This is a genomic window from Bacillus sp. EKM420B (genome assembly GCF_011065565.1).
Classification (GTDB): domain Bacteria; phylum Bacillota; class Bacilli; order Bacillales; family Bacillaceae; genus Bacillus; species Bacillus velezensis.
In genome coordinates, this window is record NZ_JAAMNX010000007.1 from 57672 (window position 1) to 115342 (window position 57671).

Consider the following 57671-nt stretch of genomic DNA (forward strand, 5'->3'; position numbering starts at 1 on the left):
TGCCATGGCATTTTGGGAAAAGAGACTTGAAAAGTTCAACGTGCCATACACAAAAATCGAGCGTTTTGGAGAACAATATATAGAATTTGATGATCCGCATGGCCTGCATTTAGAAATCGTTGAAAGAGAAGCAGGGGAGGCCAATACGTGGACTTTCGGAGATGTAACCCCGGATGTTGCCATTAAAGGTTTTGGCGGTGCAACCCTGTTATCAGCACAGCCTGAAAAAACAGGTGAACTGCTGGAAAACATCATGGGGCTTGAGCGAGTCGGCAAGGAAGGAGACTTCGTTCGTTATCGTTCTGCCGGTGATATCGGGAATGTGATTGATCTTAAATTAACGCCGATCGGCCGCGGACAAATGGGTGTCGGCACAGTGCATCACATCGCTTGGCGGGCTAAGGATGACGAAGATCAATTAGATTGGCAAAGATTCATTGCTGCGCACGGATATGGTGTGACTCCTGTTCAGGATAGAAACTATTTTAATGCGGTTTACTTCAGAGAACATGGGGAAATCTTATTTGAGATCGCAACTGATCCGCCGGGCTTTGCCCATGATGAGTCACAAGAAACAATGGGCGGAAAATTGATGCTCCCTGAGCAGTATGAACCGCACCGGGCACAAATTGAACAAGGGCTGCTGCCGTTTGAAGTGAGAGAATTAGATTGATTTATAGATGAACGTGAAGCATGAAGAAAAATAATAAGACATACATTTAACAGATGTTTGCTGGAAGCGACTGTTGGTAAACAAGCTGCCTTGCAGCACATCATATAATATGAAAAATAAGGAGAGATAAAAATGGAAGATGCAGGACTATTACTTATTCGAATCATGATTGGTGTGGTGTTTCTGTTTTATGGATCACAAAAATTATTCGGCTGGTTTGGCGGATACGGGATTAAAGGAACCGGACAATGGTTCGAGTCAATTGGAGTTAAACCAGGCAATGCCGCGGCCGCTTTATCAGGTCTCGGGGAACTCGCAAGCGGAATTTTATTTATTTTAGGTGTATTCCTCCCGCTTGGAGCTGCTATCATAACGATCATTATGTTAGGTGCCATTGTAAAAGTTCATGGAGCGAAAGGGTTTGCGAACGGTGCCGGCGGTTTTGAATATAACTTGGTGCTCATTGCAGTCTCCATCGGAGTTGCACTCATCGGTTCAGGAGCTTACGCTTTGCATTTTTAATATAAGTATCTAAGAACAGTTACTGAAAAGCGGTAACTGTTCTTTTATTTTTCAAGCACGACGTTAAGGTGCTCTGAATCGCAAAAAAGAGGATATGATCAATATAAATGTGTATAGTGAATGTACGAGTATTGATGAGCTTGGTCATGAAAGACGAGCCGATTTGAAGGAGGGTTTTGATGAAAGAGCTGACAGACTTACATTCATTAGATTCTATCGAGAATTTTATTAAGCAGCATCAATTCAGTTTTATCTACATTTCAAGACCTGCCTGTACAGTATGTCACGCTGTTCTGCCGCAGCTCAGAAACGTATTGGATCAGTTTCCGAATATCAAATTGGGGCATACCAACGCTGACGAGGTAGAAGAGGTTGCCGGCAGATTTTCAGTCTTCACTGTCCCCGTGCTTCTTTTGTTCATTGATGGGGCTGAGTTTCTGAGAGAAGCCCGCTTTGTTCATTTTGAACAGCTCGAAGAAAGGCTGAAAAGGGTTTATCAGTTATATCAAGATGTATAAAGTGTTACTTTACAAATAAAAAGCCCCCTTTAAGGGGCTCAGGCTGTCGAGAAAATCTCGACAGCCTTTATTTTTCCCTTAAAATATCCATTCTCCTGTCATAAAATAAAAGACCCGCACAAGAGACGCTTCTCAAAACACAGCCGAATTCGTTCTGTTTGACCAACTCGTCGAAGAGGATCACCTGCTTCGAAAAATTGATAAATACATAGATGTCCTTTTTCTGCACCTGAAATCAAATGAATATGTAAAGAAACAGCACAAAACAAAAAAGCTTGCAGAAAAAACATCATTTTCTCTACAAGCTGAAGGCCGTTATCCGGCCTTTTTTACATTATTCGGACCGGGGTTCTAAAAAACGGGACCCGCCCAAGTCTTTTCTCATCAGATAGATATGGAAAAAATATTCTCCGACGGCGATGATCACGGCGGAAATAAGAGCGGCAAACGCCAGTCTTCCTCCGGAAATGCCCATGGACAGCGGCATTCCCATCAGCCAGACAACAAGAAACGCGATTCCGAAATCAGCGGACGCCGCCGTGATATTATTCCATCTCGGAAGCACGTACAGGTCGCCCGTAAAGTAGGAAACGGCTCCCAGCACAATGGTCATCAGCAGCACGTCGCCGAATGTAAAGCGAAAACCTAAGCCGAGTATCAGATACAGAATAACGATGGTCATAATGCCTTTAATGGCAAGCGCTTTAATGTGTTCCATGCGAATTCCTCCTTATGGAAATCATGTTAGTATGTTTCCTCATAACGTGAAATATAAACCCTTTTTTCGTGAACATTTGTTTTCTGGCTTTTGGCTGTCATCACTGGGCCGCTGCTGAATATGATGAAAGGAGAAAATACGGGAGGTGTCATGATGGCAGTCGTAAAAGCGTCGAGCGCCGATGTCGATCTAATGGCAAGGCTGCTCAGGGCGGAAGCGGAAGGCGAAGGGAAGCAGGGAATGCTTTTGGTCGGCAATGTGGGAATCAATCGGGTGCGGGCGAATTGTTCTGATTTTAAAGGCCTGCGCACCATCAGGCAGATGGTGTTTCAGCCGCATGCGTTTGAAGCGGTGACTCACGGATACTTTTACCAGAGACCGCGTGAATCCGAGCGGAGGCTTGCCCGCAGGAACATTAACGGAGAACGGTTTTGGCCGGCTAAGTTCAGTCTGTGGTACTTTAAGCCGCCGGGCAACTGCCCGCAGACTTGGTATGGCCAGCCGTTTGTCGCCAGATTCAGATCCCACTGCTTCTATCAGCCGACAGGTGAGACGTGCGAAAACGTATACAATACATTTTGATCCCGGGCGCACCGTTCTTAAAATGAACGGTGTTTTTTTAATGTTTTGTGAAGAAAAATAGGAAAAAAGTGCGCTTGACGGATGACAAGCCAAAAAGAAACAGAGGGGGTTTTCTTCCGGCGGGGCAAGGTTTGTCGAAACAATGTGAAAAATGTCTCCCGCCGTCCATTTTTCAGCCTTACAAACCCTTCACACTTCTTCATAGCGGTTTAACATTTCTTTTTTATAATAAGGGCGATCAATGAGACGAAAGGGGAACTGACATGACACATGACGGCCGTTTAGATGAATGGATCAAGGAATTGGAGAACAAAAGCTTTCAGAACAATACGTTTGACCGCCGCGCATTTATACAGGGCGCCGGGAAAATCGCCGGTCTTTCCCTCGGGTTAGCGATCGGGCAATCCATCGGCGCGTTTGAAGTGAATGCCGCTCCGAAATTTTCAAACTATCCGTTCACCCTCGGCGTAGCTTCCGGCGACCCGCTGTCTGACAGCGTCATTCTCTGGACGCGTCTTGCCCCTGACCCGCTGAATGGGGGCGGCATGCCGAAGCAGGCCGTGCCGGTAAAATGGGAAATCGCCGCAGATGAACATTTCCGTCACATCGTCAAACGCGGAACGGAAATGGCCAAGCCGAATCTCGGACACTCCGTCCATGTCGAGGCGGACGGGCTCAAGCCCAATAAAGTGTACTATTACCGGTTTAAAAGCGGGCATGAGCTCAGCCCCGTCGGCCGGACGAAAACGCTGCCCGCTCCCGGCGCTGACGTATCCGCCATGACGTTTGCATTTGCCTCATGCCAGCAGTATGAACACGGCTATTATACGGCGTATAAACATATGGCGAAGGAAAAGCTTGATCTCGTATTCCATCTCGGAGATTACATTTATGAATACGGACCGAACGAATATGTGTCAAAAACGGGAAATGTCAGGACGCACAGCAGCGCCGAAGTGTACACACTGTCAGATTACCGCAACCGTCACGCCCAATACCGCTCTGATGCCAATCTGAAAGCCGCCCACGCCGCATTTCCGTGGGTCGTGACGTGGGACGATCATGAGGTGGAAAACAATTATGCCAATGTTATCCCTGAAAAAGGCCAATCCGTTGAAGCGTTTGTGCTCAGGAGGGCCGCAGCTTATCAGGCTTATTATGAACACATGCCGCTCAGGCGCATGTCATTGCCGAACGGTCCTGATATGCAACTGTACAGGCAATTTTCTTATGGCAATTTAGCATCGTTCAATGTGCTTGATACGAGACAGTACAGAGATGATCAGGCCAACGGCGACGGGAATAAGCCGCCTTCTGATGAGTGGAGAGACCCGAAGCGCACATTGATGGGGACAGAGCAGGAGCAATGGCTCTTCGAAAATTTAGCCGCCTCAAAAGCGAAGTGGAATGTGCTGGCGCAGCAAATCTTTTTTGCGCAATGGAATTTCGGAACAACCGCCAATCCGATATACAGCATGGATTCATGGGACGGCTACCCGGCTCAGCGGGAGCGGGTCATCAATTTTATAAAAAACAAAAACCTGAACAATGTCATCGTGCTGACGGGTGATGTTCATGCAAGCTGGGCGTCAAACCTGCATACCGATTTTAATCAAACGAATTCAAAAATTTTCGGAGCCGAATTCGTCGGGACTTCCATTACATCTGGAGGAAACGGGGCGGATAAACGGGCCGATACGGATCAGATCTTAAAACAAAACCCGCATATTAAGTTTTTCAACGATTACCGCGGCTATGTCCGCTGTACGGTGACGCCTGCCCAATGGAGAGCGGATTACAGAGTGGTGCCGTACGTGACGGAGCCGGGGGCTGAGGTATCCACGCGGGCTTCATTCATTTATCAAAAAGACCAGACGGGGATTCGGAAGGTCTCACAAGCGGCGGTTGCAGGCGGCTTAAAGCAGTCAAATGAGGTGGAAGAGGATCGTTTCTTCGCCCATAACAATGCGCATGAAAAGCAAATGAGAAAGAAACGGGCCAAAATCTCACAATAAGGAGGCACACTCATGTTTTCAAATATCGGCATTCCCGGGTTGATCCTGATTTTCGTCATCGCTCTCATCATTTTCGGGCCTTCAAAGCTTCCGGAAATCGGCCGTGCCGCCGGCCGCACGCTGCTTGAATTTAAAAGCGCCGCAAAAACATTGGTCTCAAATGAAGAGCCGGACAAGCAGACCGCTGAGAAAGACAAAACGGCAGGCTGAATCCTGACATGGGGGCAGACGAATCCGCTTCTGCCTCTTTCTCTATAAGGAGGATGTACGATTGGATAAAAAAGAAACCCACTTGATCGGGCATTTAGAGGAAGTCCGGCAGCGTCTCATTAAAACCGTTATCGCCTTTCTCGTGTTTTTTATCGGCGCCTGCTGGTTTGTGCAGGATATTTATGACTGGCTGATCAAGGATTTGGATGGCAGGCTGGCCGTTTTAGGGCCGAGCGAGATTTTATGGGTGTATATGATGATTGCGGGAATATGCGCCCTTACGGCAGCGATTCCGGTTGCGGCCTTTCAGCTCTGGCGTTTTACGGCGCCGGCTTTGACCCCGTTTGAACGCCGCGCCGCTTTGCTTTACATTCCGGGGCTTTCGGTTTTGTTTATTATCGGAATTTCCTTCGGGTATTTTGTGCTGTTTCCGATTGTACTCGGATTTTTAACTCAATTATCCGCCGGCCATTTTGACATGGTATTTACGGCGGACAAGTATTTTACCTTTATGCTGAATCTTACATTGCCGTTCGGATTTTTGTTTGAAATGCCTCTGGCCGTCATGTTTCTGACACGGCTCGGAATCGTGAATCCAACCCGGCTGGCAAAGGCGCGGAAGCTTTCGTATTTTTTGCTGATCGTCGTCTCGGTGCTGATTACGCCGCCGGATTTTATGTCTGACTTTCTCGTCATGATTCCGCTGCTCGTCCTCTATGAAATCAGTGTGACGCTGTCCCGCATCGTTTACCGGAAGAAATGGGCCGAGGCGCCGCCGTCTGCAGCTTAGTGAAGTTCGCCTCCGCCGGTCTCAATATCGTCCTCATGCGCCGCGGCGGTCACCGCGGCGATTTTGAGTGCTTTTGTCACGAGATCCAGGCTGAGGCTCGGCGCAGACTTCTGCAAGGTTTGCTCCGGAATGTACGGGATGTGTATAAACCCGCCGCGGATGTGCGGATGATGGCGGGCGATTTCATCCATCAGCCCGTAAAAGAGATGATTGCATACAAACGTCCCCGCCGTGTAGGATACAGCCGCGGGAATGCCTTCCTTTTTGATTTCCTCAACGATCCGTTTGATCGGAAGGCCGGTCCAATAGGCCGCGGGACCGCTTTGAGAAATGTTTTCCCCGACAGGCTGGTTTCCTTCGTTATCCGGTATGCGCGCCTCATTCAGATTGATCGCGACCCGTTCCGGCGTGATCTGCATTCTGCCGCCTGCCTGGCCGACACAGATGATAATGTCAGGCTGATGCTTTTTGACCGCTTCGCGCAGCACGGCAAGAGACTTATAAAAAACGGTCGGCACTTGTTCAGATACGATAGAGGCAGGGCCCTCAGCGGCACCGTTCAGCCGTTTGACCGCTTCCCATGAAGGATTGACCGTTTCCCCGCCGAAGGGGTCAAAGCCTGTCAGTAATACTTTTTTCTCCATATAAAACCCTCCTTTTCTTTTTACCATACTCTATAATGGACATATATTCCTGCCGAAGGGGGAAACATGTCTTGAATTCGCCTCTGGTGCAATACCGATCTTTATTTCCGGCGCTCCGCACACATACGATGCTCGCCAGCTGCTCTCAAAGCGCTCTTGCCCTGCCGGTTTCAAAAGCGGTCAATGACTATCAGGAAAGCCTGCTTCAGCATGGCGGAAACTGGGAAGAAGCCATTGGACGTACGGAGCAGGCAAGGTGTGAATTTGCGAAATTGATCGGCGCCCATCCTGAAGAAATCGCCGTTTTACCTTCAGTAACGGCTGCTGTCTCTGCCGTCGTTTCTGCTTTACCGGATTGCCGAAAGAAACAGGCGGTGTATACGGAATTGGATTTTCCGGCGATCGCCCACATTTTGAAGGCGCAGACTGAGATGGAGCTTTCAGTCGTGCCGTCTGAAGATGGAATGATCCCGCTAGAGCGGTATGAGACGTACATATCGGAGCAGACGCTTTTCACCTGTGTGCCCCATGTGTCATATACGTCGGGGTTTGTCCAGGATATGAAGCGCATTGCCGAGATATCTGCAAAGAAGGGATCGCTTCTTTTTGTCGATGCTTATCAATCGGCGGGGCACATCCCGATTGATGTAAAAGAATGGGGAGTTGATATGCTGGCCGCGGGTGCGAGAAAGTATATGCTCGGCATACCGGGAACGGCGTTTCTTTATGTCAGAAAGGAACTTGCCGAACGGCTGAAGCCGAAAGTCACCGGGTGGTTCGGGCAGCAGCGGGCGTCGATGCTGGATTTAACCCGTTTTTCTTATGCGGGCGGAGCCAAACGCTTTGAGACCGGGACCCCGGCATTTATCAGCATATATGCGGCACAGGCAGCTTTATCTCTATTAAACGATGCCGGCACAGACCGCATTCACCAAGAAGTAAAAAAACTCAGCGCATTTGCGTATGAATACGCTTCTGAAAAAGGACTGAATCTCACAGGGCCGCCGTCTGCCGATGACAGACCCGGCATGATTTCCATACGGGATGAAAAAGCGGCGGAAACGGCTGCGCTGTTGAGGCGGAAAAACATCGTATGCGCACCCAGCGGACAAATCATCCGGCTGGCGCCTCATTTCTATAACACGGCTGACGATCTGATCTATGCGATTGATGAACTGGCTGAAGCGCGAGGTATATAAAAAAACAGCAGACTCACGGGGAGCCTGCTGTTTTCTTATGAATGATTCACTTTGACCCGTTTCATAAAGAAAGCGCTGATCAAGCCGATAACGGCGACAATCATCGCGAAGATAAAGGCGTGCTGGACGCCCGCAATCAGCGCGTGAGAGTATGCGGAAGGATCATTCGGGTTTTTCGCGGTGCTCATATAATTCTTCTGGCCGGCCGCCATGATGCTGACCGCCACCGCAGTGCCGATTGCGCCGGCCATCTGCTGGAGCGTATTCATAATGGCTGTTCCGTCCGGATAAAATTCCGGCGGCAGCTGATTTAAGCCGTTCGTTTGCGCCGGCATCATGATCATGGAAATGCCGATCATCAGGCATGTATGAAGCGCGACAATCAGAAGCGCCGTAGAAGCGCCGTTAATGTTTGAGAAAAACGAAAGCACAGTTGCCGTGATGACAAACCCGGGAATGACAAGCCACTTCGGCCCGTATTTATCAAACAGACGCCCCGTCACCGGAGACATAAAGCCGTTTAAAATACCGCCCGGCAGCAGGATGAGCCCGGACGTAAACGCCGTCAGCATCAGTCCGCTTTGTAAATACATAGGCAATAGGAGCATTGTCGATAAGATAACCATCATACAGATGAACACAATCACGACACCGAGAACAAACATCGGATAGCGGAAAGCGCGCAGATTCATCATCGGCTGCTTCATTGTCAGCTGCCTGATGGAAAATAAGATGAGCGCGATCGCACCGACAGTGAGCGAACCGATAACCGTCGGGCTTGACCAGCCGTCTGATCCTTCGCCCGCATTGCTGAATCCGAATACAATGCCGCCGAACCCGATCGTAGACAGAATAATGGAAAGCACGTCAATTTTCGGTTTTGTAATGTCAGACACGTTCTGCATGTAGGCGATGCCGAATAAAAGAGCCAACACAAGAAACGGCAGGGAAATCCAGAAAATCCAATGCCAGTTCAAATGCTCTAACACAAGCCCTGAAAATGTCGGACCGATCGCAGGAGCGAACATGATGACAAGCCCGATCGTCCCCATCGCCGCTCCGCGCTTATGCGGCGGGAAGATGACGAGGATTGTATTAAACATCAGCGGCAGCAGCAGCCCGGTTCCTAAAGCCTGCACGATTCTTGCCGCCAAAAGAAACGGAAAGCTCGGCGCAAGCGCTGCAATCAGCGTGCCGATAATGGAAAAAGCAAGTGAAACGATAAACAGCTGTCTCGTCGTAAACCATTGCAAAAGCAGACCTGATACCGGCACAAGAATACCGAGAACGAGCAGATAGCCCGTCGTCAGCCACTGGACGGTCGCAGGAGTGATATGTAACTCCTTCATCAGATCAGTCAGGGCGATATTCAGCGCCGTTTCACTGAACATGCCGATAAACCCTGCCGTCAGCAAAGAAATCATGATCGGCATGACTTTATATTGTTTGGAAGGCTGAGCGTTTTCCAAAATCATTCTCCTCTCTTTCTATACGTACATGTCTCTCGTATTTTATGTCTTCAGCAGGTTGGGGATTTGTTTAGAAATATGGAGGATCGGCATTTTGTCTTTTTTGGCTAAGGACACAATGATGCCGCCTTCTATCATGGCATTTAAAACAGTGCTGATTTCCGCCGCTTTCTCATCAGAAAAACCGGCTGATCTTAATTTGCCCGCGAACAGATTCTCCCATTCCTGATAAGCGCTTTGACAGGCCTGCCGGAGCTTTTCGCTCTTTAAAGCAGTCTCGGCAGCCAGTAAACCGACAGGAAACCCTTCAAAATTCTCCGGACATGTGAATTGGCTTGATAAGTCCTGTAAAAACGCTTGAATGCTTTCCGCAGGGTCGGGATAGGCATCAAGGCTTTCTTTTATTTTCATACGGATATAATGGCTCATTTCATTGACAGCCTCAATGGCGAGCTGCTCTTTGCCGTCCGGAAAATGATAGTAAAGAGAACCTTTCGGCGCACCGCTTTCTTTAATAATCTGATTCAGTCCCGTGCCGTAATACCCCTGAAGCTGAAACAGCCTGGTTGCCGCGGCGAGGATTTTTTCACGAGAATCTCCATAGCTCATAATGTTCCCACCTTACTGATTTGTGACAAATTTAAAATATAGTGACTGGTCTATTATCTTGATTTCGCATGACGGTGTCAAGAATTTTTAACGGTTATTTTCTTCGGAAGGTTGCCTGACAAGCGCGTTGACCGGTGAGAGGAAAATCTTCATAAATAAAGAAAAGGAGAGAAAAGAATGAAAAAACAATTCATGCCCTTCATTACATTTATCACGGCTCTGCTCTTCATCGCGGCCGGCTGCTCCCAATCTCCTCAAACGAAAGAAACACCGCCCCAGATGGCAGCCGCAGCCTCTGCGAAAAAAGACGGACTTCCGAATATTAAAATTCTTGCCACCGGCGGCACAATTGCAGGCGCTGCTCCTTCAAAGACGTCCGCTACGGAGTACAGGGCGGGGGCAATCGGAGTTGATGCCCTGATTCAGGCCGTTCCGGAGATAAAAGAGGCCGCGCATGTGAGCGGAGAACAGGTTGTGAATATCGGCAGCCAGAATATGAATAACGAGACACTGCTGAAACTTGCAAAACGGGTAAACAAGCTGCTCAAGTCTGATGATACAGACGGCATTGTCATTACACATGGAACAGACACACTTGAGGAAACCGCCTACTTTCTTAATCTGACGGTCAAGAGTGACAAACCCGTTGTTGTCGCCGGGTCAATGCGGCCGTCCACAGCGATCGGAGCGGACGGGCCGTCCAACTTATATAACGCGGTAAAAACAGCGGCTGCGCCTGAGGCGAAAGGCAAGGGGACGCTTGTCGTATTAAATGACAGAATCGCTTCGGCGCGTTATGTGACAAAAACCAATACAACCGCGACCGACACTTTCAAATCGGAAGAAATGGGTTATATCGGAACAATTGCTGATGACGTCTATTTTAATAACATCATGACCCGAAAGCATACGAAGGATACAGATTTCCAGATCGATAAACTTGATAAACTGCCGCAGGTCGATATTATATACGGCTATCAAAATGACGGAAGCTATCTCTTTGAAGCCGCCGTAAAATCAGGGGCGCAAGGCATTATTTTTGCAGGCCCGGGAAACGGCTCAATGTCTGATGCGGCGCTAAAAGGCGCCGTAAAGTCGGTCAAAAGCGGGCTGGCGGTCGTCCGCTCTACAAGGACGGGGAACGGTGCGGTAACACCTAATCGAGAGTATGAAAAAGACCATTTGACAGCTTCAAACTCTCTCAACCCTCAAAAAGCGCGGATTCTTCTCATGCTCGCGCTGACAAAAACGCATGATCCTAAGCGGATTCAAACCTATTTCAATGAGTACTAGGAGAAGAGAACCGGGTGTTCTCTCCTTTTTCGGTATGACGTATTAAAGCATAGGGGTGCTTTCGGGAAAGGGGCGTCTTTCTCATTTTTTCGCCTCTTTTTCAATTGTTGAAAACAGTAAAAAATACACTATTTTTTCCTTTCCTTCTCTAATAGAATGAAAATTGCAAAAATATTACATAGCAGGAGGAAAGTTCATGAAACAAATCAAAAGCAAAATCCTAGCGATTCTTACAGTTTGCATGCTGTCCGTCATTTCCGTATTTGCCTTCCAGCCGACCGTATCGAAAGCCTCCTCAGGGCATAACCCTGTTGTCATGGTCCACGGAATCGGCGGGGCGTCCTTTAACTTCGCGGGAATCAAAACATATTTGGCATCCCAAGGCTGGTCAAGAAAAGAGATGTACGCCATTGATTTCTTAGACAAAACCGGAAACAACAGACACAATGCGCCGAGACTGTCCAATTACGTGAAAAAAGTGCTCAGCGAAACAGGTGCGAAAAAAGTCGATATCGTCGCGCACAGCATGGGCGGCGCCAACACGCTCTATTACATTAAAAATCTTGACGGCGGAGACAAAATCGCAAACGTCGTCACACTCGGCGGAGCGAACGGCCTTGTGACCAACCGGGCGCTTCCGGGGACTGATCCGAACCAAAAGATTTTATATACATCGATTTACAGCTCAGCGGACTTGATCGTTCTGAACCCGCTGTCACGACTGATCGGCGGGAAAAACGTGCAGATTCACGGTGTCGGACACATCGGACTTTTGATGAACAGCCAAGTAAACGGGCTGATTAAAGAAGGTCTGAACGGCGGCGGACAAAATACAAATTAACAGTTTCAAAGCCCCCGGAGAATGAGAATATCCCGGGGGCTTTTTTTCTTCCATATTCTTTTTTCGCCGTAAACCAAGCCCTCTGAAGTTATTTTTGTTAAAATAATAAAGTTATATCAGAATTCGGAGGGTTTATTGTGGGAAAAGTGAAAAGAAATGCCCCTTGCCCATGCGGCAGCGGGAAGAAATATAAAAAATGCTGCGGAAGCAAAGAAGCTGCCATTCCGGCAGACATCGCGGCAAAAGAAGCGAAACAGATTCAGGAAAGCTTAATGGAGTACGCCTTTACAGCACATAGAGACGGCATATCATCATTTATTAACCAGCACGCGTTCATTACGGAGCTGGACAGACAGACAAAAGACATCGGAGTCTTCAACCTCGGCATCTGGGGAATTTTCTTCCGTCCGCTGGCAGGCGGCAAGACGATTTTTGAAGAATATCTTCAGAAAAAAGCCAGCGGCATCAACCGTCCGAAAACACGGGAAATCGTTGAATCATGGAAAAGCATGACACCTGCCGTTATGGTGCTTGAAGATGTGAAAGAAGGAATGATTCACTTTGAAGATGTGATGACAAAGAAACAATTCAAAGTGGAAATGGACGTCAGCCAGCAGGATCTTCCGCCGGCGGGAAGCTTGATTCTCGGCTATCCGATCCACGAAGCTGAAAAAGCGGAGTTCTTCATGCAGTTTACGATCTTCCCTGTGAAGCGGACCGAAGCTCTAATCAGCAAAGTGAAAAAGGCGGCTGCCCCGGCCCTTGCGGAAGGAAAATCGCCTGAGCGCTTTATGCAGGAGGACTTCGACACTGTGCTGGCCGCTCTTTTAGGAACGGCGGAAGAGCCTGAGCAGGCTGCTGAAGAAAAACAGGCCGAGTGGGCGAACGACATGGAGAAGGAAACGGCAGACGCCATTGAAAAAGGCCTGAGCGGGGATGAATACCCGGCTGAGCTGGTTCCGGCCGTTATTGATCTGTGGAAAACGTTCTGTGTCAAAAAAGCACCGACGATCAGAAAGCCGGAAGCTTTCGCGGCTGCGGTCGAATATTATGTAAACAGCATTTCTCTGAACGGCGCGTCCGTTTCTCAAGCTAAGCTGGCGAAGAAGTACGGCGTCAGCGCCTCAACGATTTCCAGCCGCTATAAGGAAATTGAGGGTGCTCTCACGGATGAAGCCGAACGCTTCGCCGCAGCTCTGACATCTTAATACACAGCCAAAAAACCTTGAAGGGCACATGCTTTTCAAGGTTTTTTCTGCAGAAATGCTCTCGGGGCAGGATAATTCTTACCGGTTATCTAATACTAAACAGAGCGATAAAAGGAAGGGAGCCTGAGCCATGGATGAGACACGTACGCTGGGCAGGACGGATTTACGGGTAAAGCGTATCGGCTTTGGCGCTAATGCGGTCGGAGGACATAATCTGTTTCCGAATCTTAATGATGAAACGGGAAAAGAACTCATCCGCACAGCGTTGGACGGCGGCGTCAATTTTATTGATACGGCGTTTATATACGGTTTGGGGCGTTCCGAAGAGTTAATCGGTGAAGTTGTCGCAGAGCGCGGCGTGCGGGACAGCCTCGTGATTGCGTCAAAAGGCGCGCACAAAGAGGTCAACGGACAAATCGAGCTGGACAACAGCCGTGAATTTCTCCGGAGTGAGGCGGAAAACAGCCTGAAGCGGCTGAAAACAGACGTGATTGATTTGTATTACGTCCACTTCCCTGACGGCAAAACACCGCTCTCCGAAGTGGCGGGCACGCTAAAAGAACTGAAGGACGAAGGGAAAATCAGAGCAATCGGCGCGTCCAATCTCAGCTTCCGGCAATTGCAGGAGTTTAACGCCGACGGTTATTTAGAGGTTTTTCAATCAGAATATTCACTGATTCAGCGTGAGGCGGAGCATGATCTGCTGCCTTATTGTGAAAAGAACGGCATTTCCTTTATTCCTTATTTTCCGCTTGCTTCCGGCTTGCTGACGGGAAAGTTTACAAAAGACACAGTCTTTGAGGACAGCCGAAAAAACAGGCCGCCGTTTCAGGGAGAAGCTTTTCACCAAAACCTGGAGCGAGTGGATAAGCTTCGGGCCGTTGCGGAGGAAAAAGGGGCGCAGACAGCGCATATCGCACTCGCGTGGCTTCTGTCGCAGCCGGCGGTGGATGCGATCATTCCCGGAGCCAAACGCCCCGGCCAGCTGAAACACAATCTGGGCGCGCTTCATGTGCAGTTAACCGAGGATGAGGTTCAATATATCAGTGACATCTTCAAGTGAAAATAAAAAAGGAAATAGCCTGCGCTATTTCCTTTCTTGTTGTCAGGACGTTTTCAAAAACGCTTCTGTCAATCCTTCCAGATCCGCGTCTGTATCCAGATACCACTGGCCGCGGGCGTTTTTCTTCATCTCGATTTCTCTTGTTACGGAAGAAGAAGCCGGTTTCAGGCGCATAAACTCTTCCGGATAGACAGAAAGCAGGTGGCTGACAATTTCGTTTTCATCAGCATCGGGGTGCTTTCCGGCATAGTCTTGCACGCGGTCTTGCAGCCGGCCCGCAAGCGGAGACATATCAAGCGGCGTCACTTTTGCTTCAAGGACGGCTTTTTTGCCTGACATGGATTTGGTATGCACCTTGAGCTCTGTGTTATCCCGAAGCGCTGATGACATGGCGTCAATAATAGCGGAAATGGCTTTTGAATCCGCCTGTTCTTGTGAAATGCCTGCAGAAGCAATAAAGCTGGCTTTCGCCGATTCCTGATATGCGGCGGCCGTCATTTTTTCATTTACACCGGTCAGGCGGGTGAAATCTTTATTGTGCTTGCCGTACAGCATCACATCAATGTATGCGGATAATGCGTCCGCCGGGTCAGGTTTTGCGTTTGAGGCTGTGCCTTTGACTTTCAGTTTATAAGATAAAGGCTTCGCGTCTTTTGCCTGCGGCTGATATACCAATTCATATGATTTGCCTTCGTCAGCCGTGAAGTACAGATTGCCCGTCACTGTCTTGCCCGCATGAAGCGTGCCGCTCTGCATCTGGTCATCCTTATCGGCCGCCGCTGTTTTCGCGTCATCCTGATAAAGCGAGAAGTCGCTGCTTTTGACGGTAAGCGGGTCTTTGCCCGTATTTTTGACGGTGACCGTTACTTTCAGCGCGGCCGGATGTTCAGTATCGTCTGAAGCGGCCCATGCCGTCTCTTTTATTTTCACTTTCGCCGTGCTGCTTTCCTGGCCGCCGCTCGTTTCGCTGCTGCATGCGGCGGTAAATGCCGTGAGAAGCAGTATGAAAAACACGGCGCTCATTTTTTTGATGGACATCTGGTTTACCCCCTGTTGTTATAATGATTAATTCAATAGTCATGAAGACAGACAGGTTAATTATACTAGTTTTGTATAAAAGAGTCTTGGTAATCATCAATCTTTTTGGAAGAAAAGGAAGTGTTATGATGAAAAAAGAAGAATTGAAACAGCTGGCTCTCCGGATCGGTAACGTACCTGCCCGCTACGAGAGTAATGTGGAAGAATACCAAGAAGATGAGGTTTTGTTTTGGTGGGAAGATAAGAATGATCCGGAAGCCGGCATCATGGTCGAATTGGACCGGGACGGAAAACTGAAATTCTTATCCCGTCCGGCTTTCCGGACTGATCTGCCGGCTCTTTCGGAATCGGACATAGAAGAGCGGATGCGGGCGTTTGTAGAAACCCATCGTCCGGGGGCATTGGCTGAGTTCGAATTGGAAAACAGCGGCTCCGCCAATGATGATGATGTGAGATATTCCTATGTTCAGATGGCTGACGGTCTGCCGCTTCCGCTGACCGGGTTTTACGTCGACCTGTCTTTGACAGGGGAAGTAACCGGCTTTTCTTACCATGGGAAGGCCGATAATCTCTTAAGACCCGGAACAATTGCGGACAAGCGGGAAGCATTGGCTCACTTTGTCAAACATATTGAAGCGGAGCTGTTGTTCACCGTATTGCATCAGTCCGTCTATGTGCAGGGGGATGACAAGCCCCATCTCGTCTATGAAATCGTGTCTCCGACGCGGCCGATATCGGCTGACCTGAAGGAAGATAATGCAGAAATAGACGAATATGAAGAGCTGGAAGACGACATGCTGCCGTATGTCCCGATTTCACGCCCTGCACCTGAAGCGGAAAAGATGAGCATCAATGACATGATCGGGCTGCACGACGGTTTTTATAAAGAGAGGGAAAGCGATCTTGGAGACGGCCGCATCGGCATTGCCTGGCGTCCTGAAAAAACAAAATCCGTCCGGAAAGATAAAAGCTTAGAAAGTCTGTTTAAAGAACGGAATGAACATGTATTGAAAACAATGCATGATAAAGAATCGGGCCGGCTCGCCGGAGTGATGTCATTTATACATAGTGAAGGCGAACCGGAGTTTTCCGAGGAAGAATGCCATCACACGGCCATCCGCTTTTTGTTCGCCATGTTTCCGGAAGCGGATCAGTATTTCCGGGTTCAATATGATGAGCCGGATGATGAAGGAGAAAACGTGGGACTTACATATAAGGCTTGTTCGGGCGGCGTTGATTTGCGATTCGGAGAGGGGAGAATCTGCGTCAGCAAAAAGACGGGTCTTGTCACTGTATATATGCCGCCGGAAATTGATCCGAAAGAGCTGGAGGAAATCGATCCCGTTCCTTCATTGACAATGGAAGAGGCGAAGGACGCGATCCGCCGGGCCATCAAAGCCGAGCTCGCTTGGGATCGTTGTTACGAAGACGGCAGCTGCGGAAAAGTGTACAGGCTCGTATATAAGCCGGTTTTCCCGCGGTTTATTGAGGCTCATACGGGAGAAGTGATCACGAGTTTAATAGGCTGAAGGTCATGGGCGTTCGTCCCGGGTCTTTCATGGGAAATGTGACTTTTGTATGGGAAACAGCCGCTCTGAATACGGCTCTTTTCCCTCTTTGCTAAAAATAGACACATAAAAGGCACTTTCTTCCCTTTAAAAGGATAAGGACGTTTTTATATAATTAAAAACAGTTCTTTTTTATACACTCTTCTGAAAGGATGACCCCATTGCTGAAAGAACATCTGAGAAAAAAAGCGCTGGAGATCGGGAACATACCGCCGCACTATGAGCTTGAAATAGAAGATTATGATGAAAAACAAAAAACGAGAGCCTATTATATATGGAAAGATCGTAACCATCCGGATAAAACGGTAACGATTGAGCTGGGCGACGACGGATCTTTGCTTACCTATTCACGCAACGACTGTCCGGGTTCAGACATGCAGCTGTCAGACGCCGAATTAAAGCTGACGGCTCTTCGGTTTGCGGCGAGACACCGCCCGCTTACTTTTATGAATTTCATCTTTCAGGCGAGGGAAGAACGCAATGGGTGCATCCGATTTATCTATACAAAAAAAGTGCTCGGCCGGCCGCTTCCCGATTCAGGTTTTTTCGTTGATGTAACCAGGAGCGGCTTCGTCGTGCAGTTTATCTATTACGGGGATAAGGGTGAAGCGCCCGTCCCGGAAACATTTGTCGATCGGGAAAAAGTCGTCTCGCATTATATGAGTGTGCTGACATTCAGTCTCGTCTATGATGTGGTCAATTTTGAGAAAATACCGCGTCTCGTCTATGAACCGATTCTGCCGGCTTACAGCTATCCGGCCGGTGAAGATGATATCGTGCCGGATCAGCCGCTTTGCGAAGACAGGAATGAGCCGGCAAAACCGCTTCCCGCGTTTGAACATAAACGGGAAATCAGCCTGGATGAATTGATGGGGTTTACCTCGGATATGGTTCAGACGCGTCGGCGCGATCTCGGGGATGAGATCGGAACGACATGGCGGAAAGGGTCGGTTCCGGAACGGAAAGATTTGAGTATCGAAAGCTATTTTGAAAGCAGCAACAAAAATACAATGAAGATGAAAACGGACAAAAAGACAGGGAAAATGACAGCCTTTAAATCTTTTATTGAGCATCAGGGCCCGGCCTTTTATTCTGCGGAAGAGTGTGAGACCGTCGCGCTTCAATTTTTATACAAGCTTTATCCGAGAGCGGACGAGTTTTTTAAAATGAACCCGCTGAAAACGGACGGAAGGGGCAGGTTCCGCTTCCATTTTTCCGTATGGCATCAGGATATTCCGCTGCGGTTCGGCGCTGCGAGAATACTTGTCAGTCCCGTAACGGGGCTTGTGGAAGCTTACATGGCGCCTGACATTGACCCGGAGCAGCTGGAGAAGATCAATCCGGTGCCGGCCGTTACTCCCGAAGAAGCAAAGGCCGCTTTTTTATCCGATTTCCATTTGCGGCTGGAGTGGCAGCGCGATTTTACGCCGTCCGGCAATGAAGGATATAAGCTTGTGTACAGGCCTGTCTATCCTCCGTACATTGATGCGCAAAAGCGAAAAAAGAAAAGGTATTATTAGCCAGGGATCATTTGTAAATGAGGATAATCTTTAAAGCCTCTCCAATCGCCTCCCCAATCAAAACCGAGCGTTTTGGCAATCGATACGACCTCAAGCCAATCGGGCGTGCCGTTTCGGTTTCCGTCGTACGTCATATCCCAAATCAGGCTTCCATCCTTTTTTTGCAGGGCGAAGTCGATCGCAAGGCCGTAATTGTGGTAAGATTCCCCGCCTTTTGCGTAGGTGACGATATTTCCTTTTTTTGAACGTCCTTGACGGTACAATTCGTTTTGTTCCTCAATTGATCTGAAACCCTCTGTGATAACGACGGTGATGCCTTTTTTCAGAGCGGCCGTCCGCAATAGCTCCGCATTCTGTTTCACGAGCGGATGAAGAGCGCTTGGAATGGCTCTATCTTGTAATGCCGTCTGCGGCCTCAATTCTTTTTGCACATAGGAAAAACATAGGTCTGCAGAAAAGAAGAGGATCAGAAGCAGCGCAATTCTGACTGGTAGTTTCATGGTGAATTCTCTCTTTCTTTAATTGATTAAAATCTTTGTTTGCTCACTGCCATAAATTTGCTATGATAAAATATAACATAATTAGTAGCCGGAGGAAGGAGGCAAATCTATGAAATCCAAGATTCCATCTGAAGAAGTGGCCGTAAAGATGAATGAATGGTATAAGCTGATCCGCGCGTTTGAAGCCGATAAAGCTGAAGCGCTGAAGCGGGAGATTCAATATGAACTCGAAGATATGGAAGAAAATCAGGATTTATTGTTGTATTTTTCATTGATGGAATTTAGGCACCGCATCATGCTGGATAAATTAAAACCCATGAAAGACGGCGACTGCCAGCCTCCGTTCTCTGAAATGCTCACTGAGATTGAGATGAACCAGCAAAAGCTGACCGGCTTACTGGAATATTATTTTTACTATTTCAGAGGAATGTATGAATTTAAGCAGAAAAACTTCATCTCAGCGATTTCTCATTATAAGCGGGCTGAGGAAAAGCTTGAATATGTGGAAGATGACATAGAGAAAGCCGAGTTTCTGTATAAAATTTCTGAGGTGTACTATCATATCAAGCAGACTTTCTTTTCGATGAATTACGCGGGACAGGCGCTTGATATTTACAAGAAATATGAATTATACGGAATGAGAAGGGTGCAGTGCAAATTTATCATTGCCGGAAATCTGATGGACGCCCAGCAGCATAAAAAAGCGCTGGAATACCTCGAATGCGCCTTGGAGCACGCAGAGCGGCTTGATGATCAATATATGATTGCTGCGGCCTATTATAATATCGGGCACTGTATGTACAGTCTGGGTGACTTTTGCAAGGCGGCGGAGGATTTTGAACGGGCGGCTGCCGGATTTGAAGCACACAGCTTCCGGCAGGTCATCCAGGCTGTTTTTTCACTCACACATATCTACTTTAAAACGGAAAAATACAGTGAAGCCGCCGCCAGCTGCGCGCGGGGCATGAGAAGCGCGGCGGAGTGGGAAGATGAGATCTATATGACGAAATTCCGTCTGATTAAAGAGCTTTATCAGGGGGAAGGCGGACAGGATTCGCTCAAAGAGTATTTTGACATCCTGGAATCAAAGGAGCTGTTGGCTGACACAGAGGAACTGCTTCAGGACGCGGCTCATTTCTTTCATAAACGGGAGAACTACAAAGCGGCATCTTATTTTTTCAGCAGGCTTGTCGGCGTGCAAAAAAGGCTGCAAATGAACAACTACGCATAATGAAAAAAAGAACGAGGGAGCTTCGGCTTCATCGTTCTTTTTATGATTCCTTTTGTTTTCAGCCGATTAAAACCGGGTACATGCTCTGTATTAACATCAGGGAGGAAATGAGACAATGTATCAGGATTTACAGGGAAAAACAGCGATCGTAACAGGTTCTTCGAAAGGAATCGGAAAAGCCATTGCCGAACGCTTCGGCAAGGAGCGGATGAATGTGGTAGTGAACTACCTCGGTGATTCCGCCGGAGCGGAAGAAGCGGCGGACATCATTGAGAAAGCGGGAGGCAGAGCCGTCACCGTAAAAGCCGATGTATCCTCGGAAGAAGGGATTCAGGCGCTGTTTAATGCCGCTCAGGAGCATTTCGGGGGCGTGGACGTGATGGTCAATAATTCCGGCTTTAACGGAGCCGAAGCGATGCCCCATGAAATGAGCCTGGAGGATTGGCAAAGGGTCATCGACGTCAACGTGACCGGCACCTTTTTGGGGGCGAAAGCGGCACTGAAACATATGCTCGAGCACGGCAAAAAAGGAACGGTCTTAAACATATCGAGCGTTCATCAGCAAATACCGCGTCCTGAAAACGTGCAGTACTCGGCATCCAAAGGCGGTATCAAAATGATGACGGAAACGATGGCGCTCAATTACGCAGACAAAGGCATCCGGGTGAATGCCATCGCTCCCGGCACGATCGCCACGGAGTCCAATAAGGATCTGGAAGATGAAACACATAAACAGGCCCAGCTGAAAAAAATTCCGATGAACGCCTTCGGAAAACCGGAAGAAGTCGCCGCGGCCGCCGCATGGATGGTGTCGGAAGAAGCGAGTTACGTAACCGGAACGACACTTTTCGTCGACGGAGGCATGACGCTTTATCCGTCTCAGCTGGAAAGTTAAAAAGAGGAGGGGAAACCTTCTCTTTTTTGTTTAGAGAAGGGTCATAAAGGAAATGGTTCTCTAAAAAACAGGAGGGCCGCAAGATGGCGAGTGACTGGTGGAAAGACGCCGTTGTCTATCAAATCTATCCGCGAAGCTTCCAAGATACGAACGGCGACGGCATAGGCGACCTGCGGGGGATTATCGCGCGTCTCGATTATATAAAAGAACTTGGCGCTGATGTGATATGGATCTGCCCGATTTATCCGTCGCCAAACGTCGATAACGGCTACGATGTGACGGATCATCAAGCGATTATGGAATCATACGGAACGATGGAGGACTTTCACGATCTGCTTGCAGAATGCCGCAGCCGCGGATTAAAGCTTGTGATGGACTTCGTCTTAAATCATACATCCACGGAGCATCCTTGGTTCAAAGAGGCGGAAATGAATCCGGACAGCAAATACCGCGATTATTATATTTGGCGGCCGGGCACCGCGGACGGCCCGCCGACCGATTGGGTGTCGGATTACGGACAATCCGTCTGGCAGTACGAAGAACATACGGGCGAATATTACCTGCATATGAACGCCGTCAAACAAGCCGATCTGAATTGGGAAAATCCCGAGGTTCGGCAATCAGTATACGAGATGATGAGATTTTGGCTCGATAAAGGCGTGGACGGATTGCGAATAGACCAGCTCCATCTTCTGTCAAAAAAAGAATACTTGCCGCCATATGAAGATTACATCGCCCGCCGGGCCGATCCGAAGCCTTTCCGGCCAAACGGGGCACGGATACATGATTACTTAAAAGAAATGACGAAAGAGGTATTTTCCAAATATGACGTGATGTCGGTCGGCGAGGCCGGATCAGTGACGCCTGAGGAAGGACTGGTCTACACGGGAACCGATGAGCATGAACTGAATATGATTTTTCATTTTCAGCATATGGAGCTTGATCAAAAGCCGGGCCAAGAGCATTGGGATGTAAAACCGCTTGAGCTGGCCGATTTGAAGAAAGTGCTCACAGACTGGCAGGAAAAACTGGAACATCAAGGCTGGAATACGCTGTATTGGTGCAATCATGACCAGCCCCGGATCGTATCCCGCTTCGGAGACGAAGGCAAATACCGAAAGGCATCAGCCAAAATGCTTGCCGCCCTGCTTTATTTCATGAAAGGCACGCCGTACATTTATCAGGGAGAAGAACTCGGCATGACAAACGCTCCGTTTGACAGAATAGAGGATTATCAAGATATTCAGACCGTCAATATGTATCACAAAAGGGTATTTGAAATGGGCCGCAACAGGGAAGAAGTCATGGCGTCCATTATGGCGAAAAGCCGGGACCATGCCCGTACACCGATGCAGTGGGACGGCAGCAAGAATGCCGGATTTACGGAGGGCGAACCGTGGCTGAAGGTCAATCCCAATTACAAAACCGTCAATGCGGCCGAGGCTCAGGATGATCCCGATTCTATATTGAACTTTTACAAAAAACTGATCCGCCTGCGAAAACAGTATGCTGATATCATAAAAGGCAGCTACACGCTGCTGTTTCCCGATGACCCGCAGCTGTTTGTGTATGAAAGACAGGCAAACGGACAAAAAATCATATCCATCAGCAACGTATCGAAAGAAGAAGCCGCCTTTTATTGGCCGGACGGCTCCGAACCTGAAAGGGCCGAGCTGCTTCTCAGCAACTATGAAAATAATGGCGGTGCGGAATCCCGCATCACATTCCGCCCTTATGAAACAAGAGTTTATCTGCTTGCCTGATATGTGATACGACGCCCCCGTCCATACATGGCGGGGGCGCTTTTTAGGTAAGTCGGATATCAATTTAGAAAAAATATCTTGCAAAACGTAATTACTTCGTTTTATTATGGTATAGGTAACAAATGAACGAGAAAGTACGCTTTGGAAATCGTCATCATTCTGATTTACAGAACAGGGGGAAACGGCTTGTTTAAAAAATGGAGCGGAATCATTGTCATTGCGGCATGCTTTTTAATTGCGGCGGGCTGCGGCAATTCATCTTCAAAAGGTTCGTCAGGTTCTTCGAAAAGCGGCAAACTGCACGTCGTGACGACCTTTTATCCTATGTACGAATTCACGAAACAAATTGTCAAAGACAAAGGCGATGTAGACATTCTCATCCCGTCTTCGGTCGAACCCCATGATTGGGAGCCGACGCCGAAGGATATCGCCGGCATTCAAAACGCCGATCTTTTCGTATACAACAGCGAATATATGGAGACATGGGTTCCTTCAGCGGAAAAAAGCATGAGCTCTGATCATGCGAAGTTTGTAAAGGCGTCGAAAGGAATTGACTTGCTCGAAGGTTCGGATGAAGAGGAAGAGGAACATGGACACGGCGGTCATGACCACAGCCGCAGCATGGACCCTCACGTGTGGCTCAGCCCGGTTCTTGCGCAAAAAGAGGTCAAAACCATTACGGCGCAGATCGTAAAACAGGACCCGAAGAATAAAGCATACTATGAGAAAAATAGTAAAGAATATATTGCAAAACTGCAGGATCTTGATAAACTATACCGTACAACATTAAATAAAGCGTCGAAAAAAGAATTGATCACACAGCACGCGGCATTCAGCTATCTCGCCAAAGAATACGGCTTAAAACAAGTCGCGATTGCAGGCCTTTCTCCTGAAGAAGAGCCGAGTGCGGCCAAACTGGCGGATCTCAAAACGTTTGCCAAAAAGCATGATGTGAAGATCATCTACTTTGAAGAAGTTGCATCGCCTAAAGTTGCAGATACACTTGCCGGTGAAATCGGCGCGAAAACGGAAGTGCTCAATACACTGGAAGGTTTAAGCCAAAAAGAACGGGATAAAGGCATCGGTTATATCGACATTATGGAGAAAAATCTTGATGCACTGAAAGATTCGCTATTGGTTAAATAACATAGTGTGCGCCGCGGGGTGCACACTATTTCTATGCGGGAAAGGAAGGTCAGCATGAATCTCGTTACATTACAGGATATCGTTTTTGGTTATTCGCATACACCCGTGCTTGACGGTGTGTCGCTGGAAATCAAAAGCGGCGAATTCGTCGGCATTACAGGACCGAACGGCGCGTCAAAATCGACGCTCATGAAAGTCATGCTCGGCATGCTCAGACCTTGGGAAGGAACGGCCGAGATCAGTAAAAAAAACGCAGCCGGAAAACGCCTGACAATCGGCTATGTTCCGCAGCAGATTTCTTCATTTAACGCAGGATTCCCAAGCACGGTTCTGGAGCTTGTGCAATCAGGCCGTTATACGAAAGGAAAATGGTTTAAACGATTGAACGAAACGGATCACCACGAGGTGGAAAACGCGCTGAAGATGGTGGAAATGTGGGATTTCCGCCACCGGAAAATCGGCGATTTATCCGGCGGACAGAAGCAGAAAATCTGCATTGCGAGAATGCTTGCAAGCAATCCGGATCTGCTGATGCTTGATGAACCGACAACCGCGGTTGATTATGAAAGCAGACAGGGTTTCTACGAATTTATGCACCATCAGGTGAAAAATCACAACCGCACCGTCGTCATGGTGACACACGAACAAAACGAAGTACAGCAGTATTTGGATAAAGTCATACGGCTTGAGAGGGGGGAAAAAGGCGGATGGAAATGTTTGACTTGGAATTCATGCGACGAGCTTTTCTAGCGGGAAGCATGATCGGAATTATGGCGCCGATATTAGGCGTATATCTCGTGCTGAGAAGACAGGCGCTGATGGCGGATACGCTGTCTCATATTTCATTGTCGGGCGTGGCCATCGGTTTTTTTCTCAGTACCAATATTACGGCGGCGAGCATCGTTGTCGTCACGATCGGAGCGATCGGCATCGAATATATGCGGCGGGCATACCGTACATATTCAGAGGTATCCATCGCAATCTTAATGGCGGCCGGGCTGTCGTTTGCGATGTTTCTGATCAGCCTGTCAAAAGGCGGCGCGTCGATGAGCATCGATCAATATTTATTTGGATCGCTTGTCACGGTCAGCCAGCAGCAGGTCTATATTATCGGAGGCATTACCCTGCTGATTCTGCTTTATTTCATTATATTAAACAGACCGCTCTATCTCCTTACCTTTGACGAGGCGACGGCGAAGACATCAGGCATTAACACAAATCTCCTGTCAATGTCATTCAGCATCGTGACGGGGCTGGCGATTTCGGTCATTATTCCGATTATCGGCGTGCTGCTCGTTTCCGCGCTCCTCGTACTGCCCGCGGCTTTTGCAATCCGTATCGCCAAAGGGTTTAAATGGGTGTTTGCGGCAGCCATTATTATTTCTCTTTTCAGTGTGTTCATGGGGCTGACGTCTTCGTACCAGCTCGGAACGCCTCCGGGGCCGTCAATCACTTTACTGTTAATCATTCTGCTTCTGCTCGGCTTTATGCTGCAGGGGATTTGGAATGCGTTTAAAAAAGGAAAAGAACGAAAAAACCGCCGTTAAGCGGTGCAGCAGTCTCATCTGCTGCTCCGTTTGACGGCTTTTTTTTACAGAAATATATCAGCAAGTCGCTCATATGACTCTTTTTTTGCTTCGAAATCAAAGACGTTGCACAGCACCATCATCTCTTTTGTCTGATAACGTTCGGAAAGTTCAAGCAGACGGCGTTTCACTGCGGCAGGTGAGCCGATCACCATCCGCTTCCTGTTTTCTGCAATCTGTTTACGGTCCTCCGGCGAATACGGATAAGCTTTCGCTTCTTCCACACTCGGCACGCGGCTGTCAGCGCCTTTTCCGACACGAAGAAGCCATAAATCCTGGCTTAAGGCGAGTTCTTCCGCTTTCTCATCCGTAGCTGCGCATATGACGAAAATGGCACAGAGTGAGGCCGGAGCGGAAAAATGGGCGGAAGCCCGGAAATGGTCCCGATAGATCTGAAAGGCTTTTTCCCCGCGTTCCGGATTAATGAAATGGCCGAAGACATAGCCCGCACCTTGAAGAGCGGCGCGTCTGGCGCTGTTTTCCCCGAGGCCGAGCACCCAAAGCTGCGGGGCTGTTTCAATCAAGGGCGCTGTTTTTATTCCGGCATAAGCATGGTCCGAGGGAACCGAATCTGTCAGAAAGGATGATAAATCCTGAAGCTGCCTGTTAAACTCGGTCATGCTTTTCTTTACCCCGTCTGTGAGGGCGAGCCGGATTTTCGTCGTGCCGCCCGGTGAGCGTCCGACCCCAAGGTCAATCCGGTTCGGATGCAGCGCCTCAAGCTGACGGAAAGTTTCCGCGACTTTATAGGGGCTGTACTGCGGCAGCAGCACGCCGCCTGATCCGACACGGATGGACGTTGTGGCTGCGGCGGTATGAGCGATCATAATTTCCGGCGAAACGCTTGCGAGCCCTCTTGTGCCGTGATGCTCGGCAAACCAGTACCGCTTATAGCCCCATCCTTCGCTGAGGCGGGCGAGCTCCGCTGAACGGCGGAGCGTCTCGTGCGGCCCGTTTCCTTTGGATACGGGCGCCTGATCAAGTATGCTTAAATCAATCACTCGTCTGCCCCTTTCCTGACATGTATTGATACAAGGATAGGAAAAATGTTCAGTCCCCGTCAATTTCTTTGTTTTCTCTATTCTCTCCGGAACGAAGGAGAATATAGGAAGTAATTTTTCGCCGTTTTTCGCCAAAAATTCTTATGTTTTATGAAACTTTGATATAATAAAAGACGTATATCTTAATAAACACCGGGATTCTTGTCCCGGAATTTAGTAAAAATGCGCACTTGCGGCGTGCTTAGCGGCACCCTTACAGAATAGGAGTGAATCATATGGCGATCTCTTTACAAAAAGGACAGCGGATTGATTTAACAAAAGGAAAAGCCGGCCTGTCAAAACTGCTGGTCGGACTCGGCTGGGACCCTGTATCATCCGGCGGCTTTTTCGGAAAGCTGTTCGGCGGAGGCGGTGCCAATATCGACTGTGACGCTTCCGTACTGATGCTTGAAAATGATAAAATGACAGACAGCAAAAACGTCATCTATTTCGGCAATCTGAAAAGCTGGTGCGGCGGTGTCGTACATACGGGTGACAATCTGACGGGTGAAGGCGACGGCGATGATGAACAAATTCTCATCGATTTGGCGAAAGTGCCCGCTCAGATTAATAAACTTGTGTTTGTCGTCAATATTTACGACTGCGTCAGACGAAAACAGGACTTCGGCATGATTCAAAACGCGTTCATCCGCGTCGTTGATCAGGCTAATCGCGAAGAACTGGTGACGTACAATTTAAGAGATAACTATTCAGGCAGAACGAGCCTGATCGCGGCTGAAATCTACCGCGAGGACGGCGAGTGGAAATTCGCCGCGGTAGGAGAAGGCACAAACGATACAAAAATCGGCGATATCGTTAACCGATACGCCTAAACGATAAAAAGGAGAGTGCACACATGGCAATTTCATTGGCAAAAGGACAAAAAGTAGATTTGACTAAAACAAATCCGGGTCTTTCTAAAGTCGTTGTCGGCCTTGGCTGGGATACAAACAAATACGACGGCGGACATGATTTTGATTTAGATTCCAGCGTCTTTCTATTAAATGAAGCAGGAAGATGCGCGTCGCCCGATGATTTTATTTTCTATAATCAGCTTGAAGGCGGAAACGGCTCTGTCGCACATTCAGGCGACAACCTGACAGGCCAGGGCGAGGGTGATGACGAAAGCGTAAGGGTCAACCTGAGCGCGGTGCCTGCCGCTATTGACAAAATTTCATTCGTCATCACGATTCATGAAGCGGAAGCGCGCGGCCAAAACTTCGGACAAGTTTCCAACGCGTTCGTGCGCATTGTCAATGAAGAGACAAATGAAGAGCTGATCCGCTACGACCTGGCTGAAGATTTCTCAATTGAAACAGCCATTATCGCAGGAGAGCTTTACAGACATAACGGCGAATGGAAATTTTCCGCGATCGGCTCAGGCTATCAAGGCGGACTGGCCCGTATTGCGACAGATTACGGCCTGCAAATCGGCTGAACCATATCAAGCACAGAAGGGAGAGACGGCACATGGCTATTCAATTGGCGAAAGGACAGCGTGTTGATCTGACAAAAACGAACCCCGGTCTTACAAAAGCGGTGATCGGCTTAGGCTGGGATACGAACAAGTACTCCGGAGGGCATGACTTTGACCTTGACGCGTCGGCTTTTCTTGTCGATGCCCATGACAACTGTGTTAATGATCTTGATTTTGTTTTCTACAATAACCTGGAACACCCGAGCGGGGGCGTCATCCATACGGGAGACAACCGGACGGGCGAGGGAGAGGGAGACGATGAACAAATTATCGTCGACTTCTCAAAAATACCCGCAAATATTGAAAAGATCGGCATCACCGTCACGATTCATGATGCGGAAGCGCGCGGCCAAAATTTCGGACAAGTTTCGAACGCGTTCGTGCGCGTCGTCGATGAAAACAGCCAGAATGAACTGCTTCGTTTCGATTTAGGGGAAGACTTCTCGATTGAAACGGCGGTTGTCGTTTGTGAGCTTTACCGCCATGGGGCTGAGTGGAAGTTTAACGCCATCGGCAGCGGGTTTTCCGGCGGTCTGGCATCACTTTGCCGGAATTACGGCTTGCAGGTGTAAGCAGGAAATTACCGTTTTACTAAATAGGAGGAAAAAACTTGGATTTTCTACATCATATTATGTCGACCTACGCTTCCTTTTTTGATTGGAAAATGTGGGGTGAGGTGCTGACTGACCCTGTATCATGGGGGCTGATCGGTTCCTTGGTTCTGCTGGAAGGGCTGCTGTCGGCCGACAATGCGTTAGTGCTTGCGGTTATGGTAAGGCATCTGCCTGAAAAACAACGGAAGAAAGCATTAACATACGGATTGTTCGGGGCATATATTTTCCGTTTTATCTTTATCGGAATCGGGATGCTGCTCATTAAGTTCTGGTGGATCAAAGTGCTTGGCGCGCTGTACCTGGCTTGGCTCGTCATTAAGCATTTCTGGATCGGAGAAGGTGATGACGATACGGAAGGCATGAAGAAAAATTCATGGATGGTCCGTACGTTCGGAATTTTCTGGGCCACTGTCGTTTCAGTTGAGTTAATGGATCTGGCCTTCTCTGTTGACAGCATTTTAGCCGCGTTTGCGGTATCGGAAAAAGTGTGGGTGCTCTTGATCGGCGGTATGCTCGGTATTCTCATGATGCGTACAGTCGCAAAAGTATTCCTTGTGTTAATTGATAAAATCCCTGAGCTTGAAAACACGGCTTTTGTGCTGATCGGGATTATCGCCGTGAAAATGGCGGCGAGCGCCTTTGATTATGAAATGCCGCACGTGGTGTTCTTCGGAATCATCATCGCTGCGTTTGTGGTCACGTTTATTATCCACTATTTCAACAAACAAAAGCAGGTTCAGGAGCAGACGGCTGCATCTAAAGAAGAATAAAACAAAAAAGGAGGGAGAGTTCATTTCCTTCCTTTTTTGTACCGATTATCATGAAGAGAAAGGAGGAAAATGATGAAGCAGGAGGAATTGGTGATCCGAAAGGCCGAGCCGGAAAATGATGACTGGGAAACGTTTCTGATGCGGCCGCTGCCGGAACGTCCCGGTTACGAGCGGGAAAACGGGCTGGCGTTTACCCGTCTTGCCGTCCGGATTTTGGGCACTCCTTATGATGAGACGGAGTATTACAGTAAGCTTTTCGAGCTGTCTTCTCATGAAAACATCCATGTGTTGAGCGAGACGCTGGATAAGACCATCGCGCCGGAAACGTTTCAGGCGCTGCAGCACATCCATTCGGTCAATCAAAAAGAGAAAGGGCTTTCGGTTTCCAGGTTTGTCGCGTTTCTCGATGGGGGCAGGCTGCTTGCCAAACACGCTGATCCGCTTATGCACCGCCGGCTGAGAACCGCGTTTATGACACTTTTGGAAACTTTTGCGGACCGGCATGAAAACGGGCTGAATCATCCCGATTTCCGGCGTGTGCTCTTGGATGTGTCAAAGTTTTCGCTGAACCACCTGAATCCATGGCTCGAACAAGCCGATATAGAGCGTGAGATGCCGAAGGTGGTGTGGTATGGAGACGCGACCAAAAGCCAGCTCTATTTTCTCTATTATCTCGTGCTGATCGGCTGTGATGTCCTATTGTTTCATCCGGCTGCGGAAGATCCGTTCAGCTTGATTGATCCGGATGAGGAGCTCAGCTTTGTGATAAAGCTCCCCGCAACAGGCGGTCTTGAGCCTTTTCCGAAAGAAAAGCCGGACAGAACGTCCACGACGGCCTACCGGTCAACGAAAGAAATTGAGCATGTGCTGAACCATGAGGAATCCATGATGTATAAGCCTTGGCAGTTCAGGGAGCACACCCCGCAGTCCGTGACCTTAAAAACGACATATGATGAGTTATTTCTCATTGCGAAGGAGCGGGCGTTTATCCGGCCGCAATTTAAAGCGGACAGGGAGCGGGTGGCCGTTCCGAACCTTTTTGCGAAAGTGATGGGGGTCTCCAAAGATACGAAAGAATATTGGAACAGACTCCATACCGCCGCGGACTATCAGGAGACACACATGATCCGCAGTTTTCCGTTTACGGAAGAGTTGAAAGCCAACTACCAGTATCACTACAGTCAGGTTTTGAACGAAGAAGGAGCGATTGACGCGGACAGGCTGAAAAGAAGCAACATCTGGCAGTACAAGCATCTGCCTTCAGGTGTGCAGAGCGCCATCGCCAATGTGATTTCTGACATGTGCAGAAACCCAGGGCTGAAGACTTTGCCCGGGGAGCAGGCAAGGGATGCCGCAATCTATTTGTTCCGCCAGGCGACGAATCTGCCCGCTTCGCTGCTGCAATTGATTCAGACGTTTGATTACGCCCAAACCGTTCCGAAACTCGTTTTATATCATACGGAACAAAATGGCGAACTCACACGTTCTGATGCCGCCGCTCTTTTGTTTTTAAATAAATTCGGCGTCGATATCATCTTGTATAATCCGCCGGGCCATCAGGACATTGAGCATTATATTGAAGAAAGCCAATTTGATGTCCATTGGCTGGAGGACATGGTGTTTCGGCAGGAATATAAGGAGCCGTCACTCGTAAGAAAGCTGTTTAGAACCATTACGCAAAAGCAGGGAGAGTAAATAAACATGACAGAAAATCAAAATCCGCTTGTTCTTGATAAAAATGAAGAGATTTCTGAACAAAAAGCAGATGACATCCGGATGCAGCTGCGCCAAGACCCTGAAGTGCAGCGCATTTCGCAGCAGATTGACGTGAAAAACCAAATGGAGCTGCTTGAGTACGGAAAAGAACCGGCAGTTGAAATCTCGAAGTTCTCCGACCGCATCTTAAATATGATGAAAACAACAAGTGTCACGGATTCAGGCACAATGCTGACGCAGCTCGGAAAAATCATGGACCGTTTCGACAAAAATGATTTCGATGAACCAAAAGGATTTCTCGCTAAAATGTTCAAACGCGGCAACAGCATGATTGAAAAGATTTTTCAAAAGTACCGCACCCTGGGCGGAGAAATTGAAAAAATCCACGTCGAAATTTCGAAATACAAAGATGAAATGGCAAAGACGAACCATACGCTTGAAGAGATGTATGAAAACAACATTAACTACTACATGGAGCTTGAAAAATATGTTGTCGCCGGGCAGATGAAGCTTGAGGAAATGCAGGCGCTCATTCCTTCTTATGAAGAAAAAGCGGCCGGCGGAAACCAGCTTGCGCAAATGCAGCTTGATACGCTGCGTGACGGGCTTCAGGCGCTTGAGGAACGTGTCTATGATTTAGATATGGCGCGGATGGTGGCGCTGCAGACAGCGCCGCAGATCCGCCTCCTTCAGCGCGGAAATACGAAGCTCATCGGAAAAATCAATTCCGCTTTCGTCATTACGATTCCGATTTTCAAAAACGGCATCATTCAGGCTGTCACAGTCAAACGGCAAAAGCTTGTGGCTGATTCAATGAGCGAGCTGGACCGCCGCACGAATGAAATGCTGAAGCGCAACGCTGAAAATATCTCAAACCAAAGCGTGGAGATTGCCCGTATGGCAGGCCGTCCGAGCATTGACATTGAGACGATTGAAACGTCTTGGAATACGATTGTCAGCGGTATGCAGGAAACGAAACAGATCGAGGAAGAGAACAGACGTATCAGAGAAGACGGAGCGAAACGGATTCAACAGCTTCAGGATAATATTAAAAACGCAGTCTTAAAGAATTAACGCACACCCCGCTTGCTTACGGCAAGCGGGATTTTTTTGCGAAAAAAGATAATGACAATATGTAAAGACAAGTGTAAACTTATACGGTAATCATTTTCGATTTGAGGTGCTGTCTATGAACAAACAACCTGCCGTCACTCCGCGAAAACTTCTGGCGATTGCCGGAATGGGCTGGCTGTTTGATGCGATGGATGTCGGAATTTTATCGTTTATTACCGCCGCGCTCCACACTGATTGGAATTTAACACCCGATCAAATGAAATGGATCGGAAGCGTCAATTCCATCGGTATGGCAGCGGGTGCGTTTTTGTTTGGTTTACTGGCTGATCGAATCGGCCGCAAAAAAGTGTTTATCATTACCCTTTTGTGCTTTTCCATCGGAAGCGGTATTTCCGCTTTTGTAACGAGCTTATCAGCATTTCTCATTCTTCGTTTTGTCATCGGAATGGGGCTTGGCGGAGAGCTCCCAGTTGCTTCAACACTCGTTTCGGAAGCGGTTGTGCCTGAAAAGCGGGGCAGAGTGATTGTGCTTTTGGAAAGCTTTTGGGCCATTGGCTGGCTCGCAGCGGCCTTGATTTCTTACTTTGTGATACCAAGCTTCGGCTGGCAGGCTGCCCTTCTGTTAACTGCGCTGACTGCTTTTTATGCGCTGTACCTGCGGACGAGTCTGCCTGATTCGCCGAAATATGAATCGCTTTCTGCCAAAAAGAGGTCGGTGTGGGAGAATGTAAAAAGCGTCTGGGCAAGACAGTATATACGGCCGACCGTGATGCTGTCGATCGTTTGGTTCTGTGTGGTGTTTTCTTATTACGGCATGTTCCTATGGCTCCCGAGTGTCATGCTGCTGAAAGGCTTCAGCATGATTCAAAGCTTTGAATATGTCCTGCTGATGACGCTTGCTCAGCTACCTGGCTATTTCTCTGCCGCATGGCTGATTGAAAAAGCGGGCCGGAAGCGGATACTCGTCATTTACTTGATTGGTACAGCAGGAAGCGCCTATTTCTTCGGAACGGCGGATTCCTTAAGTCTTCTCCTTACGGCTGGAATGCTGTTATCGTTTTTCAATCTCGGTGCGTGGGGCGTGCTGTATGCTTATACCCCGGAGCAATACCCGACTGCGATTCGAGCAACAGGTTCAGGAACGACAGCAGCGTTTGGAAGAATCGGCGGCATCTTCGGGCCTTTGCTCGTCGGAACCCTGGCAGCCCGTCATATTTCGTTTTCGGTCATCTTTTCAATCTTTTGCATTGCAATCTTACTCGCGGTTGCTTGTATTTTGATTATGGGGAAAGAAACAAAACAAACTGAGCTTGAATAAGGAAAGCACCTCGCGATTGAGGTGCTTATTTTACATGTGCGCCCGGGCTGAGGATTGGCGATTCCCGGTTGTCTGGTAGAGCGTCATAGACAGGATGAATAGAATGGCTGTAAATCCTGTGACGGCTCCGAAATGGTGTGCGCTTTGATATAAAAAACCTGCAGCACATGTGCCGACAGTGGTACCTGCATACATAGCGGCATTGGAAAGGGAAGCGATAGTTCCTCGCGCATTCGGTGAAATGGCTTGAAAGACACCCATCATTAACGGAAAGATGATGCCAGCTGTAAAGAACGTGAGAAAAAAGCTTGTTTCTACAAAAAATAAGTTAGGCAAGAAAGGAAGAGCGAAATAGAAAGCGCCCATCAGCAGCATGCCGCCGATCAATGTTTTAAACATGCCCAGCTTTTCTGAAATCCGGCTGCCGATCAGGCTTCCGAGCATATTTCCCAGTCCGAGTACAAGCATAGCGGCGCCAATTTGCGACACGGTTAAATGATAATCCGCAGAAAGCCAAGTGCCGAGAAAGCTGAACGACGCGAAATTTCCGGTTTGAAAGAGGAAATAGGCAAGCAAAATAACCACTGTCTTCGGCAGCGAAAACAGCTCCCGATATGGAGCGGCAATTGACGTGCGCGCTGTTTGTTCAGAAGGTCGAATATCAGGCATAACAGCTGCCAGGATCAATAGAAGAATAAGCGAGCACGCTGACAAAACGAAAAAGGGAGTATGCCATGTAAAGGAAGCGAAAAACCCTCCGATCGGCAGTCCGAGCATTTGTGAAGCGGCCAATCCCGCTGTCGCAATCCCCATGCTTTTCATGACCTGAGAAGGCTGGACGAGGATAGGGATGGACGCCCAAATTTGAGGCGTCACAAACGCAGCGCTAACGCCTGCGGCAAAACGGAACAGGCACATGGCGGCAAAAGAGGGTGCGATGCCGCATAAAAACGTGGATACAATAAAGCCTGCAAGTCCCCACAGCATGACTGTTTTCCTGTTAAGCCTGTCTGAGATCGGACCCGCAATGAAAGCGAATAGCGCATAACCGAGTGCATAAGCACTGACCATCCAGCCTGACAAATCGGTAGAGACATGAAACTGATTCTGTAAAAGCGGGAGAAGCGGAGAAAGTAAAAAAGTATCCGTGCCAATGACAAACATCACACTGAAGAAAAGCCAAATACGATTCAAATGTTATCACTCCTATAGTTTTATAATTTTGAAACTATGAAACAGATATGTATAGAGAAAACCCTTTGTTAAAGGGTTTCCAAAAAGCCGGGCAGGTATGTTTGAAATGTGTCTTCCCGCAGGCGGACGTATTTTGTCCGTGAATTTTTCCGGGTTGCCGTTAATCCCGCTTCCCGCAGCGTTTTAAAATGATAGGATGCTGTGGTTTTGACAATATCGCATTTTTCACCTACTTCACCGCAGCTGAGTTCTTTTCCGCTGTAATAAAGCGTACGAATAATGGCAAGCCTCGATTCATCGGACAGTGCTTTAAAGATTTGGGCTCTGATTTGATCATCTGATTGTTTCATAGTCATGAAACTATAATACATAATGGGAGGTGGAAAAGCAACTTATTTTTCCAGTAAAGGAGAACAATTATAGAAAAGAGAGGAATTAAGTTCCATTAAAAGCGCTTTCAACTATAGGTGAGCGAAATATCACCTGTAAAATACAATCATAAAGGAGTATAACAGAGTATTTAGAAGCATAAATAAGGTCAAACGGCCACAGGGATGTTTATAAAGAAATGGTACAGAATAAAAGGAAATATGCTGTTTGTGGGGATGTTACATAAATGTTACGTTAATAAAGATTGCTTAATATGGAGGGAAAATATGAGTGTAGATGAGAAACCAATTAAGATAAAAGTCGAAAATGTATCTAAGGTTTTCGGAAAACAGACAAAAAAAGCCATTCAGATGCTGTCCAGCGGAAAAAACAAAAAAGAGATCCTGAAAGCGACCGGATCAACCGTTGGTGTCAATCAAGCAAACTTTGATGTATATGATGGGGAGATATTTGTCATCATGGGTCTATCGGGGAGCGGTAAATCAACTTTAGTTCGGCTGTTAAACCGGCTTATTGAACCGACTGCCGGGAATATTTATATTGATGGTGACATGATAACAAATATGTCAAAAGACCAGCTCCGGGAAGTGCGCCGGAAAAAAATCAGCATGGTCTTTCAAAAATTTGCGCTGTTTCCGCACAGAACGATTCTTGAAAATACGGAATACGGGTTGGAGCTCCAAGGCGTCGACAAAAAAGAGCGTGAGCAAAAAGCGCTTGATTCGCTTAAACTTGTCGGTCTTGAAGGCTTTGAACACCAATTCCCTGATCAGCTCAGCGGAGGAATGCAGCAGCGTGTCGGACTTGCCCGCGCATTGACGAATGATCCTGACATTCTTCTGATGGATGAAGCTTTCAGTGCGCTTGATCCGCTGATCCGCAAAGACATGCAGGATGAGCTTTTAGACCTTCATGACTCTGTCGGCAAGACGATCATCTTCATCACGCATGATCTTGATGAAGCATTGCGCATCGGCGACAGAATCGTGCTGATGAAAGACGGTAACATCGTTCAGATCGGGACGCCTGAAGAAATTCTGATGAGCCCGTCCAATGAATACGTTGAGAAATTCGTTGAGGACGTTGACTTATCCAAAGTTCTGACAGCGGGCCACATCATGAAGCGCGCTGAAACCGTGCGGATTGACAAAGGGCCTCGTGTAGCGCTGCAGCTCATGAAGAATCTCGGTATTTCTTCTATTTACGCCGTTGATAAACAGAAACAGCTTCTCGGCGTCATTCACGCGGCGGATGCGAAAAAAGCGGTGGAATCCGACTTATCGCTTCAGGATATTTTAAATACTGAATTTACGACTGTGCATGAAAGCACATACTTGACGGAAATTTTCGATGTCGTGTCTGATGCGAATATTCCGATCGCCGTCACGGACGATAAGGACCGCATGAAAGGCATTGTCGTAAAAGGCGCATTAATCGGCGCGCTTTCAGGAAATAACGATTATATAAATGTTGAAGATTCTGCTGAACAAGCTCAGGATTCTTCTGTTCAGGGGGTGAAGTAAATGGACAGATTGCCTAGAATTCCGTTAGCAGATATCGTTGACCGGTTTGTTGACTGGCTTACCATGACGTTCGGAGGTTTCTTTGACGGAATCTCAAACGGTTTGGCCGCTTTCGTAAACGCGATTGTGAGCGGTTTGGGTTTCATCCCGTCTATTTTATTGACTGTTATTTTTGCAGCTCTCGCTTGGTGGATCAGTACGAGAGGAATTGCACTCTTTACGTTAATCGGATTCCTTGTTATTGATTATTTGGGCTATTGGTCGCCGATGCTGCAAACGTTGGCGCTTGTCGTCACATCTGTTTTGATTTCCATTATTATCGGGGTTCCGATCGGCATATGGGCGTCTCAGAAAGAAACGGTTCGCCGCATTGTCACACCGATTCTGGATTTAATGCAGACCATGCCGGCTTTCGTATACCTGCTGCCTGCCATTTTCTTCTTTAATATCGGGGTTGTGCCAGGCGTTGTGGCATCTGTTATTTTCGCGATGCCTCCGACGATCCGCATGACGGTTCTCGGTATTAAACAGGTTCCGGCTGATCTGATTGAAGCGACGGAAGCATTCGGTTCAACGACGTCTCAGCGTCTGTTCAAGGTGCAGCTTCCGCTTGCCACAAAAACAATTCTTGCCGGTATTAACCAAAGCATCATGCTTGCTTTGTCAATGGTCGTTATCGCGGCCATGGTCGGTGCGCCGGGTCTCGGTTCTGAAGTATACAGCGCCGTGACACAGTTGAAAACCGGTGTCGGAGTGGAAGCGGGTATCGCGATCGTTATCGTAGCGATTACACTCGACCGTATCACGCAAAACATTAAAGTGAAGAAGAAGAGCAGGGGGAATGCCTGATGCTTAAGAAAATCATCGGTGTCGGCGTTACCGCTGCGCTGGCTCTTTCTTTGGCTGCCTGCGGGTCGCAGACTGATGGTAAGGCAACGGCTGCGGACCAGGTGAACAAAACCATTATCGGTATTGATCCGGGATCGGGCATCATGGCCCTGACGGATGAGGCCGTGAACGATTACGGATTGAAAGACTGGAATGTCGTCACGGCGTCAAGTGCCGCCATGACGGCGACATTGAAGAAATCATATGACCGGAAAAAGCCGATCATCGTAACGGGCTGGACGCCGCACTGGATGTTCTCCAGATACAAGCTGAAGTTCCTTGATGATCCGAAAAAAACGTACGGAACTGCCGAGCAGATTCATACGATTACAAGAACCGGCTTCAGTAAGGAACAGCCTAACGCGGCCAAAGTTCTCAGCCAGTTCAAATGGACGCAGGATGATATGGGAGAAGTCATGATTGCCGTTGAGGAAGGCGAAAAGCCGGCCAAAGCCGCAGCTGAATATGTGAAAAAACATAAAGACCAAGTGGCTCAATGGACAAAAGGCGCCCATAAAGTCAAAGGGGATAAAATCAACCTGGCTTATGTGGCATGGGACAGTGAAATCGCAAGTACGAATGTAATCGGAAAAGTATTTCAAGACCTCGGCTATGACGTGAAGCTGACGCAAGTGGAGGCAGGACCGATGTGGACTGCGATTGCGACAGGCAGCGCGGATGCGTCATTGTCTGCTTGGCTTCCGAATACCCATAAGGCATATGCGTCTAAATATAAAGGTAAATATGAAGATGTAGGAACGAGTCTGACAGGCGTCAAGATGGGTCTGGTCGTTCCTCAGTACATGAAAAACGTCAATTCAATTGAAGATCTGAAGAAGTGAGGAAAAGCAGCCCTGTAACGGGCTGCTTTTTTTTATGCTTCAAACGATTTGAGGACGGCGGCCGTTAATATCTCAACGCCAGTAAAGATGGCGCTTCGGTCAAATGTCATTTGGGGATGGTGAAGTCCAGGCTCCAGGCCGCACCCTAGGCCGAGCATCGTCGTTTTCAAGTTCGGCACCTTTAACCCGTAAAAGTGAAAATCCTCTCCTCCGGTTGTCACAAGGGGTTCATCCACATGTTCTTCTCCGAGAATGCTGCTGATCGCAGATGCCATGATGGCTTCCGCCTCCTTGTTTCGCTCGGCTGCCGGGAGGCTGTGTTCTTTTTGCAGTTCGATTTTTGCGCCGAATGCGGCAGCCGCCGCCTCACAGGCTCTTTCGGTTTCGGCGGTTAATTTCTCCATGGCGGCATTGGTTTGTGCGCGGAGATCAAGGCTGAACGATGCTTTTCCCGGAATGATATTGGAACTTTCTCCGCCTGCCTGAAGCTTTGTCATCTTCACGGAATGCGGGATGCCGGGATCAAGATGAATGAAGCTGAGTTTTTGGACGAGAAGAGCGGCGATTTCGATACTGTTAAGCCCGAGATGCGGTCTCGCGCCGTGGGCTTCTTCTCCGATAATCAGGCCTTCTATATGCTGGCTTGAGCCATGCAGAATGGACGGTGAGCATCGGCCGTTTGCCGTTTCCTGTACGGGGCGCACGTGCACGCCGTATAAGAAGTCAACATCATCCAGTACACCTTTTTCAATCATTTTCAGCGCTCCGCCGCCTTTTTCTTCAGCCGGCTGAAAAATAAAGCGGATGGTGCCCTTCGGAAGCTTCGGCTGACTCTTTAAAAGCATCATCGTGCCGAGCGCCATCGTCATATGTGAATCATGTCCGCATGAATGGTTCGCCTGAAAGACACCGTCCACTTCCTGCCACAGCGCGTCAATATCCGCCCGGACAGCCACAACGGGCGAGCCTTCTCCGATTTCGCCGACAACACCGGTGCAATCATCAAACGTACGGATTCGGCAGCCGGCCTCTTTCAGTTTTTCAGTCAGATATTCAGTTGTTTGATATTCTTTCCAGCTTACTTCGGGATTGGTGTGCAGGTGGTCAAAAATGTCCATAATGACTTGCTTTTCATGCGCTGTGAGTCTGTTCATGCCGTAAGTCCTCCTTCAAAAGCTGTCTGTTTTTTATTTTTTGATATTGAAAACAGGCAATCGGTCTGTATATAATATAGCACATATCTGTATTTTCTGAATAGTTTATAAATTTAAAGCGGGATGGTGATGTTATGGCTGTGCCGAAGGCCGAACCTGTATTGAAAAAGAAGAAATTGTTTGTGATGCCTGATGCTTATGTGCTGCTGTTCATTATCGCTTTACTATGCGCGATAGCATCGTACATCGTTCCCGCGGGGGAATTTGACAGGGTGACAAAGGGCAGTGTGACGTCCGCCGTCCCGGGAAGTTATCATTCTTTAGACCAGTCTCCTGTCAGCCCGATCGCTTTTTTTACCGCGATTCAGGAAGGGATGACAAGTTCCGCGCCGATTATTTTTTTAATCCTGTTTACGGGCGGCACCATTGCGATTTTGGAGAAAACGGGCGCCATCAATGGATTGATCAGTAATGTCATCAGTACGTTCCGCACAAAACAGCTGCTGTTTATTGCAATTGTCGGATCTCTATTTTCGATCCTCGGCACAACCGGCATCGTCGTTAATTCCGTGATCGGTTTTATTCCGATCGGCCTGATCGTCGCCCGTTCGCTGAAATGGGACGCCGTGGCCGGAGCGGCCGTCATTTATATCGGCTGCTATGCCGGGTTTAACGCGACGATTTTATCACCTTCACCGCTCGGGTTATCACAAAGCATCGCGGAGCTGCCGCTGTTTTCCGGCATCGGCCTGCGGATTGCCGTCTACATTTGTTTTCTGCTATCATCTATTTTATATATTTATCGGTATACGAGAAGGCTCAGAAAAGCAAAGGACGCCAGTCTGCTGGGGAACGATTGGTTTCCGGCGGCAGGTTCAACCCCGCAGGCTTCCGATCCGGAGGACAAGCCAGTCCCGTTTACCGTCCGCCATAAATTGATTCTGGCTGTCGCGGCTTTGTCGCTTGCCGGCTTTTTATACGGCGCGCTTACTCTTGGCTGGTCTGATTCAGAGATGGCCGCCGTGTTCATTTTTATCTCAATCGTGTCAGGCCTGATTGCGGGAATGGCGGCAAATGATATCGCAAAAACGTTTATTACAGGCTGTCAGGGCCTCGTTTACGGCGCGCTGATCGTCGGAATGGCGAGAAGCATTTCCGTTATTCTGGAACACGGAAAGCTGCTTGATACGGTAGTCAATGGACTTGCGTCACTGCTGCACGGTTTCAGCCCGATGGCAGGCGCAATCGGAATGTATATTTCCAGCGCCCTGCTTCATTTTCTGATATCATCGGGCTCAGGGGAGGCGGTCGTATTTATTCCGATCTTGGCGCCGCTTGCCGATCTGATGGGCATCACGAGACAGGTCGCGGTTGAAGCGGTCATGCTCGGAGAAGGCGTCGTAAACTGTGTCAATCCGACTTCCGGCGTGCTGATGGCCGTACTGGCTGCCAGCGGCATTCCGTACGTAAAGTGGCTTCGCTTCATGATTCCGCTGGCGCTGATTTGGTTTGTCATCGGCCTCGTGTTTATCTGCATAGGCGTCCTGATCAATTGGGGTCCTTATTAAACATTTTGTCAATGATATTTCGGTTTATCATTATGAATCGGCAAGATATAATGGGAGTTGTAAGCCATTCTTAATAGTACGGGAGGAAGTCATGAATCAGCGACGGAACGGACTTTCAAACGTGAATGGAAAGAGTGAGAGTGTGAAAGAGAAAGAACGAATGATTTGGTCAGAAGTCGGAATGCTTGTGGGCACACTGTCTTTGCTTGACATCATCGTACGCGGACTTGTTCTGAACTGTCCGTTTAGGGAATGGGCCGGAAGCTTGGCGGTTTTCTTCATTATAATTGTTTATTATTGCATCAGGGCGGGAGCGTCGGGAATGCTCATGCCGAGAATAGACACCAAAGAAGAACTGAAAAAGCGGGTGAAGCAGCAGCGGATAGATTCAATTGCGGTCACTTTTGCGGTGGCGGCGCTTACGATGTACGACAGGGGGTTTCCCCATACATTCTTTGCTTGGCTGAAAATGATCTTTCTTTTTATCGTCTGCGGAGGCGTTCTGTTTTTGCTTCGGTATGTCATTGTGAAGCTGTCTTACAGAAGAGCGATAAAAGAAATAAAAAAGAAATCATCCTGACAGGTGGTTTCTTTTTTTGTTTGAAAGCGGGAAGTCTTTTTAATTGATAGGAATATAGATTTGAATTCACTCTGTCACGTTGCTTTGATAGAGAGAGTGTGATAAGTTGAAATGTAAGCGTTAACATAATTCTCCAGTCTTCACAACAGTTGAAAGGAGCTGAAGAAAGAGTAAGAGGAATTTTTGACTCCGCAGTCAGTCTTCAAAAATGAAATAAGGAGTGTCAAAAATGTTTGAAAAACGATTCAAAACCTCTTTACTGCCGTTATTCGCCGGATTTTTATTGCTGTTTCATTTGGTTTTGTCAGGCCCGGCGGCTGCGAACGCTGAAACTGCAAACAAATCGAATGAGGTGGCCGCGTCATCGGTCAAAAACGGGACCATCCTTCATGCCTGGAATTGGTCGTTCAATACGTTAACACAAAATATGAAAGATATTCGTGATGCGGGCTATGCAGCCATTCAGACGTCTCCGATTAACCAAGTAAAGGAAGGGAACCAAGGAGATAAAAGCATGAGGAACTGGTACTGGCTGTATCAGCCGACATCGTACCAAATCGGCAACCGTTACTTAGGCACTGAACAAGAATTTAAGGACATGTGTGCAGCCGCGGAAAAGTATGGCGTAAAAGTCATTGTCGATGCGGTTATCAATCATACCACCAGCGATTACGCCGCGATTTCTGACGAGATTAAGCGTATTCCAAACTGGACCCATGGAAATACACAAATTAAAAATTGGTCGGACAGGTGGGACGTCACTCAAAATTCATTGCTTGGGCTGTATGATTGGAATACACAGAATACTGAGGTGCAGGCCTATCTGAAACGTTTCTTGGAAAGAGCATTGAATGACGGAGCAGACGGGTTCCGCTATGATGCCGCCAAGCATATAGAGCTTCCGGATGATGGGAATTACGGCAGCCGATTTTGGCCGAATATCACAAATACATCGGCGGAGTTCCAATACGGAGAAATCCTGCAAGACAGCGCGTCCAGAGATACTGCTTATGCGAATTATATGAATGTGACGGCTTCTAACTATGGGCATTCCATCAGATCCGCTTTAAAGAACCGTAATCTGAGTGTGTCGAATATCTCCCATTATGCATCTGACGTGTCTGCGGACAAGTTAGTCACATGGGTGGAATCACATGATACGTATGCCAATGATGAGGAAGAGTCCACATGGATGAGTGATGACGATATCCGTTTAGGCTGGGCAGTGATTGGTTCCCGCTCAGGAAGCACGCCTCTTTTCTTTTCCAGACCTGAGGGCGGAGGAAACGGTATAAGATTTCCCGGAAAAAGTCAAATAGGAGATCGCGGGAGCGCCTTATTTAAAGATCAGGCGATCACTGCGGTCAATCAATTTCACAATGTAATGGCCGGGCAGCCTGAGGAACTCTCGAATCCGAATGGGAACAATCAAATATTTATGAATCAGCGCGGCTCAAAAGGCGTTGTGCTGGCTAATGCGGGATCGTCTTCTGTCACCGTCAATACTTCAACGAAATTGCCTGACGGCAGGTATGATAATAGGGCCGGCGCCGGTTCATTTCAAGTGGCGAACGGCAAACTGACAGGTACGATCAATGCCAGATCCGCGGCTGTTCTTTATCCCGATGATATTGGAAATGCGCCTCAGGTCTTTCTTGAGAATTACCAAACGGGGGCAGTCTATTCTTTCAATGATCAGCTGACGGTCACCCTGCGTGCAAATGCGAAAACAACAAAAGCCGTTTACCAAATCAATAATGGGCAGCAGACAGCATTTAAGGATGGAGACCGATTAACGATCGGGAAAGGAGATCCAATCGGCACGACATACAACATCAAGTTAACCGGAACGAACGGCGAGGGTGCAGAGAGAACCCAAGAATACACGTTTGTCAAAAAAGACCCGGCCCAAACCAACATCATTGGCTATCAAAATCCGGATCATTGGGGCCAGGTAAATGCTTATATTTACAAACATGATGGAGGCAGGGCCATAGAATTAACCGGATCGTGGCCGGGGAAAGCAATGACTAAGAATGCAAATGGAATTTACACGCTGACGCTGCCTGCGAATGCGGATACGGCCAATGCCAAAGTGATTTTTAACAATGGCAGCGCCCAAGTGCCCGGACAGAACCAGCCCGGCTTTGATTATGTGCAGAATGGTTTGTATAACAACTCCGGTTTAAACGGTTATCTTCCGCATTAATGGATAGGGCCATCATCACATCAGCGTGCCGGCAAACCCTCGCTTCTGGGAAAAGGACAGCGCGTTTTCAATCACGCTGAAAAGATGACAACATCCTAAAACGGTTCCGTTTTAGGATGTTGTCAACAATCTGGAAACCATCACCGATATTTTTTTGTCCAAAAATCAAACTTTTCTCTTGCAAAAGTTTGTGAAGTGTTGCACAATATAAATGTGAAATACTTCACAAGTTAAAAACAGACACCACGAAACACTGGAGGATGAGCATACATGATGAACGAACGAGTGAACAAAGTAGCATTAATCGGAGCAGGTTTTGTTGGAAGCAGTTATGCATTTGCGTTAATTAACCAAGGGATCACAGATGAGCTTGTGATCATTGATGTAAATAGAGAAAAAGCCATGGGCGATGTCATGGATTTAAATCACGGAAAGGCATTTGCGCCTCATCCGGTCAAAACGTCTTACGGCACATATGAGGATTGCAAGGATGCCGATATCGTGTGCATCTGTGCCGGAGCCAATCAAAAACCGGGCGAAACGAGACTTGAGCTGGTCGAAAAAAATCTCGCCATTTTTAAAAACATTGTCGGTGAAGTAATGGCAAGCGGATTTGACGGCATCTTCCTCGTTGCCACAAACCCGGTCGACATTCTCACTTATGCGACATGGACATTCAGCGGCCTTCCGAAAGAACGCGTCATCGGCAGCGGCACGACACTGGATTCTGCGCGATTCCGTTATATGCTGAGTGAATACTTCGGCGCCGCTCCGCAAAACGTACACGCCCACATTATCGGTGAGCACGGCGATACCGAGCTTCCTGTATGGAGTCACGCCAATATCGGCGGAGTGCCGGTACAGCAATTGCTGGAGAAAAATGCAGCTTACAAACAGGACGAGCTGGATCAGATCGTTGACGATGTGAAAAATGCGGCCTACCATATTATCGAGAAAAAAGGCGCGACATATTACGGAGTGGCGATGAGCCTTGCCCGCATCACAAAAGCGATTTTGCGTAATGAAAACAGCATTTTAACCGTCAGCACATATCTGGACGGCCAATACGGTGTAAACGACGTCTTTATCGGCGTTCCGGCCGTCGTCAATCGGAGCGGCATCGCAGGCGTGACGGAACTTGAGCTGAATGAAACAGAACAGGCTCAATTCAGCCGCAGCGCAAACGTGCTGAAAGATATTCTCGCTCCGCATTTCGCAGAGTAAACAAAAAAGCAGTACATGACAAACGCCATGTACTGCTTTTTTTAATTCGCTTTTTTCGCCATTTCCTGAGAGGTTTTTACTCTCGCTTTTCCCATAAACAAAATGGTAACGGCCGCAATGACGATCGGCGCCAGCGCAAGCGTAAATACATATGTGATGCTTTGCGACATGGCGTCAATAATGCGATCCAGAATGTGCGGCGGAATATGAGCGCGCGTGCCGGCCTGGAAAATGTCCTGCGGATTTCCGATGTTCTGCATCGCGCCGCCCGCTCCTTTCATGCCGCTGAATGAATCTGTGAGCTTGTTGGTAAACACATTCGTCTGGATGGTTCCGAAAATCGTCACACCGAGCGTCATACCGAATGATCTCAAAAACGAGTTTGTTGAGTTGGCGCTTCCGCGGTAACGCGGCTCCAGATCGTTCATGGACGCAGCCGGCAGCAGTGAGAAGTTGAAGCCGACGCCGAATCCTGAGATCAGCATGAATACCGTCAGCATCGTACGCGCCGTATCCGGTGTCATATTGGAAAGCAGCAGCATTCCGATAAAGAAAGCGACCACGGAAATCAGCATTAAATTGCGGAACCGCACTTTCGTCTGGAAAATTCCGCCGATCATACTTCCGATAACAGAACCGATCATCATCGGCGTCAAAATAAAGCCCGCGCTTGTCGCGGTGCTTCCGTACACAGCCTGAACGAAGATCGGGATAAACACCGCTAAAATGACGAACGTGGCTCCGTAAAGGAACGCCAGAATCTGTGCCGTGGCAAATAAACGGTTTTTAAACATCCAAAATGAGATAATGGGTTCTTCCGCTTTTCTTTCCACGATAAAAAAGGCGATAAAGAACACGGCGAACACAGCGAACAGACCGATGATCTGCACGGAGTTCCAATCATACGTTTTTCCGCCGAGCTCAAGGGCGAACATCAGACCGACAATGGAAACCACCAGCGTAATCGCGCCGGCCCAGTCGATTTTCTGCTTCTTGTGTTCAAGGGATTCTTTATAATAACGAAGAATGAAAAACAATGATAAAATACCGATCGGCACGTTGATGTAAAACACCCAGTGCCAGCTGATGGAGTCGGTAATGAGCGCGCCTAAAAGCGGCCCGAGAACGCTGGAAAGGCCGAAAACGGCACCGAACATGCCCGACATTTTTCCGCGTTTTTCCGGCGGAAATAAATCAAAAATGATCGTGAAGGCGATCGGCATCAGCGCGCCTCCGCCGATTCCCTGAATAACGCGGTAAATAATGAGCTGATCCATTGTTTGGGCGATTCCGCATAATGCAGATCCGATTAAGAAAAGAATAAGACCGAATAAAAAGAAACGTTTGCGTCCGTACATATCGGACAGTTTTCCATAAATCGGCATACCGGCCATAACGGCTACCATGTATGATGCCGTCACCCACGCGAACTTATCGAAACTTCCGAGGTCCGCCACGATATTTCCCATCGCAGTGGCAACGATTGTATTATCCATAGCCGACATTAAAATGCCCAGCAAAAGACCGATGACGACAAACTTTGTCGTGGCGTCCTTCGCGGCTGTTTGTTCCATGCTTTTTTCCTCCCATACTTACTTTTGATCATTAAATTTGCTATGATCATATTAGATTTGCCGAAAATTATCTTGATCGTCAAGATAAATTGATTTTATAGGGAGGCCTGTCAGTTGTCAACAAGAAATACCAGAAGCGAGACGGAGGAAACCGCGATACAGTTATTCCGGAAGATGGCCACAAGAACGATCCTTTTTCATCAGGCCGCCGCTCAATCTCTCGGTCTGTTTCCGACCGATTTGAAATCAGCTGATATCTTAAATGAAGCAGGCCCGATGACCGCAGGCGAGCTTGGGAAAAAAACCGGCCTCAGCACAGGTTCGGTAACGGCGCTCATTGACCGGCTCGAAAAAGCGGGATATGTCATGAGGAAAAAAGACCCCGAAGACAAACGGCGTGTGATCATCGTGCCGCTGACAGCCGGAAAAGCGAATGTGAAGCAATTGTTCAGCTCCTTATCCCAGTCCACGATCAGCCTTTGCCGGCAATATAAAGAAGAAGAACTGCGGCTGATATTCGATTTTTTAGGAAAAGTGACGGACATAATGGAAGACGAGCTTGAGAAATTAAAATAATGTATCATAGCACGGCCCATTCATGAATAACTTGTACAAGTTGCATGAATGAGGGGGAAGCCAATGAACATCTTTTTAAGCTACATCGTTCTCGGGCTGTCATTGTCAGCACCTGTCGGACCGGTCAATGCGGCGCAAATTGACAAAGGCATCAAAAACGGCTTTTGGCATGCATGGATTTTCGGTCTCGGCGCTATGGCCGCGGACGGGCTGTATATGATTCTGATCTATTTCGGGCTGTCTCAATTTTTGACCGCTCCTTTTGTAAAAACGTTTTTGTGGCTCTTCGGTTTTTTCGTGCTGACCTACACGGGAGTCGAAACGTTAAAAAATATAAGGGAAGCGATGAATGTCAGAAGCGGAAAAGGAAAACCGGCTTTTTACAAAACATTCGGCGCGGGCTTTTTTATTTCTCTTTCCAACCCGCTGAGCATTTTATTCTGGCTCGGCATATACGGGAGCATTCTCGCCAAAACCGCTGAATCCTTCGATGCAAATCAGCTTTTGATTTACAGCTCCGGCATTCTTCTCGGCATTTTGATCTGGGATTTCTGCATGGCGGTCGCCGCGAGCACTTTCAGAAATCTCCTTCATGAAAAAGCGCTCCGCTGGCTGACGGGAGCGGCGGGTGTGTCTTTGATCGTTTTCGGGTTTTATTTCGGATGGCAGGGGATTCAAATGCTCATCTCATAAATAGAAGAGTCACCCATCGCCTATCTCCGTCATAACGTATCATGACGATACTGGAGGTGGGCCGATGGCAAGCGGGCTGTACACAAAAAGTTGCCTTGAGGAAAAGTTATTGGATCTGCCAAATTGGCAGAGAATCGCTTTTGAGCTTCTATCAGAAAAAGTAGGCGATAAAGCGGATACGTTTCCGTGCATTCCCGGACGTCAGGGATTTTTGACAGATCAGCTCCGGATATCCTTTGCGGGTGATCCCCGCGAAGAGGGAACCCCGGAGGAAGTGGGGATGCTGCTGTCAGAGTACGGAAAGATCTCAAGGAATACCGGAAGATACGCGTCGCTGCTTGTGATTTTTGATACGCCTGAGGATTTAGCTGAGCATTATTCCGTTGAGGCGTATGAAGAGCTGTTCTGGTCTTTTTTAAACCGGCTGAGCGGCTGCGACCCGAAAGACTGGCCGGAAGACATGCCGGAAGACCCTGAACATTATAAATGGGAGTTCTGCTTTGACGGCGAACCGTATTTTATTCTGTGCGCGACGCCTGCGCATGAAGCGAGACAAAGCAGAAGCTTCCCGTTTTTTATGCTGGCGTTTCAGCCGAGATGGATTTTCGAAGGATTAAATGATTCAACCGCGTTCGGACGAAACATGAGCCGGCTGATCAGAAAACGCTTAGAGGCGTATGATGAAGCCCCTCTTCATCCCCGATTGGGGTGGTACGGAGGAAAAGACAATTTAGAATGGAAGCAATATTTCCTCCGTGATGATGAGACCCAAGTGTCAAAGTGTCCCTTTTCTTATTTGAAGAGACTGTTTAAACCGACGAAATAAGCTATGAGCCGGCAGGGCTGTGTCCCTGCTTTTTTTGTGCGATCCATGTCACGATCGCAATGACGGCGAGAAAACAAAGGCTGACCAGAAAACCGGGCCGGCTCGATTTCTCAAACAGCGTCCCGGAGACGGCCGCGACAATCAGCACAAGGGCGATAACAATCTGTACTGTTCCCGTCTTTGTCGTTTCAAGCAGTTTCTTGCCCGAGAACAAAATGAACAGCCACGTATACAGAAGCATGAGGCCCGCCGCGGTTGTCATGTGTTCATATATGTTTTTCGGCAGCACCAATGACAGGATGATGGAGACGATGAGTCCGGCAAACGTCAATCCGAGCGCGGGCCAGCAGATTTTTTTGTTTTCCTTTAATCTGAAGCATTTCGGCGCATCTCCGTCATCAGCCATTGTACAAAGCAATGTCGTCACCGCAAACAGCGAGGCGACGAGCGTAGAAAATCCCGCAATAATAAAAATCCCGTTAAAAATATCAAGAATGATATCTAAATGAAAACCCTTCAGCGATGTAATAAACGGGCTGTCCTGTTCGGTGAATTTGCCCAGCGGCACTAACAGCAGCGCCAGGCCGAGAGAAACGACATAAATCACCGCAAGTACGGCAAGCATCAGCCGGCCTGATTTTGAGGCTTCCTCCGGTTTTTTCAAGTGGACGGTCATCAGCCCCAAGACTTCAATTCCTCCGAAGGCGTAAAACGCATAAATCAGTCCCGTCCATAACCCCATCGCTCCGAGCGGGAACAAATCCTTTGATTCGTTCGGCACCTGCACATCCGGTTTATGAGAAAATATACCGCACAGCGCCAATATGGCGATCACGATAAACATAAAAATCGCCGCCGTCTTGACAACAGCGAGCACATTTTCCGTTTTTTGAAAAACGGACAGCCCCGTAAATATAATCAAAAGACCGAGCACCGCATAGATGGAGGCGAAAATCCACAGCGGCACATTCGGAAACCAATGCTTCGTAAACAGCGAGATCGCTGTCAGCTGGCTTCCCGTGATCAGCATCTCGGACGACCAGTACACCCATCCGTTGCTGAAACCGGCCCAAGTGCCGAAAGCCTTTCTCGCATAAGCGCAAAAAGACCCCTTTTCGGGCTGTTTAGCCGAAAGCTTCGCGAGCTGCTCAAAGACAAAATAGGTGCCAAGCCCGGCAATAAGAAATGAGATCAGTGCGGAATATCCGCTTTTGACAATAGCGATGCTGGACCCGAGAAAAAAGCCCGTCCCGATTGTGCAGCCGACGCCGATTAAGGAGAGCTGCCACCAAGCGAGATTTCCTTTAGGCTGGTCCTGTGATTTACCCATGAAGTTCAACCCCTTTATCAAAGCTTAGATTGCGGCCGTCAGAAGGGGAATATACATCCAATAAATTGCTTTACATGAAACAAACGGCCGGAGTTCATAATAGAAGAAAAAAAGGAGCAGTCTGATGACACAGCAATTTATCGTACCGCCGAAAAAAGGGCTCGGCCTGAAGGTTCACAAAGGGCAGATTATAAAAGTCGTCGATGTGGAAGGACAGCAGGTGGCTGACTTCACGGCGTACCATGCCAAGGACTTTTATGAACATCTTGATCAGGGCGCGACGATTGATGCCAACCAGTCTATTCATGTAAAAACGGGTGATCATATTTATTCGAATTTATACAAGCCGATGCTGACGCTGATTGAAGATACAGTCGGCAAGCACGACCTGCTGCTTCCCGCCTGCCGTCCGGATATGAACAGGCTTTTATACGGAAAGCATAAAGACGAGCTCCAGGATACGTGCTATGACAATATGAGCGGGGCGCTTGAACCGTTCGGGGTGCCGCGGCCGCATATGCATTACCCATTTGCCATCTTTATGAACACGGTGCTCGATGATAAGGGAAACTTATCAGTCGAAACGCCTCTTTCTGACGCGGGTGATTATGTACGGCTCCGTGCGGAAATGGATCTCGTCGTCGCATTTTCATCCTGTCCGATCGAAAAAGGAAAATGCAACGGCGACAGCATCACGGCGCTGCGGGTGGAAATCAGCTGATCCCGGTGTATTTGATTCACTTAAAATCCGCACCTGTGCTATATTTAACAAAGAGTCGTACATAGTGGCATGATTCATTTTCAGCATGAACGGGAAATGAATCATAAAGAAACAATGCAGGAGGAGTGATCGGGATGAGCATCCAGAAACAAATTATGAATGATCTCCATGTAAAACCCTCAATTGATCCGAAACAAGAAATTGAGGACAGAGTGAACTTTCTGAAACAATATTTGAAAAAAACAGGTGCCAAAGGCTTTGTGCTCGGCATCAGCGGCGGGCAGGATTCCACGCTTGCGGGACGCCTCGCCCAATTGGCGGCTGAAAGCATCAGAGAAGAAGGCGGAAACGCGGAATTTATCGCCGTCCGTCTTCCGCACGGCACACAGCAGGATGAGGATGACGCCCAATTGGCGCTCAAATTCATTAAGCCTGATAAATCGTGGACGTTTGATATTAAGTCCGCTGTCAGCGCGTTCGCCGATCAGTACAAAAAAGAAACGGGCGATCAGCTGTCTGACTTTAACAAAGGAAATGTAAAAGCCAGAATGAGGATGATCGCGCAATATGCCATCGGCGGACAAGAAGGGCTGCTTGTCATCGGAACCGACCATGCGGCCGAGGCGGTGACCGGTTTCTTCACGAAATACGGTGACGGCGGCGCTGATCTGCTGCCGCTGACCGGATTAACGAAACGCCAGGGCAGACGTTTATTAGAAGAGCTCGGCGCGCCGGAACGCCTTTATTTGAAATTACCGACGGCCGATCTGCTTGATGAAAAACCGCAGCAGACGGATGAGACCGAACTCGGCATCACATACAATGACATTGATGATTATTTAGAAGGCAAGGACGTTTCTTCCGAAGTGATTGAGGCGCTGGAAAAACGCTACCTCAGTACGGAGCACAAGCGCCAGGTGCCGGCATCAATGTTTGATGATTGGTGGAAATAGAATGAAAAAACCTCCCTTTTGAAAGGGAGGTTTTTGTTATCGTTTTTATTTATCTACACTTTCATAAATCCCTACCCAATACCCTTTGCTGCTGTCATAATATTTGCTTTTGAAAATCCATTTTGTTCCGTTTAAAACGAAAGAAGCAGCGAAATTGCCGTCAGGGCTTTGAACGAGCTTGATGGCATTAATGCCAACATCTGCTTTCGTTGAGATTGGGCTATTTTCCACGGATGAAGATGCTGTTGGTGATGCGGCAAAGGCAGGAGCGGCAGACATCAGTAAGGCAAGAGACAGCGCAGAACCGGTTAACACTTTTTTGAATTTCATTTCGAACACTCCCTTTTCAAATGAAATGTATTACAGTGTTAATAATTAGATGATTATCCATATAATTCCTTCTTTATTTCTAAAATTTTTTTCTTAAATTGAAAAAACATCCCTTCGGAGGGACTTTTTATTTATTGATCCATTTGCATGGATCAGGGACATGTTTTCAAAACGTTTTTTTATTTGATACGGATATGATTCAGCTTCACCGTCAATCTGTCGGTGAATCTTCGAAGGCTGCCTCTCGAATCAGGCTCAATAGGCAGATTTGCTTGGGCAGCGATCGTTTCTGCGACCTGCTGAATAGACATTTGGTCTGTATGGAGATGTTCTGTGAAGAGGCTATCAGACAGGCTGTTGATGCAGCGGTCGATTTGTTTTGCGGCCCAGGAGCTTTTTCCTTCCGCTCTGGTGCGCAGGCGTTTCAGCAATGTTTCCTTTGAAGCCAGCAGGGTAAAGTGGTGAATGGTCCGGCCATCCTGTCTCAGCCTGCTGATAATGTCATGGAAGTATTGATCGTTCGTAATGGTCATGGGCACAATGATGATGCCCTGATATGTATCTGACAAATAGGAAAGCATGCTGTAATTGAATTCCCGCCACAGAGGGTAGCTTTGAAAGTCATCTTCAGCGATATCCGGCGGTATCATCGAACGCATCGCAAACCCCATCTTTTCAGGATCATATACGTAAGACGGTTTCAGTCTTCTGTGCAGTTCAAACGCTGTTTGTGTTTTTCCGGAACCGAAAGCCCCATTTATCCAAATGATCATCATGATATCCCCCTTTTTCTATATGATACAAAAAAAAGACCCTTCGATCGAAGAGTCAGCGGGAAAAAACAGACGTATATTCCCGGAGCGATTCCTTTATATGCGTAAAGGCATGTTCTCCAAAATACTCAAGAGAAACAAAACCGTCATATTGTCTGTTCATCAGCTCTTTTAAAAATGCTTTTTGATCGAGATCTCCTTGAAAAATCGGAGTTGGCTTGCTGAGATACCAGTTGTCAAAATTCCAGTGATAGTTTTTCAGATGAATATGGCTTACGGTATGATACAGCTTTTCTAAAGCGGACATTTGGTCAACGTGATTGACGTGTAGGTTGGAGCCGTCAAAAATGGTGCGGACCCGCGGATGGCCGACATCCTCCAAAAATGCCAGCGCCGCCTCCGGTGTATCCGCGTACGTATCGTAATGAATCTCAAGCCCGATATCGACTTCATAGTCATCTGCGAGCCGTACCGCCTGCTGAAATTGATCAACCGCACGTTGCCACTTTTCCGGTGACGTCCGATGTGAAGGAAGATTGCCGGCAAAGACTCTGATCAAGGGACTGTGCAGCTGTCGTGCCGCGCTTAATGCCCTTTGAACACCCTTTAACGCCTGCCTTTCATCCTGAGCGGCGAAGTCAGTGTATAAACTGACGGCAGGCACCCCGATGCCATCCTCCTGAAGCTGCTGATCAAGCCTGTCGAGCGGGCCGATTTCCTCTATATATTGTTTGGCGTGTCCGTACCACAGTTCGATTCCGTCAAAGGAGTGCTCCTTCGCGAAAGAAATGATGTCGAAAATATGCTTTTTTTTAAATCCTGTCGTGCAAAAACTCAGTTTCATCGGTAATCCTCCCGTAACTGTCTATCATATGTGTACTTTTCCCCGGGTGAGATACGGATAAACAGGTGAAAAGGGCAGACACTTTTATAAGCAGGGTGTAAGTGCGGCACACAAATTGTTTAGCGCTTTTTTGCGTCAAAGTATTAAATAATTGACCGAAGTGTTGTACAATTAATTTCATTCGAGTAAGGGGGGAGAAGCCATTGAAAAATGAAACGGAGCTGACGGACTTCAGTCCCGTCCGCAATAAACCGACTCGCGCTCGTTATGTGATACTGTTTCTTTTGTTTTTTATCACTGCGATTAATTATATAGACCGTGCCAGTGTATCCATCGCCGCCCCGTCCATTCAGACATCGCTGAACATAAGCCCCGCGCTTTTGGGCGTCGTCTTTTCCGCATTCAGCTGGACCTATACGGGTATGCAGATTCCCGGCGGGCTCATTTTGGACAAATTCGGATCAAAACGGACGTACGGCGTTTCTTTAATGATCTGGTCTGTTTTCACCGGAGTGCAGGCTTTTGCGGCCAGTTTCGGGTTTTTATTCGGCTGCCGCCTGATGATCGGGCTGGCTGAATCGCCTGCGTTTCCGGCAAACAACCGGATTGTCACGACATGGTTTCCAAGGCGGGAACGCGCCTTTGCCACGGGTGTTTATACGGCGGGGGAATATGTGGGACTGGCGTTCGCCACACCGGTTTTATTCTGGGTGTTAACGGCATTTGACTGGCGCGCCGTCTTTATTTCTTCAGGGTTGCTCGGGCTTGTTTTCTCCGTTTTCTGGTTCAAAATGTATCACGAGCCGAATCGGTACCGGAAAGTGAACCGGGAAGAGCTTGATTATATTAGAGAAGGCGGCGGACTGACAGAGGTGTCTGAATCAGCCGGCAGAATCACGTGGCGGGATTTCGTCCAGCTTCTTAAATACCGCAAGCTTGTCGGCTTGTATATCGGCCAATTCGCCGTAGCCTCCACGCTGTTCTTCTTTTTGACATGGTTTCCGACTTATCTGGCGGAGGCAAAGCACATGGCTTTCTTAAAAGTCGGCTTCGCCGCATCAATCCCGTATGTCGCCGCCTTTTTCGGCGTATTGTTCGGCGGATATTGGTCTGACGGAATGATGAAACAGGGCGTGTCGGTGAACGTTGCCCGGAAAACCCCCGTCATCCTCGGTCTTCTGCTGACAGGCTCCATCGTGCTCGCGAATGTTACGGATTCTGCTCCTGCGGTTTTGACGATCTTATCCATTGCTTCTTTTGCGCAGGGCATGTCCAATATATCCTGGACGATGCTGAGTGAGGTGGCGCCAAGCGAAACAATCGGATTGGCAGGAGGCGTGTTTAACTTTTTCGCCAATATGGCCGGCATTATCACCCCGCTTATCATCGGGTTTATCGTTTCTGCGACCGGTTCATATAACGGAGCGATTCTGTTTGTCGGCGCTGTCGCATTTATCGGGGCATTTTCTTATATTTTCATTGTCGGAAAGGTGGAACGCATTACGCTCCGATAGAAAGAAAAACTCATCTCTTCTTATAAAGGATGGGTTTTCTTTCATTGCATTATCTCTATATTTCAATATTGAGTTATCATATAATAAACATAACTTTTTCATTTCTTAGGAGGATTTCGCCGAAGATGAACGCAAAACGTGCCATTCCCGTAAGAGAAAGAAATATCGTACTGATCGGATTCATGGGTGTCGGAAAGACAACAATCGGCCAGCTGGTCGCTAAGAAATTATACAGAGACTTCATTGATATTGATTTGCAGATTGAGAAAGATTTCAATATGTCCATCCCTGAAATGTTTGAGAAAAAAGGTGAAGCTTTTTTCCGTCAGACCGAAAAGGATTATATATTAGATATCTGCCGCAATACGAAATTCAAGATCGTGTCACTTGGGGGCGGTTCGTTTAAACAAGAGGAAATCAGACAGTGCTGCCTTGAAAACTGTCTCGTGCTCCATCTTGATTTATCATGGGAGAATTGGAAGCAGCGGGCTGACCTGCTGATTGAAAGCCGTCCCGTTCTGCATAACCGTTCAATGGATGAAATGCAGCAGCTCTTTAACGAGCGCCAAAGCATCTATGATAAACATAATTCAAAAGTGGCGACGGATAATCTGGAACCGGAAGAAATCGCCGATTATATCGTAGAAACGTTAAAAATCGGCTGGGATCTGTATCAGCCGATGTAAAAAGAGCCGTGACGCTGTGAGCGTACGGCTTTTTTGTTTTCTTTTAAACAAACGTTTATTAAAATTTTTAGAAAATGAGTGTAAAATCGTGTTAAGATAGAGTCAGAAAATTAAAACTTATAAAACAAAGGAGAATAATCGGATATGCAATTATACGACTTGCCGCTCGACCAACTGCAAACCTATAAACCAAATAAAACCGCTCCTCATGACTTTTCGGATTTTTGGGCATCATCATTACATGAGCTTGCAAAGGAAGAGGCAAAGCCTGAATTGACGGCTGAAAGCTACCCGGCTGACGGCGTGAAAGTATTCCGGCTGACATACCGGAGCTTCGGCAAGGCGGAAATTGAGGGATGGTACGCCGTTCCCGACCGAAAAGGCCCGCATCCGGCCATCGTGAAATACCACGGCTACAACGCAAGCTATGACGGGGACATACATGACATCGTAAATTGGGCGCTTCACGGATATGCCGCGTTCGGGATGCTTGTCCGCGGCCAGCACAGCAGCACAGATACAAGCGTCTCACCGCATGGACACGTTCCCGGCTGGATGACGAAAGGGATTTTAGATAAAGATACATATTATTACCGCGGCGTGTACTTAGACGCCGTCCGGGCTTTGGAAGTCATCAGCGGCTTTGATGAAGTGGATGAAACGAGAATCGCCGTCATCGGCGGGAGCCAGGGAGGCGGACTTTCAATCGCCGCGGCGGCACTATCTGACATTCCGAGAGCGGTTGCGGCCGATTATCCTTATTTAAGCAATTTTGAGCGGGCCATTGATGTCGCTCTTGATGAGCCGTATCTTGAGATTAACTCCTTTTTCAGAAAGAACGGCAGCCCTGAGACGGAGAAGGCCGCGATGAATACACTGGCCTATTTTGATATCATGAATCTGGCGGACCGCGTAAAAGTTCCGGTGCTCATGTCCATCGGGCTGATTGACCGCGTGACTCCGCCGTCGACGGTGTTTGCCGCTTACAACCATCTGGAAACGGAAAAAGAATTGAAGGTGTACCGATATTTCGGACATGAATACATACCTTCTTTCCATACGGAAAAGCTGGCCTTTCTGAAAGCGCATCTGAAAGGCTGACAGCAGCGAAAAGCCCAAGTACTTGGGCTTTTTTCAGGAATGATCACGGAAAAGGACGGATACAGATGAAACAAAGGATCATCGAAGAATTAAAACGAATTGAAGCACAGCACGGCGTCAAGGTGCTTTACGCCGTAGAATCAGGGAGCCGCGCATGGGGATTTCCGTCAAGCGACAGCGACTACGATGTGCGGTTTCTCTATGTGCCGAAAAAAGAATGGTACTTTTCGATCGAACCGCATAGGGATGTCATAGAAGAGCCGATTCATGACATGCTAGACATCAGCGGCTGGGAACTGAGAAAAGCGCTGCGGCTTTTTAAAAAATCAAATCCGCCTCTTTTGGAATGGCTCTCTTCTGAGATGATCTATTATGAAGCTTTCTCAGCGGCTGAAAAGCTTCGAAAACTGAAAATCCGCGCCTTTTCGCCTGAAGCCTGCATTTATCATTATCTCAATATGGCAAAACGGAATGAAAAAACGGAATTGCAGGGCAGTGAAGTGAAGATTAAAAAGTATTTTTATGTTCTGCGTCCTCTCCTTGCCTGCAGATGGATTGAAACGTTCGG

The 57671-nt window shown here is 48.0% G+C and carries 58 protein-coding genes (2 of these 58 cut by a window edge); 43 read left to right on the forward strand and 15 right to left on the reverse strand.

Translation table 11 applies throughout. The features are described 5' to 3' along the window. The 3 genes from G9F48_RS17935 to G9F48_RS17945 form a co-directional block, all read left to right on the forward strand. Positions 1 to 673, forward strand: the 3' portion of a protein-coding gene (locus G9F48_RS17935; RefSeq protein WP_156735974.1) for a ring-cleaving dioxygenase. 266 nt of this gene lie to the left of the window's left edge; the window shows 673 of its 939 coding nt (coding positions 267-939); its start codon lies off the left edge, out of view; its stop codon occupies positions 671 to 673. 132 nt (positions 674 to 805) lie between these two features. Continuing rightward, positions 806 to 1195 (forward strand): DoxX family protein, encoded by a 390-nt coding sequence (locus G9F48_RS17940; RefSeq protein WP_007609195.1) that lies wholly within the window; start codon positions 806 to 808, stop codon positions 1193 to 1195. A gap of 179 nt (positions 1196 to 1374) precedes the next feature. Continuing rightward, positions 1375 to 1713 carry a thioredoxin family protein gene (locus G9F48_RS17945; protein ID WP_165409907.1) on the forward strand — a complete coding sequence of 113 codons (339 nt, stop codon included), beginning with the start codon at positions 1375 to 1377 and terminating at the stop codon, positions 1711 to 1713. Positions 1714 to 2047: 334 nt separating this feature from the next. Here G9F48_RS17945 and G9F48_RS17950 read toward each other — a convergent pair whose 3' ends face one another. Continuing rightward, positions 2048 to 2431 (reverse strand): YndM family protein, encoded by a 384-nt coding sequence (locus tag G9F48_RS17950; RefSeq protein ID WP_165409908.1) that lies wholly within the window; start codon positions 2429 to 2431, stop codon positions 2048 to 2050. 153 nt (positions 2432 to 2584) lie between these two features. Here G9F48_RS17950 and G9F48_RS17955 point away from each other — a divergent pair, with 153 nt between their 5' ends. The 4 genes from G9F48_RS17955 (at position 2585) to tatC (ending at position 6028) form a co-directional block, all read left to right on the forward strand. Continuing rightward, on the forward strand, positions 2585 to 3013 hold the full coding sequence (locus G9F48_RS17955; protein WP_003156683.1) for a cell wall hydrolase: 429 nt from the start codon (positions 2585 to 2587) through the stop codon (positions 3011 to 3013). A 263-nt stretch (positions 3014 to 3276) separates the two neighbouring features. Then, complete coding sequence (locus G9F48_RS17960) at positions 3277 to 5028, forward strand: alkaline phosphatase D family protein (RefSeq protein WP_165409909.1); 1752 nt, start codon at positions 3277 to 3279, stop codon at positions 5026 to 5028. A gap of 12 nt (positions 5029 to 5040) precedes the next feature. Then, complete coding sequence (locus G9F48_RS17965; RefSeq protein ID WP_003156681.1) at positions 5041 to 5238, forward strand: twin-arginine translocase TatA/TatE family subunit; 198 nt, start codon at positions 5041 to 5043, stop codon at positions 5236 to 5238. A gap of 61 nt (positions 5239 to 5299) precedes the next feature. Next, positions 5300 to 6028 (forward strand): twin-arginine translocase subunit TatC, encoded by a 729-nt coding sequence (tatC, locus tag G9F48_RS17970; RefSeq protein ID WP_156735972.1) that lies wholly within the window; start codon positions 5300 to 5302, stop codon positions 6026 to 6028. Here the strand turns inward: tatC and pcp are convergent. Continuing rightward, a complete protein-coding gene (gene pcp, locus G9F48_RS17975) occupies positions 6025 to 6672 on the reverse strand; it encodes a pyroglutamyl-peptidase I (RefSeq protein WP_156735971.1) in 648 nt (215 codons plus the stop codon). The two genes, tatC and pcp, sit on opposite strands and share 4 nt — an antisense overlap. 71 nt (positions 6673 to 6743) lie before the next feature. On the opposite strand from pcp, the gene G9F48_RS17980 reads away from it, so the two are divergent. Further along, positions 6744 to 7871: an aminotransferase class V-fold PLP-dependent enzyme gene (locus G9F48_RS17980; protein ID WP_156735970.1), complete on the forward strand. Its 1128-nt coding sequence runs from the start codon at positions 6744 to 6746 to the stop codon at positions 7869 to 7871. A gap of 35 nt (positions 7872 to 7906) precedes the next feature. Here G9F48_RS17980 and lmr(B) read toward each other — a convergent pair whose 3' ends face one another. Then, positions 7907 to 9346 (reverse strand): lincomycin efflux MFS transporter Lmr(B), encoded by a 1440-nt coding sequence (lmr(B), locus tag G9F48_RS17985; RefSeq protein WP_007609218.1) that lies wholly within the window; start codon positions 9344 to 9346, stop codon positions 7907 to 7909. Between the two features lie 36 nt (positions 9347 to 9382). After that, positions 9383 to 9949, reverse strand: a complete 567-nt coding sequence (locus G9F48_RS17990) for a TetR/AcrR family transcriptional regulator (RefSeq protein ID WP_070081323.1) — start codon at positions 9947 to 9949, stop codon at positions 9383 to 9385. Positions 9950 to 10126: 177 nt separating this feature from the next. Here G9F48_RS17990 and G9F48_RS17995 point away from each other — a divergent pair, with 177 nt between their 5' ends. The 4 genes from G9F48_RS17995 to G9F48_RS18010 all read left to right on the forward strand — a co-directional run bounded on the left by G9F48_RS17995 (position 10127) and on the right by G9F48_RS18010 (position 14354). After that, a complete protein-coding gene (locus G9F48_RS17995; RefSeq protein WP_165409910.1) occupies positions 10127 to 11242 on the forward strand; it encodes a type II asparaginase in 1116 nt (371 codons plus the stop codon). 196 nt (positions 11243 to 11438) lie between these two features. Next, positions 11439 to 12083: an esterase/lipase family protein gene (locus G9F48_RS18000; protein ID WP_070081325.1), complete on the forward strand. Its 645-nt coding sequence runs from the start codon at positions 11439 to 11441 to the stop codon at positions 12081 to 12083. Positions 12084 to 12220: 137 nt separating this feature from the next. Then, the gene (locus G9F48_RS18005) at positions 12221 to 13291 is read left to right on the forward strand and encodes a helix-turn-helix domain-containing protein (RefSeq protein ID WP_165409911.1); all 1071 of its coding nucleotides are present in this window, start codon (positions 12221 to 12223) and stop codon (positions 13289 to 13291) included. Positions 13292 to 13421: 130 nt separating this feature from the next. Continuing rightward, the gene (locus tag G9F48_RS18010; RefSeq protein WP_165409912.1) at positions 13422 to 14354 is read left to right on the forward strand and encodes an aldo/keto reductase; all 933 of its coding nucleotides are present in this window, start codon (positions 13422 to 13424) and stop codon (positions 14352 to 14354) included. A 42-nt stretch (positions 14355 to 14396) separates the two neighbouring features. Here the strand turns inward: G9F48_RS18010 and G9F48_RS18015 are convergent, their stop codons facing one another. After that, a complete protein-coding gene (locus G9F48_RS18015; RefSeq protein ID WP_165409913.1) occupies positions 14397 to 15392 on the reverse strand; it encodes a DUF5105 domain-containing protein in 996 nt (331 codons plus the stop codon). A gap of 128 nt (positions 15393 to 15520) precedes the next feature. Here G9F48_RS18015 and G9F48_RS18020 point away from each other — a divergent pair, with 128 nt between their 5' ends. Both G9F48_RS18020 and G9F48_RS18025 read left to right on the forward strand, forming a co-directional pair. Then, positions 15521 to 16921 (forward strand): YcdB/YcdC domain-containing protein, encoded by a 1401-nt coding sequence (locus G9F48_RS18020; protein ID WP_165409914.1) that lies wholly within the window; start codon positions 15521 to 15523, stop codon positions 16919 to 16921. A gap of 200 nt (positions 16922 to 17121) precedes the next feature. Beyond that, positions 17122 to 18480 carry a YcdB/YcdC domain-containing protein gene (locus G9F48_RS18025; protein ID WP_165409915.1) on the forward strand — a complete coding sequence of 453 codons (1359 nt, stop codon included), beginning with the start codon at positions 17122 to 17124 and terminating at the stop codon, positions 18478 to 18480. On the opposite strand, the gene G9F48_RS18030 is transcribed toward G9F48_RS18025, so the two are convergent. Then, entirely contained in the window at positions 18477 to 18980 is a 504-nt protein-coding gene (locus G9F48_RS18030; RefSeq protein ID WP_146276060.1) for a M15 family metallopeptidase, read from the reverse strand. The two genes, G9F48_RS18025 and G9F48_RS18030, sit on opposite strands and share 4 nt — an antisense overlap. Before the next feature lie 109 nt (positions 18981 to 19089). Between G9F48_RS18030 and G9F48_RS18035 the strand changes: the two genes are divergently transcribed. From G9F48_RS18035 to G9F48_RS18060, 6 genes are all read left to right on the forward strand, one after another. Then, positions 19090 to 20211, forward strand: a complete 1122-nt coding sequence (locus G9F48_RS18035) for a response regulator aspartate phosphatase (protein ID WP_003156660.1) — start codon at positions 19090 to 19092, stop codon at positions 20209 to 20211. 115 nt (positions 20212 to 20326) lie between these two features. Then, positions 20327 to 21106 (forward strand): glucose 1-dehydrogenase, encoded by a 780-nt coding sequence (locus tag G9F48_RS18040; RefSeq protein WP_060563029.1) that lies wholly within the window; start codon positions 20327 to 20329, stop codon positions 21104 to 21106. An 83-nt stretch (positions 21107 to 21189) separates the two neighbouring features. After that, positions 21190 to 22869 carry a glycoside hydrolase family 13 protein gene (locus G9F48_RS18045; RefSeq protein ID WP_165409916.1) on the forward strand — a complete coding sequence of 560 codons (1680 nt, stop codon included), beginning with the start codon at positions 21190 to 21192 and terminating at the stop codon, positions 22867 to 22869. A 186-nt stretch (positions 22870 to 23055) separates the two neighbouring features. Next, positions 23056 to 24015 carry a metal ABC transporter substrate-binding protein gene (locus G9F48_RS18050; protein WP_003156656.1) on the forward strand — a complete coding sequence of 320 codons (960 nt, stop codon included), beginning with the start codon at positions 23056 to 23058 and terminating at the stop codon, positions 24013 to 24015. Between the two features lie 54 nt (positions 24016 to 24069). Then, on the forward strand, positions 24070 to 24765 hold the full coding sequence (locus tag G9F48_RS18055) for a metal ABC transporter ATP-binding protein (protein ID WP_003156655.1): 696 nt from the start codon (positions 24070 to 24072) through the stop codon (positions 24763 to 24765). Further along, positions 24723 to 25562, forward strand: a complete 840-nt coding sequence (locus G9F48_RS18060) for a metal ABC transporter permease (RefSeq protein ID WP_003156653.1) — start codon at positions 24723 to 24725, stop codon at positions 25560 to 25562. Before G9F48_RS18055 ends, G9F48_RS18060 begins: the two co-directional genes overlap by 43 nt. Positions 25563 to 25606: 44 nt before the next feature. Here G9F48_RS18060 and G9F48_RS18065 read toward each other — a convergent pair whose 3' ends face one another. Further along, positions 25607 to 26602, reverse strand: a complete 996-nt coding sequence (locus G9F48_RS18065; RefSeq protein ID WP_003156651.1) for an LLM class flavin-dependent oxidoreductase — start codon at positions 26600 to 26602, stop codon at positions 25607 to 25609. A gap of 275 nt (positions 26603 to 26877) precedes the next feature. Between G9F48_RS18065 and G9F48_RS18070 the strand changes: the two genes are divergently transcribed. From G9F48_RS18070 to niaP, 7 genes are all read left to right on the forward strand, one after another. After that, entirely contained in the window at positions 26878 to 27474 is a 597-nt protein-coding gene (locus G9F48_RS18070) for a TerD family protein (RefSeq protein ID WP_165409917.1), read from the forward strand. A gap of 23 nt (positions 27475 to 27497) precedes the next feature. Continuing rightward, on the forward strand, positions 27498 to 28079 hold the full coding sequence (locus G9F48_RS18075) for a TerD family protein (RefSeq protein WP_003156648.1): 582 nt from the start codon (positions 27498 to 27500) through the stop codon (positions 28077 to 28079). 32 nt (positions 28080 to 28111) lie between these two features. Continuing rightward, a complete protein-coding gene (locus G9F48_RS18080; protein ID WP_003156645.1) occupies positions 28112 to 28690 on the forward strand; it encodes a TerD family protein in 579 nt (192 codons plus the stop codon). Positions 28691 to 28728: 38 nt separating this feature from the next. After that, entirely contained in the window at positions 28729 to 29502 is a 774-nt protein-coding gene (locus tag G9F48_RS18085) for a TerC family protein (protein ID WP_003156644.1), read from the forward strand. Positions 29503 to 29574: 72 nt separating this feature from the next. Further along, complete coding sequence (locus G9F48_RS18090; RefSeq protein WP_165409918.1) at positions 29575 to 31197, forward strand: YceG family protein; 1623 nt, start codon at positions 29575 to 29577, stop codon at positions 31195 to 31197. A gap of 6 nt (positions 31198 to 31203) precedes the next feature. Then, positions 31204 to 32292, forward strand: a complete 1089-nt coding sequence (locus G9F48_RS18095) for a toxic anion resistance protein (protein WP_003156642.1) — start codon at positions 31204 to 31206, stop codon at positions 32290 to 32292. Positions 32293 to 32407: 115 nt separating this feature from the next. Beyond that, a complete protein-coding gene (gene niaP / locus G9F48_RS18100; RefSeq protein ID WP_165409919.1) occupies positions 32408 to 33610 on the forward strand; it encodes a niacin permease NiaP in 1203 nt (400 codons plus the stop codon). A 30-nt stretch (positions 33611 to 33640) separates the two neighbouring features. Here the strand turns inward: niaP and G9F48_RS18105 are convergent, their stop codons facing one another. Next, complete coding sequence (locus tag G9F48_RS18105; protein ID WP_064107319.1) at positions 33641 to 34804, reverse strand: MFS transporter; 1164 nt, start codon at positions 34802 to 34804, stop codon at positions 33641 to 33643. 68 nt (positions 34805 to 34872) lie between these two features. Next, positions 34873 to 35175 carry an ArsR/SmtB family transcription factor gene (locus tag G9F48_RS18110; RefSeq protein WP_094247261.1) on the reverse strand — a complete coding sequence of 101 codons (303 nt, stop codon included), beginning with the start codon at positions 35173 to 35175 and terminating at the stop codon, positions 34873 to 34875. Between the two features lie 285 nt (positions 35176 to 35460). Here G9F48_RS18110 and opuAA point away from each other — a divergent pair, with 285 nt between their 5' ends. The 3 genes from opuAA to G9F48_RS18125 are packed head-to-tail and all read left to right on the forward strand — an operon-like array spanning position 35461 to position 38447. Beyond that, positions 35461 to 36717 carry a glycine/proline betaine ABC transporter ATP-binding protein OpuAA gene (gene opuAA, locus G9F48_RS18115; protein ID WP_016936830.1) on the forward strand — a complete coding sequence of 419 codons (1257 nt, stop codon included), beginning with the start codon at positions 35461 to 35463 and terminating at the stop codon, positions 36715 to 36717. After that, on the forward strand, positions 36718 to 37566 hold the full coding sequence (opuAB, locus tag G9F48_RS18120; protein WP_003156639.1) for a glycine/proline betaine ABC transporter permease subunit OpuAB: 849 nt from the start codon (positions 36718 to 36720) through the stop codon (positions 37564 to 37566). Continuing rightward, on the forward strand, positions 37566 to 38447 hold the full coding sequence (locus G9F48_RS18125) for a glycine betaine ABC transporter substrate-binding protein (RefSeq protein WP_077721760.1): 882 nt from the start codon (positions 37566 to 37568) through the stop codon (positions 38445 to 38447). The genes opuAB and G9F48_RS18125 overlap by 1 nt, the downstream gene beginning before the upstream one ends. Before the next feature lie 32 nt (positions 38448 to 38479). Here G9F48_RS18125 and G9F48_RS18130 read toward each other — a convergent pair whose 3' ends face one another. Further along, the gene (locus G9F48_RS18130) at positions 38480 to 39601 is read right to left on the reverse strand and encodes a M20 peptidase aminoacylase family protein (protein ID WP_165409920.1); all 1122 of its coding nucleotides are present in this window, start codon (positions 39599 to 39601) and stop codon (positions 38480 to 38482) included. Positions 39602 to 39735: 134 nt separating this feature from the next. On the opposite strand from G9F48_RS18130, the gene G9F48_RS18135 reads away from it, so the two are divergent. The 4 genes from G9F48_RS18135 (at position 39736) to G9F48_RS18150 (ending at position 45182) form a co-directional block, all read left to right on the forward strand. Continuing rightward, positions 39736 to 41169 (forward strand): YfcC family protein, encoded by a 1434-nt coding sequence (locus tag G9F48_RS18135; RefSeq protein ID WP_165409921.1) that lies wholly within the window; start codon positions 39736 to 39738, stop codon positions 41167 to 41169. Positions 41170 to 41260: 91 nt separating this feature from the next. Then, positions 41261 to 41749 carry a DUF6773 family protein gene (locus G9F48_RS18140; RefSeq protein WP_064107321.1) on the forward strand — a complete coding sequence of 163 codons (489 nt, stop codon included), beginning with the start codon at positions 41261 to 41263 and terminating at the stop codon, positions 41747 to 41749. Between the two features lie 229 nt (positions 41750 to 41978). Further along, positions 41979 to 43958, forward strand: coding sequence for an alpha-amylase (amyE, locus tag G9F48_RS18145; protein ID WP_165409922.1), 1980 nt, complete (start codon positions 41979 to 41981; stop codon positions 43956 to 43958). Positions 43959 to 44228: 270 nt separating this feature from the next. Further along, positions 44229 to 45182 carry an L-lactate dehydrogenase gene (locus tag G9F48_RS18150; RefSeq protein WP_064107323.1) on the forward strand — a complete coding sequence of 318 codons (954 nt, stop codon included), beginning with the start codon at positions 44229 to 44231 and terminating at the stop codon, positions 45180 to 45182. 41 nt (positions 45183 to 45223) lie between these two features. Here G9F48_RS18150 and G9F48_RS18155 read toward each other — a convergent pair whose 3' ends face one another. Next, positions 45224 to 46756, reverse strand: coding sequence for an MDR family MFS transporter (locus G9F48_RS18155; RefSeq protein WP_101562682.1), 1533 nt, complete (start codon positions 46754 to 46756; stop codon positions 45224 to 45226). A 114-nt stretch (positions 46757 to 46870) separates the two neighbouring features. On the opposite strand from G9F48_RS18155, the gene G9F48_RS18160 reads away from it, so the two are divergent. From G9F48_RS18160 to G9F48_RS18170, 3 genes are all read left to right on the forward strand, one after another. Continuing rightward, the gene (locus tag G9F48_RS18160; RefSeq protein ID WP_017419364.1) at positions 46871 to 47332 is read left to right on the forward strand and encodes a MarR family transcriptional regulator; all 462 of its coding nucleotides are present in this window, start codon (positions 46871 to 46873) and stop codon (positions 47330 to 47332) included. 63 nt (positions 47333 to 47395) lie between these two features. Continuing rightward, positions 47396 to 48025, forward strand: a complete 630-nt coding sequence (locus G9F48_RS18165) for a LysE family translocator (protein ID WP_007409057.1) — start codon at positions 47396 to 47398, stop codon at positions 48023 to 48025. Positions 48026 to 48089: 64 nt separating this feature from the next. Then, complete coding sequence (locus tag G9F48_RS18170; protein ID WP_128574906.1) at positions 48090 to 48851, forward strand: YqcI/YcgG family protein; 762 nt, start codon at positions 48090 to 48092, stop codon at positions 48849 to 48851. Position 48852: 1 nt separating this feature from the next. Here G9F48_RS18170 and G9F48_RS18175 read toward each other — a convergent pair whose 3' ends face one another. Beyond that, positions 48853 to 50181 (reverse strand): amino acid permease, encoded by a 1329-nt coding sequence (locus G9F48_RS18175; RefSeq protein ID WP_165409923.1) that lies wholly within the window; start codon positions 50179 to 50181, stop codon positions 48853 to 48855. Between the two features lie 124 nt (positions 50182 to 50305). Here G9F48_RS18175 and G9F48_RS18180 point away from each other — a divergent pair, with 124 nt between their 5' ends. Next, positions 50306 to 50902: a DUF1989 domain-containing protein gene (locus G9F48_RS18180; RefSeq protein WP_165409924.1), complete on the forward strand. Its 597-nt coding sequence runs from the start codon at positions 50306 to 50308 to the stop codon at positions 50900 to 50902. A 134-nt stretch (positions 50903 to 51036) separates the two neighbouring features. Next, positions 51037 to 51855 carry an ammonia-dependent NAD(+) synthetase gene (nadE, locus tag G9F48_RS18185; RefSeq protein WP_076851423.1) on the forward strand — a complete coding sequence of 273 codons (819 nt, stop codon included), beginning with the start codon at positions 51037 to 51039 and terminating at the stop codon, positions 51853 to 51855. A 45-nt stretch (positions 51856 to 51900) separates the two neighbouring features. On the opposite strand, the gene G9F48_RS18190 is transcribed toward nadE, so the two are convergent. The 3 genes from G9F48_RS18190 to G9F48_RS18200 form a co-directional block, all read right to left on the reverse strand. Then, the gene (locus G9F48_RS18190) at positions 51901 to 52185 is read right to left on the reverse strand and encodes an antimicrobial peptide LCI (protein WP_103527175.1); all 285 of its coding nucleotides are present in this window, start codon (positions 52183 to 52185) and stop codon (positions 51901 to 51903) included. Positions 52186 to 52364: 179 nt separating this feature from the next. Then, positions 52365 to 52958: a tunicamycin resistance ATP-binding TmrB gene (gene tmrB, locus G9F48_RS18195; RefSeq protein WP_165409937.1), complete on the reverse strand. Its 594-nt coding sequence runs from the start codon at positions 52956 to 52958 to the stop codon at positions 52365 to 52367. Between the two features lie 55 nt (positions 52959 to 53013). Next, a complete protein-coding gene (locus tag G9F48_RS18200) occupies positions 53014 to 53802 on the reverse strand; it encodes a sugar phosphate isomerase/epimerase family protein (protein WP_156735952.1) in 789 nt (262 codons plus the stop codon). 203 nt (positions 53803 to 54005) lie between these two features. Between G9F48_RS18200 and G9F48_RS18205 the strand changes: the two genes are divergently transcribed. The 4 genes from G9F48_RS18205 to G9F48_RS18220 all read left to right on the forward strand — a co-directional run. After that, complete coding sequence (locus G9F48_RS18205; RefSeq protein WP_165409925.1) at positions 54006 to 55316, forward strand: MFS transporter; 1311 nt, start codon at positions 54006 to 54008, stop codon at positions 55314 to 55316. A gap of 125 nt (positions 55317 to 55441) precedes the next feature. Then, positions 55442 to 56002, forward strand: coding sequence for a shikimate kinase (locus G9F48_RS18210; protein WP_003156609.1), 561 nt, complete (start codon positions 55442 to 55444; stop codon positions 56000 to 56002). Between the two features lie 144 nt (positions 56003 to 56146). Beyond that, positions 56147 to 57103, forward strand: a complete 957-nt coding sequence (gene cah / locus G9F48_RS18215) for a cephalosporin C deacetylase (RefSeq protein ID WP_127070164.1) — start codon at positions 56147 to 56149, stop codon at positions 57101 to 57103. Between the two features lie 65 nt (positions 57104 to 57168). Continuing rightward, on the forward strand, positions 57169 to 57671 hold the 5' portion of the coding sequence (locus G9F48_RS18220; protein WP_102421770.1) for a nucleotidyltransferase domain-containing protein. The gene runs 283 nt beyond the window's last position; only the first 503 of its 786 coding nucleotides appear in the window; it begins with the start codon at positions 57169 to 57171; its stop codon lies off the right edge, out of view.

Bases quoted from the DNA above. Each gene is read 5' to 3' on its own strand.
- G9F48_RS17940 (WP_007609195.1), top strand. From the start codon at position 806: ATGGAAGATGCAGGACTATTACTTATTCGAATCATGATTGGTGTGGTG.
- G9F48_RS17945 (WP_165409907.1), top strand. From the start codon at position 1,375: ATGAAAGAGCTGACAGACTTACATTCATTAGATTCTATCGAGAATTTT.
- G9F48_RS17950 (WP_165409908.1), bottom strand. From the start codon at position 2,431: ATGGAACACATTAAAGCGCTTGCCATTAAAGGCATTATGACCATCGTT.
- G9F48_RS17955 (WP_003156683.1), top strand. From the start codon at position 2,585: ATGGCAGTCGTAAAAGCGTCGAGCGCCGATGTCGATCTAATGGCAAGG.
- G9F48_RS17960 (WP_165409909.1), top strand. From the start codon at position 3,277: ATGACACATGACGGCCGTTTAGATGAATGGATCAAGGAATTGGAGAAC.
- G9F48_RS17965 (WP_003156681.1), top strand. From the start codon at position 5,041: ATGTTTTCAAATATCGGCATTCCCGGGTTGATCCTGATTTTCGTCATC.
- pcp (WP_156735971.1), bottom strand. From the start codon at position 6,672: ATGGAGAAAAAAGTATTACTGACAGGCTTTGACCCCTTCGGCGGGGAA.
- G9F48_RS17990 (WP_070081323.1), bottom strand. From the start codon at position 9,949: ATGAGCTATGGAGATTCTCGTGAAAAAATCCTCGCCGCGGCAACCAGG.
- G9F48_RS17995 (WP_165409910.1), top strand. From the start codon at position 10,127: ATGAAAAAACAATTCATGCCCTTCATTACATTTATCACGGCTCTGCTC.
- G9F48_RS18000 (WP_070081325.1), top strand. From the start codon at position 11,439: ATGAAACAAATCAAAAGCAAAATCCTAGCGATTCTTACAGTTTGCATG.
- G9F48_RS18010 (WP_165409912.1), top strand. From the start codon at position 13,422: ATGGATGAGACACGTACGCTGGGCAGGACGGATTTACGGGTAAAGCGT.
- G9F48_RS18015 (WP_165409913.1), bottom strand. From the start codon at position 15,392: ATGTCCATCAAAAAAATGAGCGCCGTGTTTTTCATACTGCTTCTCACG.
- G9F48_RS18020 (WP_165409914.1), top strand. From the start codon at position 15,521: ATGAAAAAAGAAGAATTGAAACAGCTGGCTCTCCGGATCGGTAACGTA.
- G9F48_RS18030 (WP_146276060.1), bottom strand. From the start codon at position 18,980: ATGAAACTACCAGTCAGAATTGCGCTGCTTCTGATCCTCTTCTTTTCT.
- G9F48_RS18035 (WP_003156660.1), top strand. From the start codon at position 19,090: ATGAAATCCAAGATTCCATCTGAAGAAGTGGCCGTAAAGATGAATGAA.
- G9F48_RS18040 (WP_060563029.1), top strand. From the start codon at position 20,327: ATGTATCAGGATTTACAGGGAAAAACAGCGATCGTAACAGGTTCTTCG.
- G9F48_RS18045 (WP_165409916.1), top strand. From the start codon at position 21,190: ATGGCGAGTGACTGGTGGAAAGACGCCGTTGTCTATCAAATCTATCCG.
- G9F48_RS18055 (WP_003156655.1), top strand. From the start codon at position 24,070: ATGAATCTCGTTACATTACAGGATATCGTTTTTGGTTATTCGCATACA.
- G9F48_RS18060 (WP_003156653.1), top strand. From the start codon at position 24,723: ATGGAAATGTTTGACTTGGAATTCATGCGACGAGCTTTTCTAGCGGGA.
- G9F48_RS18070 (WP_165409917.1), top strand. From the start codon at position 26,878: ATGGCGATCTCTTTACAAAAAGGACAGCGGATTGATTTAACAAAAGGA.
- G9F48_RS18075 (WP_003156648.1), top strand. From the start codon at position 27,498: ATGGCAATTTCATTGGCAAAAGGACAAAAAGTAGATTTGACTAAAACA.
- G9F48_RS18080 (WP_003156645.1), top strand. From the start codon at position 28,112: ATGGCTATTCAATTGGCGAAAGGACAGCGTGTTGATCTGACAAAAACG.
- G9F48_RS18090 (WP_165409918.1), top strand. From the start codon at position 29,575: ATGAAGCAGGAGGAATTGGTGATCCGAAAGGCCGAGCCGGAAAATGAT.
- G9F48_RS18095 (WP_003156642.1), top strand. From the start codon at position 31,204: ATGACAGAAAATCAAAATCCGCTTGTTCTTGATAAAAATGAAGAGATT.
- niaP (WP_165409919.1), top strand. From the start codon at position 32,408: ATGAACAAACAACCTGCCGTCACTCCGCGAAAACTTCTGGCGATTGCC.
- G9F48_RS18110 (WP_094247261.1), bottom strand. From the start codon at position 35,175: ATGTATTATAGTTTCATGACTATGAAACAATCAGATGATCAAATCAGA.
- opuAA (WP_016936830.1), top strand. From the start codon at position 35,461: ATGAGTGTAGATGAGAAACCAATTAAGATAAAAGTCGAAAATGTATCT.
- opuAB (WP_003156639.1), top strand. From the start codon at position 36,718: ATGGACAGATTGCCTAGAATTCCGTTAGCAGATATCGTTGACCGGTTT.
- G9F48_RS18125 (WP_077721760.1), top strand. From the start codon at position 37,566: ATGCTTAAGAAAATCATCGGTGTCGGCGTTACCGCTGCGCTGGCTCTT.
- G9F48_RS18130 (WP_165409920.1), bottom strand. From the start codon at position 39,601: ATGAACAGACTCACAGCGCATGAAAAGCAAGTCATTATGGACATTTTT.
- G9F48_RS18135 (WP_165409921.1), top strand. From the start codon at position 39,736: ATGGCTGTGCCGAAGGCCGAACCTGTATTGAAAAAGAAGAAATTGTTT.
- G9F48_RS18140 (WP_064107321.1), top strand. From the start codon at position 41,261: ATGAATCAGCGACGGAACGGACTTTCAAACGTGAATGGAAAGAGTGAG.
- amyE (WP_165409922.1), top strand. From the start codon at position 41,979: ATGTTTGAAAAACGATTCAAAACCTCTTTACTGCCGTTATTCGCCGGA.
- G9F48_RS18150 (WP_064107323.1), top strand. From the start codon at position 44,229: ATGATGAACGAACGAGTGAACAAAGTAGCATTAATCGGAGCAGGTTTT.
- G9F48_RS18155 (WP_101562682.1), bottom strand. From the start codon at position 46,756: ATGGAACAAACAGCCGCGAAGGACGCCACGACAAAGTTTGTCGTCATC.
- G9F48_RS18165 (WP_007409057.1), top strand. From the start codon at position 47,396: ATGAACATCTTTTTAAGCTACATCGTTCTCGGGCTGTCATTGTCAGCA.
- G9F48_RS18170 (WP_128574906.1), top strand. From the start codon at position 48,090: ATGGCAAGCGGGCTGTACACAAAAAGTTGCCTTGAGGAAAAGTTATTG.
- G9F48_RS18175 (WP_165409923.1), bottom strand. From the start codon at position 50,181: ATGGGTAAATCACAGGACCAGCCTAAAGGAAATCTCGCTTGGTGGCAG.
- G9F48_RS18180 (WP_165409924.1), top strand. From the start codon at position 50,306: ATGACACAGCAATTTATCGTACCGCCGAAAAAAGGGCTCGGCCTGAAG.
- nadE (WP_076851423.1), top strand. From the start codon at position 51,037: ATGAGCATCCAGAAACAAATTATGAATGATCTCCATGTAAAACCCTCA.
- G9F48_RS18190 (WP_103527175.1), bottom strand. From the start codon at position 52,185: ATGAAATTCAAAAAAGTGTTAACCGGTTCTGCGCTGTCTCTTGCCTTA.
- tmrB (WP_165409937.1), bottom strand. From the start codon at position 52,958: ATGATCATTTGGATAAATGGGGCTTTCGGTTCCGGAAAAACACAAACA.
- G9F48_RS18200 (WP_156735952.1), bottom strand. From the start codon at position 53,802: ATGAAACTGAGTTTTTGCACGACAGGATTTAAAAAAAAGCATATTTTC.
- G9F48_RS18210 (WP_003156609.1), top strand. From the start codon at position 55,442: ATGAACGCAAAACGTGCCATTCCCGTAAGAGAAAGAAATATCGTACTG.
- cah (WP_127070164.1), top strand. From the start codon at position 56,147: ATGCAATTATACGACTTGCCGCTCGACCAACTGCAAACCTATAAACCA.